The 57,671-nt window shown below is 51.2% G+C and carries 52 protein-coding genes (1 of these 52 running past the window's edge); 29 read left to right on the top strand and 23 right to left on the bottom strand.

The window, feature by feature from the left end; translation table 11 throughout:
- The 7 genes from ccoP to IB286_RS04235 all read left to right on the top strand — a co-directional run.
- Positions 1–497, top strand: the 3' portion of a protein-coding gene (gene ccoP / locus IB286_RS04265; protein ID WP_190762850.1) for a cytochrome-c oxidase, cbb3-type subunit III. It extends 409 nt beyond the left edge of the window; only the last 497 of its 906 coding nucleotides appear in the window; its start codon lies beyond the left edge, outside the window; its stop codon occupies positions 495–497.
- 11 nt (positions 498–508) lie between these two features.
- Entirely contained in the window at positions 509–1,945 is a 1,437-nt protein-coding gene (ccoG, locus tag IB286_RS04260; protein WP_190762848.1) for a cytochrome c oxidase accessory protein CcoG, read from the top strand.
- Between the two features lie 17 nt (positions 1,946–1,962).
- Positions 1,963–2,514: a FixH family protein gene (locus tag IB286_RS04255; RefSeq protein ID WP_190762846.1), complete on the top strand. Its 552-nt coding sequence runs from the start codon at positions 1,963–1,965 to the stop codon at positions 2,512–2,514.
- Positions 2,515–2,525: 11 nt separating this feature from the next.
- Positions 2,526–5,015 carry a heavy metal translocating P-type ATPase gene (locus tag IB286_RS04250; protein ID WP_190762844.1) on the top strand — a complete coding sequence of 830 codons (2,490 nt, stop codon included), beginning with the start codon at positions 2,526–2,528 and terminating at the stop codon, positions 5,013–5,015.
- A gap of 1 nt (position 5,016) precedes the next feature.
- Positions 5,017–5,208, top strand: coding sequence for a cbb3-type cytochrome oxidase assembly protein CcoS (gene ccoS / locus IB286_RS04245; protein WP_190762842.1), 192 nt, complete (start codon positions 5,017–5,019; stop codon positions 5,206–5,208).
- On the top strand, positions 5,205–6,014 hold the full coding sequence (locus tag IB286_RS04240) for a sulfite exporter TauE/SafE family protein (protein WP_190762840.1): 810 nt from the start codon (positions 5,205–5,207) through the stop codon (positions 6,012–6,014). Before ccoS ends, IB286_RS04240 begins: the two co-directional genes overlap by 4 nt.
- A gap of 106 nt (positions 6,015–6,120) precedes the next feature.
- Entirely contained in the window at positions 6,121–6,495 is a 375-nt protein-coding gene (locus IB286_RS04235) for a PilZ domain-containing protein (protein WP_190762839.1), read from the top strand.
- 25 nt (positions 6,496–6,520) lie between these two features.
- On the opposite strand, the gene IB286_RS04230 is transcribed toward IB286_RS04235, so the two are convergent.
- Entirely contained in the window at positions 6,521–6,982 is a 462-nt protein-coding gene (locus IB286_RS04230) for an Lrp/AsnC family transcriptional regulator (protein WP_190762837.1), read from the bottom strand.
- A 284-nt stretch (positions 6,983–7,266) separates the two neighbouring features.
- Here IB286_RS04230 and leuA point away from each other — a divergent pair, with 284 nt between their 5' ends.
- From leuA to IB286_RS04210, 4 genes are all read left to right on the top strand, one after another.
- Positions 7,267–8,949, top strand: coding sequence for a 2-isopropylmalate synthase (gene leuA, locus IB286_RS04225; protein ID WP_190762835.1), 1,683 nt, complete (start codon positions 7,267–7,269; stop codon positions 8,947–8,949).
- 226 nt (positions 8,950–9,175) lie between these two features.
- On the top strand, positions 9,176–11,674 hold the full coding sequence (locus tag IB286_RS04220) for a hypothetical protein (protein WP_190762833.1): 2,499 nt from the start codon (positions 9,176–9,178) through the stop codon (positions 11,672–11,674).
- 78 nt (positions 11,675–11,752) lie between these two features.
- Positions 11,753–13,063 (top strand): OmpA family protein, encoded by a 1,311-nt coding sequence (locus IB286_RS04215; protein ID WP_190762831.1) that lies wholly within the window; start codon positions 11,753–11,755, stop codon positions 13,061–13,063.
- A 155-nt stretch (positions 13,064–13,218) separates the two neighbouring features.
- Positions 13,219–15,042: a choice-of-anchor I family protein gene (locus IB286_RS04210; RefSeq protein ID WP_190762829.1), complete on the top strand. Its 1,824-nt coding sequence runs from the start codon at positions 13,219–13,221 to the stop codon at positions 15,040–15,042.
- Positions 15,043–15,221: 179 nt separating this feature from the next.
- On the opposite strand, the gene sat is transcribed toward IB286_RS04210, so the two are convergent.
- Both sat and cysC read right to left on the bottom strand, forming a co-directional pair.
- Positions 15,222–16,409, bottom strand: coding sequence for a sulfate adenylyltransferase (gene sat / locus IB286_RS04205; protein ID WP_190762827.1), 1,188 nt, complete (start codon positions 16,407–16,409; stop codon positions 15,222–15,224).
- A 43-nt stretch (positions 16,410–16,452) separates the two neighbouring features.
- Positions 16,453–17,064, bottom strand: coding sequence for an adenylyl-sulfate kinase (gene cysC, locus IB286_RS04200; RefSeq protein ID WP_190762824.1), 612 nt, complete (start codon positions 17,062–17,064; stop codon positions 16,453–16,455).
- 143 nt (positions 17,065–17,207) lie between these two features.
- Between cysC and IB286_RS04195 the strand changes: the two genes are divergently transcribed.
- Positions 17,208–18,092 carry a LysR substrate-binding domain-containing protein gene (locus IB286_RS04195; protein WP_190762822.1) on the top strand — a complete coding sequence of 295 codons (885 nt, stop codon included), beginning with the start codon at positions 17,208–17,210 and terminating at the stop codon, positions 18,090–18,092.
- Here IB286_RS04195 and IB286_RS04190 read toward each other — a convergent pair.
- The 3 genes from IB286_RS04190 to trmH form a co-directional block, all read right to left on the bottom strand.
- A complete protein-coding gene (locus tag IB286_RS04190; protein WP_190762820.1) occupies positions 18,065–19,240 on the bottom strand; it encodes a sulfotransferase family protein in 1,176 nt (391 codons plus the stop codon). The genes IB286_RS04195 and IB286_RS04190 overlap by 28 nt on opposite strands.
- Entirely contained in the window at positions 19,237–20,334 is a 1,098-nt protein-coding gene (locus IB286_RS04185) for a DUF1214 domain-containing protein (protein WP_190762819.1), read from the bottom strand. Before IB286_RS04185 ends, IB286_RS04190 begins: the two co-directional genes overlap by 4 nt.
- A 78-nt stretch (positions 20,335–20,412) precedes the next feature.
- Complete coding sequence (trmH, locus tag IB286_RS04180) at positions 20,413–21,102, bottom strand: tRNA (guanosine(18)-2'-O)-methyltransferase TrmH (protein ID WP_190762817.1); 690 nt, start codon at positions 21,100–21,102, stop codon at positions 20,413–20,415.
- A 200-nt stretch (positions 21,103–21,302) separates the two neighbouring features.
- Between trmH and IB286_RS04175 the strand changes: the two genes are divergently transcribed.
- Positions 21,303–22,409, top strand: a complete 1,107-nt coding sequence (locus IB286_RS04175) for an acyl-CoA dehydrogenase family protein (RefSeq protein WP_190763581.1) — start codon at positions 21,303–21,305, stop codon at positions 22,407–22,409.
- 175 nt (positions 22,410–22,584) lie between these two features.
- A complete protein-coding gene (locus IB286_RS04170) occupies positions 22,585–24,783 on the top strand; it encodes a TonB-dependent receptor (RefSeq protein WP_190762815.1) in 2,199 nt (732 codons plus the stop codon).
- A 101-nt stretch (positions 24,784–24,884) separates the two neighbouring features.
- Here IB286_RS04170 and IB286_RS04165 read toward each other — a convergent pair whose 3' ends face one another.
- A complete protein-coding gene (locus IB286_RS04165; RefSeq protein ID WP_190762813.1) occupies positions 24,885–25,289 on the bottom strand; it encodes a nuclear transport factor 2 family protein in 405 nt (134 codons plus the stop codon).
- A gap of 180 nt (positions 25,290–25,469) precedes the next feature.
- On the opposite strand from IB286_RS04165, the gene IB286_RS04160 reads away from it, so the two are divergent.
- Positions 25,470–26,480 carry a YheT family hydrolase gene (locus IB286_RS04160; RefSeq protein ID WP_190762811.1) on the top strand — a complete coding sequence of 337 codons (1,011 nt, stop codon included), beginning with the start codon at positions 25,470–25,472 and terminating at the stop codon, positions 26,478–26,480.
- Positions 26,481–26,517: 37 nt separating this feature from the next.
- Here IB286_RS04160 and IB286_RS04155 read toward each other — a convergent pair whose 3' ends face one another.
- On the bottom strand, positions 26,518–27,378 hold the full coding sequence (locus tag IB286_RS04155; protein ID WP_190762809.1) for an HpcH/HpaI aldolase/citrate lyase family protein: 861 nt from the start codon (positions 27,376–27,378) through the stop codon (positions 26,518–26,520).
- Positions 27,379–27,531: 153 nt separating this feature from the next.
- On the opposite strand from IB286_RS04155, the gene IB286_RS04150 reads away from it, so the two are divergent.
- Entirely contained in the window at positions 27,532–29,061 is a 1,530-nt protein-coding gene (locus IB286_RS04150; protein ID WP_190762807.1) for a GGDEF domain-containing protein, read from the top strand.
- A 1-nt stretch (position 29,062) separates the two neighbouring features.
- Here IB286_RS04150 and IB286_RS04145 read toward each other — a convergent pair whose 3' ends face one another.
- From IB286_RS04145 to IB286_RS04120, 6 genes are all read right to left on the bottom strand, one after another.
- Entirely contained in the window at positions 29,063–30,697 is a 1,635-nt protein-coding gene (locus IB286_RS04145; protein WP_190762805.1) for a WS/DGAT/MGAT family O-acyltransferase, read from the bottom strand.
- Positions 30,698–30,878: 181 nt separating this feature from the next.
- Complete coding sequence (gene trhO, locus IB286_RS04140) at positions 30,879–31,817, bottom strand: oxygen-dependent tRNA uridine(34) hydroxylase TrhO (RefSeq protein WP_190762803.1); 939 nt, start codon at positions 31,815–31,817, stop codon at positions 30,879–30,881.
- On the bottom strand, positions 31,817–32,200 hold the full coding sequence (locus IB286_RS04135; RefSeq protein ID WP_190762801.1) for a BolA family protein: 384 nt from the start codon (positions 32,198–32,200) through the stop codon (positions 31,817–31,819). The genes trhO and IB286_RS04135 overlap by 1 nt, the downstream gene beginning before the upstream one ends.
- Before the next feature lie 80 nt (positions 32,201–32,280).
- A complete protein-coding gene (locus IB286_RS04130; protein WP_317889696.1) occupies positions 32,281–32,610 on the bottom strand; it encodes a TfoX/Sxy family protein in 330 nt (109 codons plus the stop codon).
- Between the two features lie 13 nt (positions 32,611–32,623).
- Complete coding sequence (locus IB286_RS04125; protein ID WP_190763577.1) at positions 32,624–33,370, bottom strand: amidohydrolase family protein; 747 nt, start codon at positions 33,368–33,370, stop codon at positions 32,624–32,626.
- A gap of 134 nt (positions 33,371–33,504) precedes the next feature.
- Complete coding sequence (locus IB286_RS04120) at positions 33,505–34,695, bottom strand: glycosyltransferase (RefSeq protein WP_223826124.1); 1,191 nt, start codon at positions 34,693–34,695, stop codon at positions 33,505–33,507.
- Positions 34,696–34,833: 138 nt separating this feature from the next.
- On the opposite strand from IB286_RS04120, the gene IB286_RS04115 reads away from it, so the two are divergent.
- On the top strand, positions 34,834–35,784 hold the full coding sequence (locus IB286_RS04115; RefSeq protein WP_190762799.1) for a 2Fe-2S iron-sulfur cluster-binding protein: 951 nt from the start codon (positions 34,834–34,836) through the stop codon (positions 35,782–35,784).
- Between the two features lie 20 nt (positions 35,785–35,804).
- Here IB286_RS04115 and IB286_RS04110 read toward each other — a convergent pair whose 3' ends face one another.
- The 4 genes from IB286_RS04110 to IB286_RS04095 all read right to left on the bottom strand — a co-directional run bounded on the left by IB286_RS04110 (position 35,805) and on the right by IB286_RS04095 (position 41,719).
- Positions 35,805–36,992: an EAL domain-containing protein gene (locus tag IB286_RS04110; protein ID WP_190762797.1), complete on the bottom strand. Its 1,188-nt coding sequence runs from the start codon at positions 36,990–36,992 to the stop codon at positions 35,805–35,807.
- Between the two features lie 97 nt (positions 36,993–37,089).
- Complete coding sequence (locus IB286_RS04105) at positions 37,090–39,264, bottom strand: 3-hydroxyacyl-CoA dehydrogenase NAD-binding domain-containing protein (protein WP_190762795.1); 2,175 nt, start codon at positions 39,262–39,264, stop codon at positions 37,090–37,092.
- A gap of 45 nt (positions 39,265–39,309) precedes the next feature.
- Complete coding sequence (locus IB286_RS04100) at positions 39,310–40,509, bottom strand: acetyl-CoA C-acetyltransferase (protein ID WP_190762793.1); 1,200 nt, start codon at positions 40,507–40,509, stop codon at positions 39,310–39,312.
- 157 nt (positions 40,510–40,666) lie between these two features.
- A complete protein-coding gene (locus IB286_RS04095; protein ID WP_190762791.1) occupies positions 40,667–41,719 on the bottom strand; it encodes an AraC family transcriptional regulator in 1,053 nt (350 codons plus the stop codon).
- 171 nt (positions 41,720–41,890) lie between these two features.
- Between IB286_RS04095 and IB286_RS04090 the strand changes: the two genes are divergently transcribed.
- On the top strand, positions 41,891–42,604 hold the full coding sequence (locus tag IB286_RS04090; RefSeq protein ID WP_190762789.1) for a hypothetical protein: 714 nt from the start codon (positions 41,891–41,893) through the stop codon (positions 42,602–42,604).
- Between the two features lie 4 nt (positions 42,605–42,608).
- On the opposite strand, the gene IB286_RS04085 is transcribed toward IB286_RS04090, so the two are convergent.
- Positions 42,609–44,003: a sensor histidine kinase gene (locus tag IB286_RS04085; RefSeq protein ID WP_190762788.1), complete on the bottom strand. Its 1,395-nt coding sequence runs from the start codon at positions 44,001–44,003 to the stop codon at positions 42,609–42,611.
- A complete protein-coding gene (locus IB286_RS04080) occupies positions 43,990–44,667 on the bottom strand; it encodes a response regulator transcription factor (protein WP_190762786.1) in 678 nt (225 codons plus the stop codon). The genes IB286_RS04085 and IB286_RS04080 overlap by 14 nt, the downstream gene beginning before the upstream one ends.
- Positions 44,668–44,864: 197 nt before the next feature.
- On the opposite strand from IB286_RS04080, the gene IB286_RS04075 reads away from it, so the two are divergent.
- Positions 44,865–45,371, top strand: a complete 507-nt coding sequence (locus tag IB286_RS04075; RefSeq protein WP_190762784.1) for a hypothetical protein — start codon at positions 44,865–44,867, stop codon at positions 45,369–45,371.
- Between the two features lie 75 nt (positions 45,372–45,446).
- Complete coding sequence (locus IB286_RS04070; protein WP_190762782.1) at positions 45,447–45,929, top strand: RDD family protein; 483 nt, start codon at positions 45,447–45,449, stop codon at positions 45,927–45,929.
- Positions 45,930–45,936: 7 nt separating this feature from the next.
- Here IB286_RS04070 and lptG read toward each other — a convergent pair whose 3' ends face one another.
- Positions 45,937–46,998 (bottom strand): LPS export ABC transporter permease LptG, encoded by a 1,062-nt coding sequence (gene lptG, locus IB286_RS04065; RefSeq protein ID WP_190762780.1) that lies wholly within the window; start codon positions 46,996–46,998, stop codon positions 45,937–45,939.
- A complete protein-coding gene (gene lptF, locus IB286_RS04060; RefSeq protein ID WP_190762778.1) occupies positions 46,991–48,103 on the bottom strand; it encodes an LPS export ABC transporter permease LptF in 1,113 nt (370 codons plus the stop codon). Before lptF ends, lptG begins: the two co-directional genes overlap by 8 nt.
- A gap of 177 nt (positions 48,104–48,280) precedes the next feature.
- Between lptF and IB286_RS04055 the strand changes: the two genes are divergently transcribed.
- The 6 genes from IB286_RS04055 to IB286_RS15390 all read left to right on the top strand — a co-directional run bounded on the left by IB286_RS04055 (position 48,281) and on the right by IB286_RS15390 (position 54,707).
- Positions 48,281–49,759 carry a leucyl aminopeptidase gene (locus IB286_RS04055; protein ID WP_190762776.1) on the top strand — a complete coding sequence of 493 codons (1,479 nt, stop codon included), beginning with the start codon at positions 48,281–48,283 and terminating at the stop codon, positions 49,757–49,759.
- 6 nt (positions 49,760–49,765) lie between these two features.
- Positions 49,766–50,197 carry a DNA polymerase III subunit chi gene (locus IB286_RS04050; RefSeq protein ID WP_190762774.1) on the top strand — a complete coding sequence of 144 codons (432 nt, stop codon included), beginning with the start codon at positions 49,766–49,768 and terminating at the stop codon, positions 50,195–50,197.
- A 21-nt stretch (positions 50,198–50,218) separates the two neighbouring features.
- On the top strand, positions 50,219–50,638 hold the full coding sequence (locus IB286_RS04045; protein ID WP_190762772.1) for a hypothetical protein: 420 nt from the start codon (positions 50,219–50,221) through the stop codon (positions 50,636–50,638).
- Between the two features lie 155 nt (positions 50,639–50,793).
- A complete protein-coding gene (locus IB286_RS04040; RefSeq protein ID WP_190762770.1) occupies positions 50,794–53,661 on the top strand; it encodes a valine--tRNA ligase in 2,868 nt (955 codons plus the stop codon).
- Positions 53,662–53,948: 287 nt separating this feature from the next.
- Positions 53,949–54,158 (top strand): cold-shock protein, encoded by a 210-nt coding sequence (locus IB286_RS04035; protein ID WP_190762768.1) that lies wholly within the window; start codon positions 53,949–53,951, stop codon positions 54,156–54,158.
- Positions 54,159–54,485: 327 nt separating this feature from the next.
- Complete coding sequence (locus IB286_RS15390; RefSeq protein ID WP_223826143.1) at positions 54,486–54,707, top strand: cold-shock protein; 222 nt, start codon at positions 54,486–54,488, stop codon at positions 54,705–54,707.
- A 5-nt stretch (positions 54,708–54,712) separates the two neighbouring features.
- Here IB286_RS15390 and IB286_RS04025 read toward each other — a convergent pair whose 3' ends face one another.
- Positions 54,713–54,940 carry a SlyX family protein gene (locus tag IB286_RS04025; protein WP_190762764.1) on the bottom strand — a complete coding sequence of 76 codons (228 nt, stop codon included), beginning with the start codon at positions 54,938–54,940 and terminating at the stop codon, positions 54,713–54,715.
- Between the two features lie 126 nt (positions 54,941–55,066).
- On the opposite strand from IB286_RS04025, the gene IB286_RS04020 reads away from it, so the two are divergent.
- The 3 genes from IB286_RS04020 to IB286_RS04010 all read left to right on the top strand — a co-directional run bounded on the left by IB286_RS04020 (position 55,067) and on the right by IB286_RS04010 (position 57,591).
- On the top strand, positions 55,067–55,420 hold the full coding sequence (locus tag IB286_RS04020; RefSeq protein WP_190762762.1) for an SUI1 family translation initiation factor: 354 nt from the start codon (positions 55,067–55,069) through the stop codon (positions 55,418–55,420).
- A gap of 161 nt (positions 55,421–55,581) precedes the next feature.
- A complete protein-coding gene (locus IB286_RS04015; RefSeq protein WP_190762760.1) occupies positions 55,582–57,225 on the top strand; it encodes a hypothetical protein in 1,644 nt (547 codons plus the stop codon).
- Positions 57,226–57,375: 150 nt separating this feature from the next.
- Positions 57,376–57,591 carry a hypothetical protein gene (locus IB286_RS04010; RefSeq protein WP_190763642.1) on the top strand — a complete coding sequence of 72 codons (216 nt, stop codon included), beginning with the start codon at positions 57,376–57,378 and terminating at the stop codon, positions 57,589–57,591.
- Positions 57,592–57,671 lie beyond the last annotated feature (80 nt).

Genomic DNA, 57,671 nt, shown 5'->3' with positions numbered 1-57,671 from the left:
ACTGTTCGGTTTGTCATGGCGCCGAAGGTAAAGGCAGCTACGGCTTCCCCAATCTAACCGATCAGGATTGGCTGTACGGCGGCTCGCCTGAAGCCATTAAAACCACCATCACCTTCGGTCGCAAAGGCAATATGCCAGCGTGGGAATCTGCGCTGGGCGAAGCTGGGCTCTCTGATATGACCGGCTATGTCAGCAAACTCTCACAAGGCAAAACCGTTGCGGCAGAAGCCCACCCCGATGCCGACCAAAAATTTGCCATGCTCTGCGCGGCTTGCCATATGCCAGATGGCAGCGGCAATCAAATGCTGGGCGCGCCCCGCTTAAACGACAACGTTTGGCTATACGGCGGTGACAGTGGCCGCATCAAACACACCTTGGCCAAGGGTCGTAACGGCAATATGCCGGCGCAGGGCGATATTCTGGGGGCAGATAAAATTCATTTGCTCACCGCTTTTGTCTACAAGCTGTCGCACACCGACAGCAGCGCCGCTGAGTAAGTGATGCCGCAATGAGTGAGCGTTCACCAAAAGACAAGGACAACAGCGTTCAAGTATTGGAATTTGTTCCGGCAGAAGTCGCTGAGATCGATCTGTATCAAAAGCGGGAAAAAATCTATACCCGCAAGATCGAGGGCTTCTTCCAACGTATTCGGCTATATACCGGCTGGCCCTTACTCATTGGTTATTTTGTCCTGCCGTGGCTGAACTGGGGCGATCGTCAATCCGTACTGTTTGATCTGCCCGAACGCAAATTTCATATTTTATGGATGACCTTCTGGCCACAGGATATGTCGATGCTGGCCTGGCTGCTGATTATTGCCGCCTTTGCACTGTTCGCCGTTACCAATCTGGCCGGTCGCGTCTGGTGTGGCTATACCTGTCCACAAACCGTGTGGACCGCCATGTTTATGTGGATCGAGCAGAAAACCGAAGGCTCGCGTAACCAGCGCATCAAGCTGGATCAGCAGCCTTGGTCCTTCGATAAATTCCGCAAAAAATTCCTGAAACACAGTATGTGGCTAGGGCTGGCCTTTTTTACCGGCTTCACTTTTGTTGGCTACTTCACCCCTATCGTGGGCATGACGATTGACCTTGCACAATTGTCCATTCATCCCATGGCCGCGTTCTGGATTGGTTTTTTCACCCTAGCCACCTATGGCAATGCCGGCTGGATGCGCGAACAAGTGTGCAAATACATGTGTCCCTATGCGCGCTTTCAATCCGCCATGTTTGATCCCGACACGCTGATTATTTCTTACGATAAAGCCCGTGGCGAGCCGCGTGGTTCGCGTAAGCACGCAGACGATCATCAGCAACAGGGCTTGGGTGACTGCATTGATTGCCAGCTCTGCGTACAGGTTTGCCCCACCGGTATCGATATTCGCAACGGCCTGCAATACGAGTGCATTGGCTGCGCACTGTGCATAGATGCCTGCGATTCGGTGATGGATAAAATGCACTATCCTCGCGGCTTGATTCGTTACACCACCGAGAATGCGCTGAAGGGCAAAAAGCTGCATATTATTCGCCCCAGACTCGTTGGCTATATCGTGGCGGTTGCCTTAATGGTCAGTTTTCTAGGTTATCGCATGGCCACCCGCGACAGCATCGTGCTGAGTGTTTTAAGAGACCGGCAGGCGCTGTACTACACCACCGACAGCGGCCAAATTGAAAACCGTTACACTGTTAAAATCGCCAACAAGACGGAAACCAATCACAAATATCGACTGAGCCTAAACAGCTCAGCGCCAATCCAGATGCCAGAGCAAGGCGCAATTACGGTCAGCAGTGGCGAGGTTAGAGAGCTAAACATTCGCCTCACCCTTGCGCCAGAATATTCAGAACAGGCCGCTAACTCCGTGCAATTTAAGGTTTACGCTGAATCGGAACCTGAAAAATCGGTGACCGTCGACAGCAAATTCTTTGCCCCCGGCAGCGGTCATTAAGTTGAACAGGCACTAAATTGAATAAGGTTCTCACTCCATCAAGCCCCAGCCGTTGGCATAGCCAATTTTGGGGCTGGTTTGTCTTTGGCCTGCCCGCCATTGTAGTGGTCGCCAGCATTGCTACTTTAGTGATCGCAATTCGTCACAGCGACAATCTGGTGGTTGATGATTACTACAAAGAAGGCTTGGCCATTAACCGCTATTTGGATCAGGATCGCTATGCGCTGGCTCATCAAATAAGTGCCTCGCTGTCGCTGAGTACGCCCGCTGATTTGCAAATCGAAATTGACGGGAATTTAGAACAACTACCCGACCACTTATTACTGCAGTGGGAACACCCAACCACTAAGAACCTAGATTTCCAAACCGCCTTGGTTCGTCACGACCAACAACACTACGCGGCCACATTAGAAACCTTACCCACCGGACGCTGGTATCTTACGCTGAAGGAAATTGCCACTACCGGCGAGGATTCACTATGGCGTTTAAAAGCGCAAATTGTCATTGAAGCTAATGGCAGCAATGCCCCAGAATTTTCAGCCCAACAATTTTTTCTGCAAACTCGATAAGTCAGAACAGCATGACGCTAGCCTGTTATCACTGCGGTCAAACAGTTCCCAAAAACAGTTCTTACGCACTGAACATCAACGGCGCAAACCACGCCATGTGCTGCCCGGCCTGTGTTGCGGTAGCCGAGTGTATTCAACAAGCTGGATTAAGCGACTACTATCGGCTGCGCAGTGATAACCCCGACACGCCCAAAACAGATAAAGCCGATTTCACCCTGTTTAATAACACGGCAGTTTTACGTCGTTTTTCCGAATATAAAGCGGATCGCTGGCACAGTCGGCTCAGCCTTAGCGGTATTCACTGCGCAGCCTGCACATGGTTGATCGAACACCATCTGATCCAGTTAGATGGCGTTGATCGCATCGACGTCAATTTACAAAATGCCGTGGCCCATATTGTTTGGAATCCGCAACAGACCAGCATGTCTGAAATCATGGCGGCCATACAAGAACTCGGCTACCAGCCGCTGCCCGATTCGCCAGACCAACGCCAGCAATTATTACGCGACGAACTCAGCAAGAATCTTCGCCGACTTGGATTAGCTGGCATCGGCATGATGCAGGTCGGTATGGTGGCTATCGGCTTATATGCCGGGGATTTTCAGGGAATTGATAACGCAACGCGGGATTTGCTGCGCTATTTCAGCCTGATTATTACCACCCCTATTTTGTTGTATTCCGGCCAACCCTTTTTCAAAGGCGCGTGGCGCTCTGTAAAAGCCCGAGCACCGGGTATGGATGTGCCGGTTTCACTGGCCCTAATTGCCGCCTATCTTGCCAGTGTTTATGCCACGATGTTTGGGCTGGAACATGTGTATTTCGACACTGTCAGCATGTTTATTTTCTTTTTATTATTGAGCCGTTATCTACAGGCCCGCTTGCGATTAGGGCAATTTCATCAGGCGCAGCTTTTACCGGAAGCCGCACGACTCATTAACACAACAGCCGCCAATTCTGATTCGCAACCGCCGTTTCGCTGGCAAGCCATTGCTGAACTGGTGCCCGGTGATCGTATTTTTATTCCCCCCGGTGAAATCATCCCTGCCGATGGCATTGTTACTGCAGGAAGTAGCCGCATAGAAACCAGTGCCTTTAATGGTGAGTTTCTACCGCAATCGGTAACCCAAGGCTGCCAAGTGCTGGCCGGCAGCGGAAATATTGAAGCCAGTTTAGAAATAGAGGTCACCGCCAGCGCTGAAAACAGCAGCCTCAATGCCATGCAGAAATTGCTGGCCAAAGCTCAGTCAGAAAAGCCCCATTTCGCTCAACTTGCCGATCGCCTAGCATCCCGTTTTGTGATTGCGGTTATCCTCGTGGCACTCATCAGCTTTGCGTACTGGGCTCAGTTCGATCTTGAGCGCGCCTTTATTATTGCGCTGTCGGTATTGGTGGTTAGCTGCCCCTGCGCTCTATCACTGGCCACCCCCACCACCTACGCCGCCGCCATTACCGCCCTGCGCCGCCGGGGCATCGTGCTGCGCAATAGCTTAATTCTGGAAAGACTAAAAAAGCTGAATGTCGCGGTATTTGATAAAACCGGCACCCTAACACTGGGGCGGGCTCGCATTGAAAGCATAGAGTGGCTAAGCCCACAAAATGAGGCGCAACAGAAAGAGATACTTGCCATTGCTGCAGCGATGGAAGCCGACTCCACCCACCCACTCGCGCAAGCATTTAAGACGGAGTCCGAGAATACGGTTTCGCTAAGTACGATAACGATTTTTGCAGGGGAAGGTATTCAGGCAAAACTAGCCGGACTTCGCTACCGAATTGGTAAAGCGGCCTTCTGCGAAAAATTACAGACCATCCCGACTTCCACTACCGCCAAGCAACACACCGGCAGTGAGGTATTACTGGTCAACGAAAACCAGGCACTCGCCCGCTTCTGGATTGCGGATCAAATTCGTCCGGGAGCGGCTGAACTGATTTCAGCTTTTGCTAGCGCAAAGATGAGCTGCCAATTGCTCAGCGGTGACCGAGCCGCCGCCGTTGATGCCTTAGCCAACAAACTCAACATCAACCACGCCCTGAGTGAATGCAGCGCAGCAAATAAGGTCGCGCACATTCAACAATTACAATCACAGGGCAAAACCGTGCTGATGTTAGGTGATGGGGTTAATGATGCGCCGGTAATGGCCTGTGCCGATGTTTCCATTGCCATGTCTGCCGCGAGTGATCTTACCCGCAACCAAGCTGATGTATTGCTAATCAGCGATTCACTCTCGCAGGTGCAAACACTTTTTGATTTTGCCCAAGCGACTCGGCATATTCTTCGCCAGAATATTTTCTGGGCATTGCTCTACAACGGCACCGCCATTCCCCTTGCCGCTATGGGCTTAATTGCACCGTGGTTGGCCGCAATTGGTATGTCGGCAAGTTCCTTAATCGTGGTGCTTAATGCCCTACGCCTCAATCGCGTGCGAGCAAAAAACAAAACTAACATTGATCGCACTGCGACTGCGCTAGAATCTCAACTATCTTCAAATCGCATGGCCAATTGAGATGGACAGCCTCTACCTACTTTTACCCATCGCACTGATATTTTTCGGCACGGCGGTGGCGCTGTTTTTTTGGGCGGTGAAAGACAAGCAATTTGATGATTTGGAAAAAGAAGGCCAGCGCATTTTGTTTGACAGCGATCAGCCCAAACAAACAAAACCAGAAAATACCGACGAGTCCCAATCCAAACCATGATCACCGAAGCGCTCAGCTATTCCGCCGCTTTTATGCTGGGTTTAATTGGCAGCCCCCACTGCGTAGGAATGTGCGGCGGTATCGCCGGCGTGTTGGCCAATGCCACGCCCCAGCAATCGGCAAGCAAAACAAGCGAACACTATATTCCGGTAGTGGAGCGCCAAAGCCATCGCTCACCACCAAGCCAATATGGTTTTTTGGCGGTATTTCAATTCGGTCGGCTGCTGAGTTATAGCTTACTGGGGCTGATCGCGGGCGGCGTGATCAGCGGCATTGCCAGTCTCGGCCAGCTTGCCCTTGATGATCTTAAATGGATTACGGTCACTCTGCGCGTCCTCGCCAGCCTCATGCTAATTGCGGTCGCCTTCTCTATTGCCGGCTGGGGTCAGCTTAGCCAGCGCCTCGAAGCGATGGGCAATCTCCTCTGGAAAAAAATTCAGCCGCTTACCCGAGCCTTGCTCCCTATCAATAATTTAGGAAAAGCCTTCTCGATCGGGATACTTTGGGGCTTTCTGCCCTGCGGTTTGATATACAGCGCGCTGGCATGGTCTGCACTGAGCGGCAGCCCGATGCATGCGGCTAGCCTGATGTTCTGCTTTGGTCTCGGCACGGTACCGGCGGTACTTAGTGTTAGCAGCATCGCCAGCCTGCGCCCCACTCACACCAGCAACCCGCTCATTCGCAGCGGCTTTGCCATTGTTTTGATTATTATCGCGCTGGCACCGTGGTTTGTGATGCCAGCAAATAATCACCAACATCACTCAACGCCAGCAACTGAGACCTCCGCTCACCCACACCAACATTAAGCCGCTTGCCTCGCCCTAGCCGCTCATTTCGGTATTTACCCATACCGCTTTGATTAAGCTGCGAGTAGGCTGGAAGCTATGAAAGTCTGTGTGGAGCATGGGGATCATGTCCAATACAAATCAACCACAAAATCGCCAACATTTTCGTCTGGTATTTCCCCGCCAGGGTCGCTTGCACCTCAAAACTGCATCCGGTCAGCAGTTCCCCATTGTCGATATTTCTGAAAAGGGGCTGAAACTGGATTTTGATTCTGCACAAGAATTAAAGCTGCACCAATTTGTGGGTGGAGAAATCCGCTTTCACGACGGCAACAAAATCAAAGTCTTGGGCAAAGTCATCCGCAAAGATTCACGCGGTGCCGCACTGCATTTAGATCTAGGCGTAACTAGCCGCGATATGCTGCGCGAGCAGGTGCATATCATGCAGCGCTACCCCATGTTTTTAGAGGAAGCCCGCCGACAACAGTACCTTGTTAGCTAGAGAGGCTTCACCGGGTTAGGGAGCCCTAGAGAGGCATTGCCGTACTATTAACCGGCGATTTCATCACAAAGCTGGAATGCACCCCGCTCACCCCTTCTATTCGCGTAATTTTCTCCAGCAACAAGCGCTGGAAACCATCCATATCTTCCACTATCACCTTTAACAGGTAATCCGCTTCCTGACCGGTAATCAGGTGGCACTCCAATACCTCGGCGATACCAGCCACATGAGACTCAAAGTTTTCAAAGCGCTCCGGCGTGTGCCGATCCATACTGATATGGATAAAAGCCATCAGCTTTAGGCCCAGCGCCCGCGCATTCAGCACTGCGCGATAGCCATCAATCAAACCGCTCTCTTCAAGGCGCTTCACTCGACGCAAACAGGGCGACGGCGACAAACCGATTTTTTCTGCCAACTCCTGATTACTTAAACGCGCGTTGTTTTGTAGCAAGGCCAAAATATGCTTGTCGTACCGATCTAACTGCATAGCCACATAAAACCCTTAAAAAGAACAAGATAACAATAATATTCCAATATATTTATATTTTAAGCAATATTTCATAATTTAAACCCAATTTAACCGGCATATTCGCAATCTTATCGCGCAGCACTCTCGCTATACTTTTCACCGTGGAGTTACCGCTCCCAACCCACAAGAGCACCGTTACCCACAGCGCTCGAAAAACACTCCCACAAGGAGCCAAAGCTAAGGGGCACACAATGCCCAAGATTGACGACCAATGACCCGTTTATGAAAAGAGAGCATCAACCATGAGCTTTGACCATCGCAAATACCAGGCCGCGCCACGCCCCGAACTGTCTGATCGGCAATGGCCCAGCAAAACACTGAGCACCGCCCCCGACTGGTGTTCGGTAGACCTACGCGACGGCAACCAAGCTCTGGTCGAACCCATGACAGTGGAACAAAAGCTGCGGATGTGGGATTTACTGGTCAAAATTGGCTTCAAAGAAATTGAAGTCGGCTTCCCCTCTGCCTCTCAGCCCGATTTCGACTTTGTGCGCGCCCTGATCGATGGCAACCGCATCCCAGAAGACGTCACCGTACAGATTCTGGTGCAAGCCCGAGAAGAGCTGATTGCCCGTAGCTTTGAAGCCCTGAAAGGCGCTAAAAAGGCCATCGTGCACGTTTACAACTCCACCAACCCAACCCAGCGCCAAAAGGTGTTTGGCTTGGATAAGGCGGGAATTAAGGCAATTGCGGTACAGGGCGCACGCTGGGTGCGCGACTACGCCGCGGAAAACCCGAACACCGAATGGGCATTTCAATATTCACCCGAGAGCTTTAGCCTGACGGAAACCGACTATGCGGTAGAAGTCTGCGATGCAGTTATTGCCGAATGGCGCGACAGCGGCAAGCCGATGATTATCAATCTGCCCGCCACAGTGGAATGTGCCGGCCCCAATGTATTCGCCGATCAGGTGGAATACTTCTGCCGCAACAGCCAGTACCGCAGCGAATATCGCGTTTCTCTGCACACCCACAACGACCGGGGTTGTGGCGTTGCCGCCGCCGAACTGGGCATTTTAGCGGGCGCCGATCGCATTGAAGGCACCCTGCTCGGCAATGGTGAGCGCACCGGCAATATGGATATTGTCACCATGGCGATGAACTTCTACAGCCAGGGTATCGACCCCCAACTGAATATGGCGGATATGGACGAAATTATCGCCGTCGTTGAACACTGCACCAATATCCCACTGCACCCGCGCCACCCCTACGCCGGTGATCTGGTCTTCACCGCCTTCTCCGGCAGTCACCAAGACGCGATTAAAAAGTGTATGGCGGTGCAGGAAAAAGACGGTCTCTGGGATGTGGCCTATCTGCCCATTGATCCCGCCGATCTGGGCCGCAGCTATGAGGCGGTTATTCGTATCAACAGCCAGTCTGGCAAAGGCGGCGTGGCTTGGGTGCTGGAAAATGACTACGGCCTGCAACTGCCGCGCTGGATGCAAATCGATGCCAGTCGCAAAGTGCAAGCCCATGCCGAAGCAATTTCCGGGGAAGTTAGCCCTGCGCAAATCTGGCAGGTATTTGAGCAGAGTTATCTGCAAGCCAGCGAACAAAGCGCGCTGCAAAACTTCAGCCTGAAACAGGACAATAGCGAAAATCAGGGCCGAGACTACCTGAATCTGCATTTCACCCTGAATGGCGAGAACACCTGTTTAGAAGGCAGTGGCGATGGCGCCATCAGCGCCCTGACCCGCGCTTGGCAGCTTCACTTTGGCGATAACATCGAAATACTGGACTACAGCGAACACGCCATGCAGACCGGCACCGATGCCAAAGCCATCGCCTATGTGCTGATTTCAATTAACGGCCAGCGCTATATTGGTGTTGCTCACAATCGCGATGTGGTCAGCGCCTCGCTACAAGCGGTGCTGAATGCCGCCAGCCAGTCACAGATCAGCGCATCCGTGGCCAAAGCAGGCTAAAAACCAATCTATACCCCACCGGGGTTTAAAAAGATTGTGCCCAATAAAGGAAGCTTTGATTAATGTAGCGAGTGCAGTAATTAATCAGAGCTTCCTAGATATTGCTGTGACACAGCTCATCTAACAGCTAATTCTAGCCCGCCAATATTGTGTTTAATTGCCAATTACGTACACTACCGTAGGTATATTCCCCTAATACTTATAATGCCGCTTCGGGAGGCACCCAATGAAGTTTTCGACCCTTCCCCTGATTTTTTCCTTAACAGCGGGTGTGCTCACTGCCTGCGGCGGAGGCGGCGGTGCCAATAGCCCAGATCGCCCCAGCCCACAATTGGATAAAACTTCCTTAGAGCTAGTTTTTTATAGCGAACAGCTACAAGCAGGAAGAGATAGCAATGGCTACCCCCAAGCTGTACTTTTTGGAAGTGGCAAACACGACCTCCAAGTTGTTTTGCAGGGAACCCAAACTGATGGAGTTCGTACAAACCTTGAACCTATTTTAAACGTTAGTGCAAGCGCGACTTGGACTCTTACAGACGAGGCTGGCGGCAGTGTCCCCAATGTTAGGGACGAAGTTTTAGCAGAAAAGGCCGCGTCAACTCAGAGTGATCCCTTAATCGGCGATCATATGGAAATCTCTAGTAAAGCTGAGCTCACAACAAGTGATACCCAGTACACCCTCCGTATCAGTGCAAAATACGAGGATGTCACCAAATACGGCACCATCAAAGTAATACCTCCCCAATTTAAATTAAAACCTCGAATAAATAATCCTAGTCCAATTTTTATTAACCATCTTGAACAAGATGCGTCAGAAAGAGAGTTCTTTACTCAGAAGGACGACACTATTTACAAATTCGAAGGAGCTGACTTTCCGGGCGGCGCTAGCGAAGATCAGAGTTCTACCGTCAGATTCTGCTCTAATAGAGAAGATATTGTTAGCTTTCAACAATCAAATACCCCAGGCAAACCAGCAACCGCGACCATCAGTTCCCCATTTACTGATCCAAATGACCCTACACCTGAATCCGTAAGTATTAATATTTATACTGTTGCTATTAATAGTGACTGCGACTCAGGCTCAGCTATTGCAGAGCAAACTGTGACAATAACCCCAGCCACGCTGGAAAGCATGGATATTTGCGCGATAGTGAATCCAACTTCATCAACGTGCAAAATTGAAACCGGCAGTTACGTCGGAGATGACCTAGAAGAACAATGCCGCGGCCTAGACCAAAACAGTATCGCGGTACCTGCTGCTCAAAAACTGCAAATGGTAGCGAGACTCAACTACACTATTGCAGGTTCCGGCAATATTGGTACTAAAGACCTGTGTTTCACTACTGAGCAAAACACCGACCGAGACCTGCAATGGGCAGCTAACTCCAACAGCATCTTCAGCACTGGCCAAGAACTCAATGCCACCGGCGGAGCAACCTTGCTTAGCCGAGATGGTTATAAAGATCTAACGACAAATCAAAAAGTCAGTACCGTAACAGCCCGCTTTTTTAAAGATGAAAATTTACTCGAGAGTGACCAGCTCACACTGAATTTAGTCGATGCCGAAGTGACTGCGCTTGAAATTGTTCGCACAGACGGCGTCACCGTTGCAGACGGCGAAAATGACTACATCGGATTTACCACGCTTGGCACCACCATTCCCTACCAAGCCAACTGCACCTATTCCGTCGAAGATGGCGCCGATATCACTGAGCCCTGCAATGTAGCTTGGAGCCTAAGCCCAGCTGGCATTTTGGTTTCCAGCTCATCAACTGGCACCACTACGGTAGTGAGAGAAGCGCCAAATCGCACTACCTTCGGGCAAGTAAGCCTTAAAGCCAGTATTAACGATGGATTCAGTCAAATTAATGCTATTCGCTTAATTGACACTGCCGAGGATGAACTTCTAGAACTACATCTGCTTCGTGATATTGATGGCGAGCTATCTGTAGATACTTTCTCCTGCTTAGGCCGCGACGACCTCACTGGCAGTCTCGCCGACGGTACTAATCTATTACCCGGCTCCTTGACCTATCAGGCTCTTGCTAAATTTAACAGCACACCCACAACAGTTGAAGTCAACGCACTACCAAAAGTCACTGCCGTTCCTTCGGTAATGTTTACCGCCGTTAATGGCTATTCCGATGGTGAAGGCGGCTGTGTTACCAGCCCTGATCCAAGCGGAACCGTCTCTCCTGATGACAACCCATTTAATCCCGGCCCTGCCGCCAGCTTTGGTGGTGAGGCTGCCGGCTATCCGAAAAACGAGCTGCGACCTAATGGCTTCCTGCGCCTGAATACCGTATGTCTGCAAAGCTATGTAGAAATTGATGGCCAAGAAGGTATCGGTGAAACTGACATTAGCAGCGCAGAAACCACCACCGTATTGGTACTGCCGGTTGAAGATGAAACCCTGCTCACTGGCAGCAATGGACTCTGCGAGCAATTTGAAACCGCAATCGCTCAAGGCGTGCCTGTAGACCAACTATTCCAACTGTTTTATGGCCTAGGCTATATCGGCGATACCGTGCTGTCGCAGCTTGATAGCAACGTGCCGACAGAGGATATTCTGGCAGCTATCATTAGTGGCGAGTTCTCAACATTAAATGAAAACTTCCCCGACTTTCCAGCCGGGCTGGGCACGATCACCTCGGCCCTGATTGGAGATGAAGGTGCGCTCACAACTTTAATTGACCAACTTACGGGCTTCTTTGGAACCCCTTAATTAAAACGAAAACCGAGACAGTGCGGCTTAAAAGAGCCGCACTGAATTAAAAAAAACGGGTGCTACAGGAGATTACACATGCGCAACTGGCAAACCTGCCTTTTGGCCGCAAGTTTAACGAGCGTCAGTCTTAACGGTCTGGCGCAAGTAGAAGAAAAACATTTTGATGACCGCTGGCGCATTCATGGCATGGCCGGCGTTAACTTTGCCGACAAAGACGACTTTGACACCGGCACCGAATTCAAAATCGGTTTAGGTAAACCGCTTAGCCGCTACATTATGTTGGATGGCCAGCTAAGCCTCAGCACTCTAACCACCGACAAAGACGATGATTACGAGCGCATGGCAATGGGCTTGGATTTTCTGTTTTTCCCCGGCGGCGCCTTTGATCTCGAAGCCAATAAACTCCAGCCCTATATCGGTGTCGGCCTGACTTACCACGAAGTAGACTTTCTCAACGTTACCGAGAACAACTACGGTGGCGATCTGTTGGGCGGTCTGCAATACGAAATGGACAAAGTCACTCTGCGTGCTGAAGTTCGTTATCAAGTCGACAAAATCGGCGAGACCGAAAATAGCAGCGGCGTCACCGTATTACAGGACGATGATTTTTATACCTGGGGGGCGATGCTCGGTATTTCCGTGCCCTTTGGCGACAAACCCAAACCCTATAACTGGGATGATGACGGCGACGGCGTTCCCGATCGATTAGACCGCTGTCCAAACACCCCTCGCGGCACCCCTGTTGATAGTCACGGCTGCCCGCTGGATAAAGACGCCGACGGCGTTCCTGACTTCCGCGATCAATGCCCCGACACCCCCGCCGGCGCCAAGGTCAATGCCGATGGCTGCTCATTGGATCACGACGGTGATGGCGTACCTAACGATATCGACCAGTGTTTAAACACACCGCGCGGTGAACCCGTTGATAGCCGTGGTTGCGCGCTGGACAGCGATAAAGACGGCGTGCCTAACAAAATTGATATCTGCCCCAACACCCTGCCGGGTGCCAAGGTAAATTCACAGGGCTGTGTAATTTCTCAAACTGTTGAACTCAAAGGTATCCATTTCGACTTCAACTCCAAGCGCCTGCAGCTAGACTCCAAGTCGATTCTGCGTCAGGTGGCGGAATCCCTGAAACAGGAGCCTTCGGTCAATATCGTGGTGGCCGGCCATACCGACTCTGTCGGCTCGGATGAATACAACTACAATCTGTCGAAAAATCGTGCAGAGTCTGTAGTGGCGTATCTGGTTGAACAAGGTGTCGCTCCCTCGCGCCTACGCGCGGTCGGCTACGGCGAAACCCGCCCGATTGATGACAACAATACTGAAGAAGGCCGCGAGCGCAATCGCCGGGTTGAGCTGCAGCTTACCAGTCAAAATCGGTAATTCACGGTTTAAACAGTAAGGGCGCCTCGGCGCCCTTTTTATTTTGTCGTCACCCTTCAGCAACAAATCAGCAATCTCTCCGCAATAATTCAGCAATAGCCCCGTAACCCTTTTTAGCGATCCTTAGGTAGTTTATAACTGATAGGGATTGCCCCATGTTTCTGAGTAAAAAAACCGCGCTCGCCGCGCTGGTAAGTTCAAGTTTATTGCTGACCGCCTGTGGCGGCGATGATGGAAAAGATGGTGCCACAGGGCCGATGGGCGCCCAAGGCCCCGCCGGAGCACAAGGCCCTGCCGGCCAAAACGCCACCGACTCCAGTATTTTCCTGAGCTTTATGGGTCGTTTTGAAACCGAACAATTCGACGAATCAGCCGCAGAAATTGTCGATTTTGATGCCGCGACTCAACGCGCCTTTGTAGTGAATGCCCAATCGGGTCAAGTTGATATTCTTAACGCATCAAACCCTGCGGCCCTGACTAAAATTTCTTCTTTGGATGTCGCTGCTGATGTTGCTAATGCGATTAATGACATCACTGCCGCCGAGCTCGGCGCCGCAAACAGCGTTTCGGTAAATGGCGGCATTGTTGCCGTCGCCATTGAAGCCAGCCCCAAACAAAACAACGGCTATATCGCCTTCTACCAAACTGACGGCACTTTTGTCTCGGCGGTTGAAGCTGGCGCCCTGCCCGATATGGTGACCTTCACCCCAGATGGCCAAAAAGTGCTGAGCGCCAACGAAGGCGAGCCCAATGGTGATTACTCAATCGATCCTGAAGGTTCGGTCACCATCGTTGATGTTTCCAATGGTATTGCCAGTTTGACGGCTGCCAATGTAACCCAGCTGACCTTGGGCACCGTTACTCAACATGGCGATGTCCGCATCTCCAGCAAGTCCGACAGTGTCGGCCAAGATTTAGAGCCTGAGTACATTACCGTTTCTGCAGATAGCCAAACCGCCTATGTGGCCCTGCAGGAAAACAATGCGATTTTAAAAATCGACCTAGCTACCGATACGGCCACTGGCATTTATGCATTGGGTTATAAAGATTTCTCTATTCCCGGCAATGAGCTGGATGCCAGTAATAGAGATGATGCGGTTAATATTCGCAACTGGCCGATCTTCGGCGTGTATATGCCAGACAGCTTAGATAGCTATGAATTTAATGGCACCACCTACCTGCTCACCGCCAACGAAGGTGATGGCCGTGAATACCTGACCGATGCCGTAGATGCGCTGGATTGTACAACTCAAGGTGGTTACGACTTTGATGGCGGTGATTGCTTCCACTATCTGGATGAAATCCGCATCAAAGATATTGAAGACGATGGCGCGACTTTCGATCCCGATTTACTGGCGAAATTACCCGCTGATTTCCGTGAAGATGAAAAACTCGGCCGCCTGAAGGTGATCGCCAACTTGGGCACCACCGGTCTCTGCACCACACTGGCTGAGACAGGCCAGCCCTCGGTAGATTGTAGCTACACCAATCTATATGCCTACGGCGCACGTTCTTTCACTATCTGGAATGCGGAAACCATGAAACCGGTTTACGATTCCGGCAGCGATTTTGAAGTGATCACCGCGAACCGTCTGGGTCTGGAAAACTTCAATGCCAGCAACGACGACAACGAAGGCGATGACCGCTCAGACGATAAAGGCCCAGAACCCGAAGCTATTGAAATCGGTGTCGTTGAAGGTAAAACCTACGCCTTTATCGGCCTGGAGCGTGTTGGCGGCATTATGGTGTACAACATCAGCAACCCTGAATCGCCACGCTTTATTCAATACATCAACGAGCGTGATTTCAGCATTGCCGATGTAGAAGCCGATTTGGATCAGGTGGGCGACCTTGGCCCTGAAAGTATTAAGTTTGTGAGCGAGGCAGATAGTCCCACTGGTAAGCCGATGATTATTGTGGGTAATGAAGTCAGCGGTACTACTTCGTTCTTCGAAATCGACGTCGTAAGTAACCCCTGATTAATTACTGCGTTTGCAATCTTAGTCGCCACTAAATAAAGGCACAAAAAAACCGCAGACTGAGCTGCGGTTTTTTTTGTTTTCAATACTGAGATTTAATATTTTTACTTGGATTTCAATACTCTTTGAAACCTCTTATTAACGTAACGAAAGCAGTAGTTAATACGAGGTTTCTAGGATTAACCTTCGATCTGATAATAATCCATCAAAATCTGAGCAACTTCAGGACGAGAAAACTCTGGTGGTGGCGCAATACCATTGCCCAGCATTTCACGCACTTTAGTCCCAGACAGCAGCACAAAATCATCTTTGCTGTGATCTGGCGCATCACGCATCATCACTACGCGATTCAGCTTTTTAGAATACGCGGTGTGGTCAGCGCGGTAGATTTCAATTTCCAGCGCACCGGCGGGCACTTTCTCATCGAAAATAGTTTGGGCATCAAAACCGCCGTAGTAATCACCCACACCGGCGTGGTCGCGACCCACAATCAGGTGAGTACAGCCACAGTTCTGGCGGAATACCGCGTGTAGAACCGCTTCACGTGGGCCGGCATACAACATGTCGAAACCGTAGCCGGTGATCATCACGGTGTTTTTGGGGAAGTATACTTCCACCATTTTACGAATCGCCGCATCGCGCACATTGGCAGGAATATCACCCGCTTTCAGTTTGCCCAGCAACATATGGATCAAAATACCGTCGGTGCCCAGATCTTCCATGGCCATACGGCACAGTTCTTCGTGCGCGCGGTGCATCGGGTTACGGGTTTGGAAAGCGACTACTTTCTCCCAGCCGCGCTCGGCCATCTCATTACGGATTTCAACCGCAGTACGGAAAGTATCGGGGAAATCACCTTGGAAATAAGAGAAGTTCAACACCTGAATGGGGCCAGACAGCAACACATTTCCCAGACCTTTAAAGGTCGCCACGCCGGGGTGGTTAGGGTCTAGGGTGCCGAAAATATTTTCCGCCATAAAGTCGATTTGCTCATCGCTTACCGACTCCACCTTGGCGACATCCATAATCGCCAGAACAGGATTGCCTTCCACATTGGGGTCGCGCAGGGCAATGCGCTGACCAGCTTCAATGCCTTGTGCATCCTTGATCAGGTTAAGGATAGGCACAGGCCAAAACAGGCCATCAGCCGTGTGCAGTTTTTCGGCAACGCTCAGAGCGTCTGCCAAATCCATATAGCCTTCCAGCGGGGTAAAGTAACCTGCGCCCAGCATTACCGCATTGGCGGCAGCAGCTGAACTAATCAGCAGCGAGGTCAGAGTTTCTGCTTCGGCATTCAAAGCGTGGTGTTTTTCAGTATCGTAAACAAACAGCGGTTTTAATTGGTCAGCGCCGTGGGGCTTAATCATGGTGTGGCTCCGTAAACAAATCGCAAAAAATTATCAGTGTTTTTTAGATGATGCCGCGTTCGCTCAGCACCTTCAGCAAAGTCTCAACTTCTTGTTCCAGACTCATTTCGTGGCTGTTCAGTACCAACTCAGGCTGCAGTGGAGCTTCGTAAGGATCATCAATCCCGGTGAAGTTTTTGATCTCACCCGCGCGGGCTTTTTTGTACAAACCCTTGGGGTCGCGCTCTTCGGCTACGGCCAACGGCACATCGACAAACACTTCGATAAAATCCATCTCGCCGTCTTTGTGCAGCTCACGCACCAAATCGCGATCTGCGCGGTAAGGGCTCACAAAGCTAGACAGCGTAATCACGCCGGTGTCGACAAACAGCTTGGAAATTTCGCCGATACGGCGAATATTTTCAGCGCGGTCTTCGGCGCTAAAGCCTAGATTTTTGTTAATGCCTAAACGGATATTGTCACCATCGAGGCGATAGCAAAGATGGCCTTTCTCGGTCAGGGCTTTTTCCAGCGCCACCGCTACGGTGCTCTTGCCACTGCCAGACAGGCCGGTAAACCAGAGGGTAGCGCCCTTTTGCTTAAGCAGAGCATTGCGGTCTTCGCGGCTGACTTCGCCGTCGTGCCAGTGAACATTGGTTGCCTTGACGTCGGTCATGGGGCTCTCCTGAAAATAAATGACAGATAAATGCGTGAATGGACGCATCATAGGCAGCGGACAAGCTCTTGTAAAATGGGTTATTATTCTAAGCAGTATCGAAAATATTAATACTTAACCATCCGATTCAAGGAAGCTGATTCATGCGCTATACCCTGCGCCAACTGGAGATTTTTCTGGCGGTGGCCCGCTATGAAAGCGTATCGAAAGCCGCCAAAGCCTTGAACCTCTCCCAATCTGCTGCCAGTGCGGCGCTACAGAGTTTAGAGAGCCAATACGGTCTGAGCCTATTCGACCGCCACGGCAACCGGCTCAGCTTAAATCCTATCGGTCGCGGCCTGCGACTAGAAGCGGAAACCCTATTTAATCACTGCCGGGAATTTGAGCAATCCTTGCTGCGCCACGGCGAGCTGGGTCATTTACGGATTGGCGCCAGCTTTACCATTGGCAATCACCTTGTGGTGCGCTATCTGCCGCAATATCTAGAGCAGTTTCCCGAAGCGGAAGTAGAACTGGAAACCGCCAACACCCCGGAAGTGGTGGCCAAAGTGCTGAATTACGAGGTTGACCTGGGCATGATCGAGCGGGAAATTCATCACCGTGATTTAGAGCTGATTCCCTGGCGCGAAGATGAGCTGCAAGTATTTTGCGCCAGCGACCACCCCTTGGCAGAAAAGAAAAAACTCAACAAACAAGATATTCTCGACGCCCGCTGGATTCTGCGCGAGGCCGACTCAGGGGCTCGTTACACCTTCGACCGGGCGATGGATGAACTCCTGCCCAAACTGAATATTTTTCAGGAATTCCGCCACAACGAGGCGATTAAATCGGCGGTGGAATCCGGACTGGGGATCGGCTGTTTATCTTCGGTGGTATTGGCGCGGGATTTTAGCCGGGGCAGCCTCGTTCCTCTGGAGCTACCCCAACGCAATTTGCGGCGGCGTTTCTACTTTGCCCTGCCCCGTAAACGCCACCACCGCACGGCGGTTGAGCGCTGGATTCAGCTCTGCTCCGCCGACTCGATATAAGCCCGGCGGTAATCGGCAAACTGCGCTTTCAAACCGGCCTCGCTAAAGCCAAATTGTTCCAAGGTGTAATCGTGGGCGGGGCGATCCTCCCGGCGATTCTCCTCACGAAAGGCTTCCATTGCCGTCTTCGCCTCAGCCGTAAATGGCATATTGATAAACTCATACACCGCTTCCAATGCGGTTAATGGATCGCTTACGGTGTCGCGATACCACACATCAATAAACGCATCGGGATGCTGATTTCGGGTTTCCAGAGTATGGGTCATTCCTCGGGCAAACTTGGCCGACCACTGCCGCCCCACTTCGACCGGGTCTACCGTATCACTGCCCAGTATCCACAAGTTGTAATTCATACTCGCCGCCGACGGAATGGTCTGCAATGGATCGCGGTGGGTTTGAATCAGTTTGGCATCGGGAAAAACTTTTAACAGTATCGCCGCGTGATGCAGGTGGTGAGGGGTTTTTAATAACCAGCGCTGAGCCTGCTGGCCGCCGCGTTTTTTCTGCCACTGCAAGCACTGCAATTGCCGCTTGAGGTATTCATAGCCCGGCGTATTGTCGTGGCTGTCTATCCACTGGGTATAGCTCGGCACATTAAAAAACGCATCGGGCATGGTGCTGTAAAAACTGTGTTCCAGCAGCATAATATCTTCGTCGGCCGCCACCGGATTCATTGGGTGAATCGCCGCCAATTCCGGGTTGGCTTCCAACATGGCCGCCACCTCCGCCTCGGCAGAAATAATACGCGGGTCTTTGCTATTAAAATCCCAATCCATTGGGGGCGCGGGGTTGCGCACCTCGTACCATAGCGGCGCATAGAAGCGGGTATCGCTGGCGAGAATACGGTGCAAATAGGTCGAGCCGGTACGCTGCAAACCCACAATCACCACTGGCGCAATAATCTCTTCATCGAGAATTTCAGGATGACGCGCAATCCAGCCCTCCACTCTCAAGCGATTAATCAACAGGTTGACGAGGCGCTCCTCCTGCCCGAGCCGGCCCATGTCGTTAAGATTGGCCTCTTCATTCAATGCGTGAACAAGAACCTCTAGAGGCTCTCTAAAACGATCATCACCAAAGTCCGAAAGCCCGGTCGCCTCTCGCGCCTTTTGCATTAAGCTGTCGATATTGAGCTTGTTATTGTTCATTTTAAATCGCCCTGTTTAATAACCGAACAACGTGGCTGAACCTGACGGTTTGCCCCAATCCAGCGAAACGCCATGGTGCCCTCGCCGTGCCCGGTGGTATCCAGCCAATTGGGCTGCCCCGGATCGCGGGCCGCCACCAAAATTCGCACACTGCCATCGGCCTGATAATGCGCCGTATGTTTATTCAAATGGATGTCCACGTAGCGGTATTCCAGTGATTCCATCCAGTAATTATTAAGTTGAAAATTCCAGTTTTCGCAGTCGGGAATTTCATCCAGCTCAATCAGCAGAATTTCATCCTCGGCCAGCTTGAAATAACTGTGATAGTAAAAAATATTGGGATCGCCACCGAGCTTTTGGCAGTAGGCCTGATCCGCTGGCGGCAAGGTATTCGGATGCGTTTTAAAACCCTGCGCCCAATCGGCAAATAAGGTCGCCGTGCCTTTTACAAAAGCGGCAGTGCGCTCAAGGTTTTGTTGAACTTGTTGTGGCGTTAACGGTACTGGCTTGGCGTTTTCTCTATCCAAGCGGGTAATGGTTAATTCCGCAGGGCGTTCGGTTTTGCGATCTAAAAAGGTCTGCCGCACCAATACCGCAATAGTGTCCTCGGTAATTGGCAGCCAGTTTCCGGCTTGCGGTGTGCGCGAGAGTATTATCTCGATAGTGCCATCGGCGTTCGCCGTTAAATTACCGTGGGTATCCAGCGACGACACCGAGCGCATATTGCTATCGGCTTCCTCATAACCTCCGGCAATGGCAATCAAACCGAGATAGGCAACGCTGCCCCGGGTACCGGAAATTTTATAATCGTATTCGCCATTAATTTCGGCGCGTTCATAAAGATTATCGGGATTGTCTGCGCCAATCTTGGCGGTTTCGTGAGAGGGACGATAAAAGCTGGGAAAGTCCCGGTCGTTACACTCCATAAACATATCAAGAGCAACGCGAGTCAGCCGGGTTAAATAACGCCAGCCCTCTGCGCGGCTCAATGGATCGTCCGCCGCCTCTGGTCTAAGAATTTGATCACCAGCTTGTTTCAATTCATCACAGAACGTCGCCCACGCCGCGCCGCTCATGACTTTGTCTTGCTCCATCAGCTACCACCTTATTATTTTTGAAAGAGTGTGGCATAGGCGATAGAGGCTGACATCACCAATTCAGGTGAATTGCGCTCAAGTTTGTTGGCGATTTTTGACTTGCTGATACCAGGCGGAAGGGTTGAGAATCTCACCATCTTCGCCGAGTTCGGGGTAGTCGAGCCCATTGGCCCGGCAATAATCTCGCACCTCGGGATGGGCCCATTCAAACAACGTGTGCTGATATTCAGCTGCGGGCAAACGAACCTGATCGTATAGCCCTGCGGCCTGCCGCTGGGCCTGTGCTTCCGCCAAGATAATGCCCGCCGCCACTGAAACATTATAAGACTGCACCATCCCCATCATCGGAATGGTGACCACCTGATCCGCTAGCGCTAAGCCCAGCTCAGAGATGCCGCGCTTTTCAGCGCCGAGCAATAAGGCGGTCGGGCGAGTGTAATCCGGCACATGAAAATCCACCGCGTCATCTGTCAGTGACGCGGCCAGAATTTGATAGCCCTGCGCTTTTAGGTCGAGCAGAATGGTTTCAATATCCGGCTCGCGCTTTACCTCAACCCAAGTGTGGCTGCCCATCGCCGTGCCGCGAAAGGCTTTGTAATCCTTGTCGTCAATCACCGCGTGAAGCTGGGCGATACCCGCCGCATCTGCGGTGCGCACCACCGCAGAAAGATTGCGTCCTTTATGAACATTATCAGTCACCACCGTTAAATCGGGCTGACGACGGTCAAGCACATGGCGCAGGCGTTGGTAGCGTTCAGGGGTCATAACTCTAATCAGGCAGAATCGATAAAATTTAGGCCCAGAACTTTAACCGCAGCGGCCTTCAGCATCAAATTTGGGAATTCAAAACCGTTTCACCGTCATGTGCGTACTGATAACATTGAGCCACTTTATCTCTAGCTAGACCAATTAGGAGACCCGCTGTGAGCACTATTCCAAGAACTGTTTACGAAGAAGAACATGAAATGTTCCGTACCTCGGTACGCAAATTTCTTGAAACCGAAGCCACCCCATTCCACCACCAGTGGGAAAAAGACGGCCACGTAGATCGCCAACTGTGGATCAAAGCCGGCGAACAAGGTTTCCTCAGCCCAACCGTACCGGAAGAGTTTGGTGGTGTTGGCGCAGATTTCCGCTACAACGCGATTGTGACGGAAGAAGTGGGCTATGCAGGCCTGACCGGTATCGGCTGGAGCTTGCACTCGGATATCGCCGTACCTTATGTGGTGCGCTACGGTACGCAGGCGCAGAAAGAACAATACCTGCCCGGCTGCGTCAGCGGCGAAACCATTATGGCTATTGCCATGACCGAGCCCGGCGCGGGTTCTGACCTGCAGGGTATTAAAACCACCGCGGTGAAAGACGGCGATGACTACATCATCAACGGCTCCAAAACCTTTATCACCAATGGTCAGCTCGCCAATCTTGTAATTGTGGTTGCCAAAACCGATGCCAGCGCCGGTGCCAAAGGCATCAGCCTGTTCCTAGTTGAGGACGGCACCCCCGGTTTCAGCAAGGGCACCAATCTTGAAAAAATCGGCATGAAAGCCCAAGACACCTCTGAGCTGTTCTTCCAAGACGTTCGCGTCAGCAAAGATCAACTGCTGGGCGAAGAAGGCATGGGGTTTGTGTACCTGATGCAAGATTTGCCACAGGAGCGTTTGAGCGTGTCTCTGACCGCCGTATCCAATGCCACGGCGACTCTGGAACAAACCATTAACTACGTTAAAGAGCGCAAAGCCTTCGGCAAAGAAATTGCGACCTTCCAAAACACCCAGTTCAAACTGGCGGAAATGGAAACCGAACTGACTTCTTGTCAGGTATTTCTCGACCGCTGTCTTGAGCTGCACGTAGACGAAAAACTGGACTCGGTGACCGCCGCAAAAATTAAGCTGCTGTCTACGGATTTGCAGTGCAAATTGATTGATGAATGTCTGCAGTTGCACGGCGGCTATGGCTTTATGTGGGAATACCCCGTTGCCCGCGCCTTTGCCGACTCTCGCGTTCAGCGAATTTACGCCGGCACCAATGAGATCATGAAACTGATTATCGGCCGCGACCTGCTGAAATAAGCTCCCCCTTTTCTACCTTCCAAAGCCACTCATTCGAGTGGCTTTTTTTGCCTAATAGATCACTTTTCACAAGCTCAAATTTGATCCCAAGCCTAATCCCAAACAAGGATGGCTGGATAATCTCCAGACTTTTACTATCTTCTTTGCTCATACTAATAAAACGGGGAAACGCCCAATGATAATAAGCAAGAAAACACCGCTGGCTATTGCCATTGCTGTAGCCGGTGTCGTAACAAGTGGACACACTCTCGCCCAAGACGCCAAACCCGTACTAGAAGAAGTACTGGTGACCGCGCAAAAGCGCGAACAAAATCTGCAAGAAACCCCCATTTCCATCTCCGCCTTTGATGCCCAAGCGCTAAAAGATCAGGGCATTGCCGATATTGAAGATGTCAGCAATTACGTACCCAATGTACAAATTGCCGAATCCCCCGGTGGTAGCACCGGCGCCACCATCGGTATTCGCGGTTCGGTCACCGTCAACCCAGCGATCACTTGGGAACCCACCGTCGGCATCTATATGGACGGCGTATTCATCGCGAAAAACGTGGGTGGTATTTTTGATGTTGCCGAACTGGAGCGCATAGAAATTCTGCGCGGTCCGCAAGGGACGCTTTACGGTAAAAACACGGTCGGCGGCGCAGTGAATTTGGTCACCCGCAAACCGGGCGACGAGTTTGCCGGCACCGTAAAAATTGGCGGCGGCAATTTCGGCTATACCGAAGGCTTTGTAAGTATTGATAGCGGCGTGTTGGCCGAGCAATTACGCGTCAATGTCGCCGTGTCAAAAAAGGATCGCGACGGCTTCTACAACAACACCTCGGTTGATCCCCAAGCCGCTGATAAATTCAAAGAACTGGATTCCACCGCCGCGCGTTTGGCCGCCGCTTATCAACTCAGTGAAGCACTGGAAATTTATTACACCTACGATTGGGCCAACAAAGATAACACCCCTTCTTTCCCGCAATACGAACCAGCAGGCAGCAAAACCGAGCGCCGTAAAAATGGAGCAGTTAACGGCGTAAAATACGACAAATCAGAGAACAACGGCCATGCTCTACATATCAGCTACGATATGGGCGATATGATGCTGAAATCGATTACCGCCCTGCGTGAAATGTCATTTGATGATAGCAATGACTACGACGGCAGCGATTTCACCGGCTTCCATGCGGAGCGCCACGTGGAGCATGAGCAGTTATCCCAGGAGTTCCAGTTGGTAGGCAGCATTGGCAGTGTCGATATTGTTGGCGGCCTGTTCTACTTCAATGAAAAAGCCGATATCGACAACCCCTACTTTGCCTACGGCCCGGCGAACCCTCCCACGGCCCCCACCGCAACCAATAACCGCATTAATAATTTCTACGGCAGTGAAAGTACCTCGATCGCTATCTTTGGTCAGGCGGACTGGCATATCACCGAGCAATTAACGCTGAGCGCCGGCCTGCGCTGGACCGAGGAAGAAAAAGATCAGTATATCGAGCACGTGCTGGCCTATAGCGATGACGCGCTCACCGGCATTAACTTGGCCAGCGATGTCACACTGCTGCCCTACACCACCAGTAATGAAACGTGGTCGAATACCACGCCCAGCCTGATTATTAGCTATCAGCTTCAGGAAGACGTGAGTGTTTACGCCAAGGCGGCACAGGGTTGGAAATCCGGCGGTTTTAATGGCGAAGCTGACACGGCCGCTATTGCCCAAACCCCTTACGACGAGGAAACAGTGACGTCCTACGAGCTGGGTATGAAAGCGCGCAGCTTTAATCAGCGCCTGCAATCCAATATCGCCTTGTTCCAAAACGATATCGAAGATTTGCAGCTTTCTGAATTTGTCGGCGCGTCCGGGTACTCGCAGATTCAAAACGCCGGTCAAGCCACCATCCAAGGCTTGGAAATTGAAATCTTGGCGGCACTGGCCGAGGGCTTAAATCTGAACGTCAATTACGGCTATCTGGATGCGGAATACGACGAGTTCATCTCCTATGGCATGGACATTAAAGACTCGGCGAAATTTCCCTATACCCCAGAGCAGAAAGCCAGTGTTGGTCTTGAGTATGTACGCAACTTGAGCGCGGGTGAGTTTAGTGCGCGGGTAGATTGGTCTTACACCGATGATTTTGATGTCTACCACGATAAAGACGCCGCAGCGCTGACTACGGTTGAGGCCTTTGAAGTGGTTAATGCCCGTATCAGCTTGTCGGAAATTGCCTTGGGCAAAGGAAATACGCGCTTGGAAATGGCCCTGTGGGGTAAAAATCTCACCGATGAAGAATACCGCCTAAATGGTATTCCCTTCACCCAAGCGGGTTATGCGGTGAACTACTACGGCGACCCAAGAACTTACGGCGTTGAGGCCAGCCTGAGTTTTTAAGTCGCATCAGGCTCACAGTACAAGGTCAGCAGTTGCTGGCCTTTTTTATTATTTAAGGAATAGATATTTCAGGAATAGACAATTTCTGGACTAAACAAAAATTAGCCTAACTGGCTGGTGACAGCATCGTAGTCCCAATAAGCGCGTAAGGAACAAATTTTCCCTTCGGCATTTGCCTGATAAAGCACCGCCATATCCACCGTGACACTCAAACCGCCTTCATAGGTGTTCACGACCTTCACCACATTGATACATTCATCACCGGCAGGAAATGACGACACAATCTGAAAATCCATACTGCCAGCGGCAATCACATTATCCCAAAAGGCGGCGATAGCGGCCTTACCACGATGCCCTTCCCCGCTCTGGTCGAGGGGCGACTTGCCCACCGGATCGCAAACCACGGCATCCTCGGCAAACAGCGCCAACCAATTTTCTTTATCCCCTGCTGAGGCATACTTTCCAGAATTGCGACTGGCTTCCAGCGCGAGTTGGGCATAGGACATACATGTTTTCCCGTGAATTCAAAATTAACAAAGACATACAAAATGGAAGAATAATGCGATTTGCAGTGTCTAATGTTCAGTTTCAGGTTTTCAGGGGCCGAGTAAACATCGGCCGAATGTATTAGAAGCCACCACCCCATTGCTTTATGCTTGGCCAAATTCACCTTACCTTAGATTGCCATGAGTTTTATTCCACCGCCTGCTCTACAGAATCCCCACGCTCAATCGATTCTCGCATCGACCAAGCTGCGTAAAATTTTCAAGCGCCGCCACTATCAGGCCATGCAGAACGCCAGCAAATCCGTGGTAATTGACTGCGGCGACGGTGTGCAACTGCTGGGCGAACACAGCGCACAGCCCACTCGCAGCAAAGGGCTGGTAATTCTGATTCACGGTTGGGAAGGCAGTAGCCAATCCACCTATTTGCTGACCTTGGGCGGCACGCTGTATAACGCTGGCTATGAAATCTTCCGGCTGAACTTGCGCGATCATGGCGACAGCCACCACTTGAATCGCGAGCTATTCCACTCGGTGCGAATAGATGAGGTTTTAAACGCCATCGCCCAGATTCAAGCCACCTACCCCCACGACTGGAATTTTCTGGCCGGCTTTTCTCTCGGTGGTAATTTCGCGCTACGTATTGCCGCCGCCGGCGAACAAGACAAAATCAAACTCGATTACAGCATTGGCATTTGCCCGGTGGTCGACCCGGTAAAAACCATGCACGCCCTCGAGCAAGGCTGGTGGGTGTACGAGAAATATTTTATTCGTAAATGGAAACGCTCTTTGGGCAAAAAGCTGGCGCTATACCCGGAAACGGCGGCAGGAAAAGCCATGCTTGAAGAAAAAAGCCTGCGCGGTATGAATCAGCATTTTGTGCCCCATCACACGCCCTTTGAAGATACCGAAGATTACTTAAATGGTTACGCGCTAAAAGGCGATGCTTTGGCAAATCTATCGCGGCGGGCACATATCATTAGCGCCAAAGATGACCCGATGATTCTGGCCGAGGATTTCAGCAGCCTGCCAGAAAACCCGCAATTGGAAATTGAGCTGACCGAATACGGTGGCCACTGCGGCTTTGTCGCAAACTATCGTCTGGATAGCTGGATTGATCAGCGCGTATTGGAATTGATCTCGCTTGCCCGCCACCAAGGTGCAAAGCAAAAAATGACAACAGAAGCGGTTTGAAAAAGCGACCCGGCAGTAAGCGGGTCTTAACTCTTGTTTAAGCCTTCATGGCATCGGCAATGGCCAACACCCGCAAAGCCTCTTCTACATGGAGGGCTTCCACCAATTTGCCGTCTACCAGCACGACGCCCTTGCCTTCGCTTTGCGCCTGTTCCCAAGCCGCACTGACTTTTTGTGCACGAGCAATCGCCGCCTCGGTTGGTGAGAATGCGGAATTTGCCGCCGGAATCTGCCGAGGATGAATCAAGGTCTTGCCATCAAACCCCAACTCCACGCCTTGCTGACAGGCCAGTTCTAGTCCTGCATCGTCCTCAAGATCAAGATGCACGCCATCCAGCACATCCAAACCATGCGCCCGCGCTGCCAATACACATAAGCCCAGTGAGCTCAGCAAACCGAGTCGAGTGGGAGTATGAGGAACGCGGAGATCTTTAGCTAAATCCGAGGTGCCCAGCACAATCGCCGCCATGCGTGGATGCGCCCCGGCAATTTCATCAATCGCTAAAATACCGCGCGGTGTTTCCGCCATTGTCCACAATGCCAAATCCTTTGGTGCACCCGCTTGCTGCAATACCTGGGTTACCGCCAACACTTCGGCGGCAGATTCCACCTTGGGCAAACACAGCGCTTGAATCGGCGCTTTGGCAAAGCACTCAATATCCTTGCGGCCCCAAGGCGTATCAAAACCATTTACCCGCACAACCAGTTCACGCTTACCGTAGCCGCCAGCCGTTACCGCCGCCAACACTTGCTCCCGGGCTACATCTTTTTGGCCGGGAGCGACCGCATCTTCCAAATCCAAAATCAGCACATCGGCATCTAGGCTTTTGGCCTTTTCCAATGCGCGGGCATTAGAACCCGGCATATACAACACCGAACGGCGGGGCTGAAAACTCATGTGAACCTCTTTTGCGTAACAAAACTGAAACCTAATCGGCCTCAGTATATTCGATAATAGACAGGGCCTGAATTGCCCCTCATCATTTCATCAAATGGTAACGCGCCGTACCGTGCACTGCATCGTACAATTGCACATCTAATTGGGTTTGTAATGAAGATTTCTACCACCACCGCTTTTTTCTGGAGCTCGGTGCTGTGTATCAGCATTGCGGGTTCGCTTGCCTATCGGGCACGGGTGGAAATTCCGAATCAATTAGCCATAGAACATCGTGCCGACCAGCGTGATATCAAGCGCTTTCATACCCACCTTACCAACCAGCGCGAACACCTTGAGCAACGTGTTGACCGGGTTTATCACACGGCAAAACTACTGTTTTCCTTACCCGATCACATCGACTGGCGATCAACGCTACCTGAATTTGCCAAAATTGCCGGCTGGGAAGGATTGGATTTTTTCATTTTGGCCGACAGCCAAGGCAATAGTCTGGATATTCGCCAAGGCGAACGCAGTACGGCACAAGACCTTGACGAGACCAAGCCACTGGCCCAAGAAATATTTCGCAAACTTGGTTCTAAACTGAAGGTCGATGAAACCCTATCTGGCTTTTTACTCAGTGAAACTCAAGGGCCGGTTATGTATGCCGGTGGCCTGACGCAGTGGCAAGACCCAAACTTACCGCAGGTTTTTATTGGTGTATTGCGACTGACCCCGGAGCTGATTAGTGAATTTGCCTCGCGGCTGGATTTTAAGGTGACTGAACTTGCTGACCACGCTGAGTTAAGCGCCGCGCTGAAACGCGATCACACTGAGCTGGGCCGACGCAGCACTGCGAATACGCTGTACTCTATTTTTCACGGTGACAATCAGCAAGAAGTGCTTTATCTCCGCTTCGATACCGATCCTCGCAACTTTGAATCTCGGGCCTTTTCTAAACAGCTTATCGTGTTCCTGATCTTTTTTATCTGTAGCCTGATCTTGATACTGCTAGTGATGTACCGAGAAATACTGGGGCCTATCAACCGGCTCTCGGCCAAAATGCGGCAAATTCGTCAGCACAGCAATTATCAACAAGTGCTCAATTACCCGCATAAAGATGAAATTGGCAAACTGGTCAATGAGTGCAACGAACTGCTGCGCCATGTGCAGGAACACACCCAGCAACTGGAAACCATTTCCTATACCGATGCCTTAACGGGTATTGGCAACCGCCGCCTGTTTCAGGAGCGTCTGCGTTACCAATGGGATTTGGCCCAGCGCAAGGTGCTACCTGTGATTCTGATTATGTTCGATCTGGACTTTTTCAAGCAGTACAACGACACCTATGGCCACGATGCCGGTGATGTTGCACTGCAGAAATTTGCCAGCCTGCTTAGGGAAGTCTTTGCGCGAGATACCGATGTAGTGTGCCGAACCGGGGGCGAGGAGTTTTCGGTTTTACTGATGGCCCAGCGCACTGAAACCGCCGAGCAACTCACTCAAAAATTGCTGGAGCGGCTGCGTCGCGCTGGGATTGAACATGCCGGTAACAACAAAGAAAAAATACTGACCTGTAGTGCGGGGATTTGTGCCATCACGCCGGAACAAGATCAGCCCAGTAGCGACTTGTTTAAACACGCCGATATTGCCCTGTACAAGGCCAAGGAGTTGGGCCGGAATCAGGCCCAAACTTACGCCAGTTAATTCATCCCATCTTTTCAGAGCTTAAGGAAACCACCTTAGGTTTATCAGCGCTGGTGGATTCTGCAGCTCTGGCTTTTTGCGCCACCGGTTTAGGCTCGGCCTTTATACTGCCTTTAGCCGCACTGCTACTGCGTCTGCTTACGCGTTTTTTGGGCTTATCGGCGGCATCGCCATCATCAGCAGAAGCCGGATTTTTCTCGACCTTGGCCGAAGCCGCTTTTTTGCCACACACCGCTTCATAGAGTTCTTCGAAAGAGGCTTGCAGACATTCCCGATAAAACGCCGGGTCAGGCATGATTTCACGATCGGCCAAAATCGACATGGTAAGTACGCCCGAGGCACTAAAGGCAGTATGGAACAGACCTACCCCCGGTGTTAGCAGGCCAATGCCAAAGTAACGCACCATCTGTGCACCCGCTGAATAAATCGGGAATGGCGGCCCCGCCACATTGGTCACCACCGAGCTAATGCCCAGCGGCAGATGTTGGGTTAACTCATTGTTGATATAGGTTTTCACCAGTGGGCGAGTTAAGGCCGGCGGCAATACCCCAGCCAGACGCAAGACATCGACCAGCGGAGAGTTTTCACCAAATACCTTGGCATCTTGAGAACTCAGGAAAATGGCTTTGATGCGTTCTACCGGGTCGGCAATATTGGTGTGCACATCCAAAAATACCGAGCCAATCTGGTTGTTATCGTCGTTGGCTTCACGGCGTGTGCGCATATTCAGTGGAATAGAAACCGCCAAACTATCGTCCGGCAATTCACCGTGGTGTTCAAGATAATGGCGCATGGCACCACCGGCGATCGCCAACACCACATCATTGATTTTGACATCGGCCTTATTTTTAATCGCCTTGATTTCATCCAGTGGAAACTCTAGAGCTTCAAACACACGGTAAGGCCCAACCGGACGGTTAAAGCGCGTGCGTGGTGACGCAATCGAAGGCGCGGGGATTCGTTTCTGGGCTATGCCCATGCCCATTTTGCCGAGGTCTTTCAGGGTGCTGTAAGTACCACCAATTATCTTGGCAGAGTTCTTCACCTGATTAATGGCAGTAGCCACATTGAGATACAAGGAATTGGGAGCGGGGTCGACCGTTACCGCAACGGGCGCATCAGGGATCGCCTCCGGATTAGGTTCTAGGTCGTGGATCACCGACATAATCGAGGAGCCACCGGCACCATCTACCAGCGAGTGGTGCATTTTGGTGTAAATGGCAAAACCGCCCTTGGGCACACCGGCGATATTATCCAAACCTTCGATAATATAGGCCTCCCAAAGCGGACGAGACATATCGAGAGGCCGGGCGTGAATACGGGAAATCAATATACAAAGTTGGCGCCAGTCACCGGGCTGCGGCAAGGCCAAATGGCGGATATGAAATTCCACATCGAAATTGGCGTCTTGCACCCAGTATGGGCGGTCAAGATTACCGGGCACGGTTACTAAACGAGAACGAAAAATGGAGTGCTTGTTAAGCCGCTTTTCAAAATTGGCGATAACGCCCTTAAAGCGCACAAAGCCACCCGGCGCGGTGGACGGGTCATAAATCCCCAGCCCGCCAACATGTTGCGGGGTATTTGGGTGCTCCAGATTTACGAAGGCAGAGTCAATAACACCTAACTGCTTCATCGACGTTCTCCATTTAGTTATTGCTTTTATGACGGGAAAATCCCACTTCAGCCGACCAATTTTCCCTATTGACCGGCCCCACCACAATGACACATTACTTCATTACTGTGGAAAAATTTTAGGGAAATCGCTGATTAATTAGCGCGCTCATTTTGTTTTAGCACAAAAAAAGCGAGAAACCTCAATTTTCACGCAGCTGTCGCGCAGGCGCGGGGGCACCAACATGGGGAACATTGCGCTGTTTGGCCAGCTCGACCTGTTTCTGACGATCGCGGAAACGCTTTTTCTGATCGTCACTGAGACTGTCGACACACTGGTAACAGGAAACCCCTTCCTCAAAGCCAGGCTTCAATTTATCTTCCGCACTAATGGGATGACGACATCCGTGACAGAGTTCGAACTCGCCCAGCTCTAGGCCGTGGCCCACGGAGACCCGATTGTCGAATACAAAACACTGGCCCTGCCAAAGGCTGTCTTGCTCTGGCACTTCCTCCAGGTATTTAAGAATCCCGCCCTCAAGGTGATAAACCTCTTCAAAACCCTCTTGTTTCATAAAGGCCGAGGCTTTTTCACAGCGAATACCGCCGGTGCAAAACATGGCCACTTTCTTATGACGGGAGGGATCGTAGTGCTCGCGCACATACTCGGGAAACTCACGGAAGGTTTTGGTTTTCGGATCGACCGCGCCCTTAAAGGTGCCGATATCCACTTCATAATCGTTGCGGGTATCGAGCAACAGCACTTCTGGATCAGAGATAATGGCATTCCAATCGGCGGGTTTAACGTAAGTGCCCACCACCTTATTGGGATCGATGCCATCAATGCCCATGGTCACAATTTCTTTCTTGAGCTTGACCTTCATGCGGTAAAAAGGCTGCCCATCACTATAGGATTCTTTATGCTCAAGCGCCGCCAATCTGGGATCGGCTCGCAAATAAGCCAGCACCTTATCAATGGCTTCTCGGGTGCCGGCGATGGTGCCGTTAATGCCTTCTGCCGCGAGCAGCAAGCTGCCGCGCACATCATTATCCAAGCAAAACTGCAATAAAGGCTCACGGCGCGCTTGGTAATCATCCAGCGTGACAAAGCGATACAGGGCGGCAACAACCATCTCGCTCATTATTTAGCTCCGTCCGTATCAATGATCTTGTTAAAAAACGGATCGTTCTTGCTGCCCCCTTTACAGTTGGGGGAAGCGGGAACCTCGCCGTGGCGCTCCTGCCATTCTGCCGGTGTAAAAAGATGTAGCGCCAAGGCGTGCACCGGCCCTGCCAGCTCGTCTTTCAGCAAACCATATACCGATTGGTGACGCGCCACTTTGCGCTTACCATCGAAATCGGCAGAGACGAGGCTCACCTTAAAATGCGTCTCGGAGTTGGCTGGCACGCTGTGCATATGGCTTTCGTTGAGCACCTCTAGGTACTCACATTGAAAACCCGTTTGCAGCTTGCTCTCGATAGCTGTTTGTACGGGGCGGGAGGAAGAATCGTGTTGCTCTGACATGGGCTGACCAGGTGTTCCTAATGCGGATTTTCTAAAATTCTAAAAACGCCTGATTATACACCATCGCCTCGGCTTCGGGCTTAACGCCGCGCCTGCAAGGCCGCCGCAAAAGCCCTATTCGCCCAATCCGCCAACATTTGGCTATCGTCCAAGGCCTCTTCGGGAGCCTGAAAGTAAGACAGCGCAATCTGCTTGCCTTGGCGGCCATAAGTGAAAGGCGGCAAATCACGATCCTCAAAATCCACCCGACTGTGCTCATCTGCTTTGAGATAGAGGGTGTCTTCAATCACCAGCGCGAACATCAGGCCGTCAAGAAATAGACCGTAGCCACCAAACATCCGCCGCGGGCTTACCGGCCCAATGAGCCGGAGTTGATCCAGTAAAAAATCGATAAAATCATTTTGTGCCACAGCTAACAGCGAATCAGAGTTCTAAACGATAGAAATTTGCTGCGTTTTCCCACAACACTTTACGAGCGCCCTCGTCATCTAGGGCATTCTGCACAATCTCCAGATCGGAATGATTAAAGGGCCGTGGCGAGCGCGTGGAGGGCAGGTCTGTGCCAAACATCATGGCATCTGGATTAATTTCATAGAGCCGTTTAAGTACCTGACTGACAGCAAAATCCACCCGCCCAAAACCGGTCGCTTTCACTTTCACGCCCTGCTCTATCAAACGGTACAAGGTTGGTAAGCCATCTTTGCTCAGGCCGAGATGATCAATACTTAGCGCGGGTAAAGAACAAAGATCCTGCTCTATTTCCGTAAGGGTTTTGGCATCGGCGTAGACTTCTGAATGCCAGCCCAGCAAGTCGTGTACCCGGCAGGCAAACTCGCGCAAATTATCCAATACATCCGCCCCGCCCCGGCGAATATTAAAGCGAATGGCGCGAATACGGCTCTCGCCAAGGCTCAGCAATTCACTATCTGAAATAGTGCTGGGCAGCTGCGTAACACCGACAAAACTGGGACCAAGATTGTCCAAGGCGGCCAGCAGATAGCTCTGGTCGTAACATTGAAAGGAACCCGACACCACCGCGCCGCCTGCGATGCCCAAAGCCGCCGTGGAGCCGACGTAATCTTCTACCGTAAACGGGTCTGGCAGGTAACCGTCATTGCTATAGAGCGGAAACGCCGGATCAATAACATGGAGATGGGCATCAAAAATCATCTGATCCACAGCTTTTGATCCCCCTGCATCGAGAATGAATTCGTTGAGTCGTTATTATTTATTCAAATTCTCAGATTTATCCGGGAAAAGCAATCGACTTGTCCCGAGTTTGCGAATCTGTGCAGCAGCCCTTTTTACTGCGGCAGGCGGTTTTTAGCCTCAATCCATTGCGACATATAGCGCTGGGCCTGCAAGCTGTGATGACTGAGCATTTGCCCTATAAAATTCGCTTGGCGGTGACGATTAAGGTCCGCTTGCAAGGTTGATAATGCTTGCTGAAAGGCTCGGCTGTGTTGCTGTCGGTCAAAACAACTGTTCAGAACCCGTGCCGCCTGAGTTTGCGCCTGTTGCCATAGCGATTCATCTTGATAGAGGTTTATCGCCGCCTCAGCAAATAGCTGAGGATCGGTGGCAATCGCTCCCGGCCAGTCCATTTCCGCCTTAAACATCGACTCCGCCCCAATTGGCGTAGTGATCGAGGGCGTGCCGCATGCCATTGCCTCTAGCAACTTGCCTTTTTGCCCGGCACCAAAGCGCAGCGGCGCCAACATCAAGCGCGCCTGAGAAATCACGGTCAAACTGTCTTTTGCCCAGCCCTTGAGCAAAAATCCCAGCTTTTCATTGTGTAGTTGTTGGGCCTTGGGCGGTGGATAAGCCCCGTAAATATGGCATTCCACCCCCGGCAATTGTTTGCGAATTTGCGGCCAAATCTCGCTGCGCAGGTAGTTGAGTGCATCCCAATTGGGCGGATGTCGAAAGTTGCCAATCACCACGCAATGCTTGCGCTCAGTGAAAGGCGAAACGGCATGATCTTCTGTGGTATCAGCAGTGGCATTCGCACCGAGCAATAAAGGGAAATACTGAAGCAGCGCCGGACTCACTCCAAAATGCGCGGTCAACACCTCTATCTCATACTCGGAAATAATCAGGCTGAGGTCGCATCGCCAAATCGCCGCAAGCTCTCTAAGCGCCAGCTCACTATTCAAATCAAGGTCGCTATAACTAACGCCGTTGGCATCACGTCCCTGTTTTACAAGGCGATGCCGCGCATCGCGCAGGCAATGTAAATCCTGGGTATCGAGAACCCGTAAGGCATTGGGGCAGGCCTTAGCTACTCGCCACGCAAATTGCTCCTCACAAACAAAGCGATCAAAAATCACGATGTGTGGATCAAACGCCTGTATCTGCGCCTCAAAGCTGCTGCAATTCAAACTTATATTGACGGGGGTAATGCCCAACTCACCGAGGTCTACTGCATTGTCAGATTCCGCTGCGGCACAGCCGAAATGAATTTCAGCCCCCAGCTCTTGCAGACTCTCGATCAATGCCAGCGTTCTCCACCCCGCTGCCGAGGAGCGCGGTTCTGGCCAGACATACCCTATAAAAAATACTCGCAAATGCGACTCTCCAATTCTCGATTTCGCGCTGGACGCGTTATTAGCGAACCGGCATTATGCCGAGTAATGACCGATATTCAGCTCACTTACAAACAGCAATCGATTCGCCCCCAGCCAGACGAAACCGTGCTCGACTGTCTGCTGCGCGAAGGCATTTCCGTGCCCCACGGTTGCCGGGCGGGAGCTTGCCAAAGTTGCGCCATGATACTGGATAGTGGCGGTGTAGACGATGACTGCCAGCGTGGTCTCAGCTCTGCCCAGCGTGAACAAGGGCTGTTTCTGAGCTGTCTGTGTCACCCCACCGAATCATTGACGTTTCACCCGCCCAGCGTCGAAGAGCTTTGGCGTCGTTGCCGCGTAATCGACCGTCATTGGCTCACCACCGATATTTTGCGGCTGCGCCTGAATTATTCCGGTAGTTGGCGAGCGGGGCAGTACGTCACGCTGTCTTTAGATGGGCAGCAGAGTCGCTGTTTTTCTGCCGCCAACCATTCCGGATCCGAAGCTTTTTTGGAATTGCATATACGCCACTACCGCAATGGCGTTATTAGCGCAGCGCTGGCCAAAACCGAAAATACCAAACCAGACATTTTGGTGAGTCGGCCCGTTGGCGAGGGTTATATCGACCCCCGTAGCGAACGCCATATTCTGTGCATTGCTCAGGGCACCGGCTTGGCTCCGGCGCGAGGCTTCATGCAACAACTGGCAATGGAGCACAGCACGCAAGCATTTACCCTAGTGGGACTGCTGCAAGCAAAAGACGAAAGTTACTGGCAGTACATTAATGCCGAGGTCGCGGATTCAGCGTGGAAAACCCAATTGCTGCTTTATAAAGATCAGCTTCCTCTGCAAAATTTAGTGGAATTTTTGAAATCTTCGGTCTCGGATTGGCGGCAGCAACAGGTGTATTTATTTGGCAGCGAGCTGTTTATCCAGCAAACGCAAAAAATTTGTGCTCTGCAGGGCGCCAGTCGGCAACAAATTTTTCAGGAAGCGTTTTTAGCTGCGCCGCTATAACAGTGGCGGTTTTAGCGGTATCAGCTTTCCCAAAGCACCTTATCCATAAACAGCAAGCGCGATTCATCTAATCGACAACCAAACGTTACGCAGCTCACCGCTGAATCGACATCGTGATAAGGCGTCGAGGTGATGGGGCCGCGATCGCACCCCGCCAACAAGGAATAAAAATACGGCCGCGAGGCCCAATTACAGCCGAGGTTTTCAGGATTTGATTGCCAACCTTGTGCTGGCGTGAACTCAAAATTAGGCGAGATTTGATTGCCATTATCGGCGCAGATAAAAAACCGGATAAAACCCGCAGGCGGCTCAGGTAACAGCTCGGGGCTAATATTGTGGTTAATACCTGAATGCGACTCCGACTTACTCAAAAGGGTCTGCAATTGCTGAAAGTACGCCAGCAGAATGTCGTTATATTTTTGGCGAGACTGGTAATGCGCTTTCTTAGAATTCAAATATCTTGGCAAAACGTCTTTTAAACAATTTTCCGCCAAATCATTGCTCGCCAAAGTCGGCGCTGCCTGACTAAAGAAAAATCCCTGCAAATAACGCGCACCGCAATCGAGGGCAAACTGAAGAGCCTCTTCGGTTTCCACGCCTTCACACAACAGGGTACTGCCGCTGCGCCGGGCAATATCGGAAATACCCAACACCACTTTAGCCGGCAAACCGCCCCGCGCTGCACGTTGAAACAGGTCCATATCCAATTTGATAATGTCCGGCTCTAAGGCCAGCAGACGATCAATATGGGATTGGCCGCTGCCAAAATCATCTATAGCAATGCGCATTCCCACTTCGCGGTAGCGCTGAATCAAATACTGCATATTGGCGTTTTCGCCAGCGCTTTCAACAAACTCCACAACAATTTTTCGGGGATCAACACCCAGCTCACGCACCATTTCAATGGTGGGAATGGGATCGTCTTTTTTGAAATCGAGCATCCACGCCGGAGTGACATTAATAGCGAGATAACCGGGTTGGCCGGCAGCAAGGAACTGCTGCAGGGCTTGGTAGCGAATATGCCGATCTAGCTGGCGCAGGGCTTCACCGTCTTCACAGCCACCAAATAGCGGCCCGAGGGATTTGAGCTCACCAGACTCTAGGCGCTCGCGACCCAGTACTTCATGACCAGCGACCGCAAGGCGAAAGCTATCAATCACCGGCTGAAAGCAGGCAATGACGGAATCTTTAGGAGGGACAACTGCCATGATACGCCCGGCATAGCCTTATCTTTTCTAGAATAGGCTGACTATATCACAGCAATTTTAGAGTTTACGCGCCCTGAATACGGGCGCGCTCACAATATCAGGCAAATTGCCTATCGGTCTCAGCGTAGTCCAATAGCAGCGCTGGCACTTTAAACACTTCGCCGTAACGCTGCTCAAGTTCACGGGCACGCTCGACAAAGGCTTTTACACCATAGGCATTAATCGCTTGGAAAGCACCACCGGTTTGCGCCGGGAAACCAATACCCATAATGGAGCCGATATTGCCATCGCCGACATTATTGATAACGCCTTCTTCCATTGCGCGAACGGCTTCTAGGGACTGGCAAAACACCAAGCGGTCTTTAATATCCTCATAGGGAATCTCGGTGTAGCCATTCGGTGCAAAGGCAGACTTCAGGCCCGGCCACATCTGTTTTTTGCCGCCTTCGGGATAGGCATAGTAACCACCCCCGTGAATTTTTCCGCGCCGACCAAATTCATTGACCATACGCTCCAACACGCGAGAGGCGGCATTGTCTTCCCAGGCTTTGCCCTGCGCTTCTGCGTCTGCTCGAGCTTGTTGACCATTTTTATAGGCGGTCTCTTGGCTAATCTCATCAATTGCCGCCAACGGCCCAACGGGTGATCCATTATCTCTGGCGGCCGATTCAATCAGCACAGGATTAATGCCTTCCTCAAGCATACTGGCGCCTTGGGTAACCGTGGTAGCAATGACCCGCGTGGTAAAAAAGCCCGGTGCGTCGTTGACTACAATCGGCGTTTTACCCAGTTGCTGGGCTAAATCAAAGGCCTTGGCCAAGGTGTTATCGCTGGTTTTAGCGCCGCGGATAATTTCTACCAAGGGCATTTTTTCCGCCGGTGAAAAGAAGTGCATACCGATAAAATTTTCTGCTCGGCAACTGGCCTCGGCCAATTCAGTAATCGGCAGCGCTGAGGTGTTTGACGCGAACACGGCATCGCTAGCCAACACTTCCTCTGCCTCTTTTGTAACCAAGGCTTTGATTTTGCGATCTTCAAATACCGCTTCAATCACCAGTTCACAATCAGCAAGATCTGCTGCTAGAGCAGTAGGTTTTATACGGGCCAAACAAGTAGCTTTATCAGCCTCGCTCATTTTGCCCTTGCTGATGCCTTTGTCGTAAAACGCCGCGGCATAGGCAAGGCCACGATCGGCATTTTCTTGGCTAATGTCTTTAAGCACGACCTCGATGCCTTTTTGCGCGGCAATGGTGGCAATACCTGCCCCCATCTGCCCGGCACCGAGAATACCCAGTTTTTTACAGGCAAACTTTTCAATACCCTGCGGGCGACTTGCACCTTTGTTCAAGGCTTCCATCTGCACAAAGAAGGCGGTCATCATATTGCGCGCCACTTGATCCAGCAGCAGGCTGAGGAAGTAACGGCCCTCGATTTTTTGGGCGGTATCAAAATCCACCCGCGCGCAGTCCACCACGCAAGCAAAAATGGCGTTCTGTGCAGGCATTAAATTCTTGGTTTGACCCATCACATTGGCTGGGCCAAAAAAGGTTAAACCTTGGTTGGCGGCATCATCTGGGCCGCCGCCAGGCATTTGATAATCTGCTTTATCCCAAGGCTGCTGTACTCCGCCTTCGATTCCGGCATTGGCTTTAATCCAATTTTTAGCAGCCACATGCATACTGGCTTCATCGGCAACCAGTTTATGAACAAGGCCTTTTTCTTGCGCCTTTTCGGCACTGAGCCGACGACCCTGGCTGATTAAACCAATCGCTTCTTGCATACCCAACAGATAGGTCATCCGCACTACGCCACCGGCGCCCGGCATCAAGCCGATCATCGCTTCCGGCAAGCCCATCTGAATACCGTTGATGGCAACCCGATAATGACAGGCCAGCGCGATTTCAAAACCACCACCCAGCGAAGGCCCGTTCATTCCCACGGCGACCGGCACACCCAAGGTTTCCAAAATTCGCAAGGGCGCTTTGGTTGCCATTACGCCGTTAAACATTTCAGTTTTTTTCTCAGCCGGTGGATTTAAATCCATCTCCAGCATTTCTTTAATATCGCCGCCGGCGAAAAATTGGCCGGGCTTGCCGCTGCGCAAATAAATACCGGTGACACCACCAGCCGCAACCTTAGCCTGTAATTCGGCCACCGCTTCGCGCATGGCCTGATCGTATTCCAATCCCATGGTATTTACGGTTTTACCGGGCTGATCAAAAATCAGTTCTACAATACCGTCGGCATCTTGTTCTAATCGGATATATCCCATTTTTTAACCCTTGTTTTTCAGTGTGTCGTTGACGGCATCCCGCCTTCAAAGCCGTTCAATAATGGTGGCAATACCAATACCACCCCCGGCACACAGGCTGACCAGACCGCGTTTTAAATTGCGGCGCTCAAGCTCATCCAACAGCGTGCCGAGAATCATCGCGCCAGTCGCACCGATGGGATGCCCCATGGCAATAGCGCCACCGTTCACATTGATTTTTTCATCGGGAATACCCAGAATGCGCTGGTAACGAAGTACCACCGAGGCAAAGGCTTCATTCAGTTCAAACAGGTCGATGTCATCCACCGTTAAGCCGGCCTTTTTCAGCGCTTTGAGAGTGGCCGGAGCAGGGCCATTCAACATGATGGTCGGTTCGGTGCCGGTTAGCGCACAGCTCACAATACGCGCTCTGGGGGTCAGGTTTTGATCTCTTCCCGCCTGCTCGCTACCGATCAATACCAGACCAGCGCCATCAACAATGCCGGAGGAGTTACCGGGAGTGTGGACGCAATTAATCTCTTCCAGATCAGGGTATTTCAGCCGAGCGACCGCGCCGTGACCAAAATCGTTAAACATTTGGAAAGCCGGTTTCAGTTTTGCCAAACCTTCAAGCGTAGTGTCTGGGCGAATAAATTCATCGTGATCCAGCACGGTTACGCCATTCATATCGCTAACCGGCACCAGCGATTTGAAATAACCGGATTCTCTTGCCGCTGTCGCGCGCTGCTGAGACATTAGCGCGTAGGCATCTACCTGTTCACGGCTAATGCCATCTTGAGTCGCGATAATATCGGCGCCCAAACCCTGAGAGATAAAATAACTTTTCATCTGTACCCAGGGATCGCCGGTAGCGCCGCCACTGGCACCAATACCCAAGCGCGACATGGATTCCACACCGCCTGCGGCCACTAAATCTTCAAAACCGGCGGCCACTTTTGCCGCCGCCATATTTACCGCATCCAAGCCACCGGCGCAGAAACGATGGAGCTGCGCACCGGTAGTGACATCATCCCAGCTCGAATAAACCAGCGCCGCCTTGGCGATATTCTGGCCCTGCTCTTTAACCGGCTCGCCGCAGGCCAGAATCAAGTCTTCAACTTGAGAGGTATCCAGATCGTGGCGCGCCTTCATGGCCTCCAATAGATTGGTTACCAGATCAATGGGTTTAACTTCATACAGCGCGCCGCCTGGCTTGCCTTTGCCACGCGGGGTGCGAATTGCATCAAAAATAAATGCCTCGGCCATAGTCACATCTCTGTTTCAGCACAAAATTGAAAAGTTGGAAATTTAAAAGGCCACTAGGATTGCGGTCAGAGGCTTGTCCGGCAATGACATATACAGTCATCTCGCTGGACAGTTTTTATGGGGGGGGGTATATCAGACAGTCGCGAAAAAACGTGAATTAAGTGGGCTCGCGTTCGGTGCTGCGAAATTCACCGGGGGTTTTTCCGGTCCATTTTTTGAAGCAGCGGTGAAACGCCGAAGGATCGGTAAAGCCCATCAATGCGGCAACCGCATTGATGGACAATTCAGAATTACTCAAATACGCCATTGCCGCATCGCGTCGACATTCGTCTTTAAGCTGTTGAAAGGTCGTACCTTCTTTTTTGAGTCTGCGCCGCAGAGTGGGTGCCGACATATTCAACGCATCGGTGATCTTTTCAAAGCTGGGGAAGCCCTTGGAGAAATCGTGACCAATCATGGCCCGCACTCGGTTAACCAGCGAACCATCTCGGCGACTATTGGGCATCACCATCAGCGGATAAGGTGCCGTACGCAAAAAGTCTTTTAGACCCTGCTCATTTTGCACTAGGGGGTATTTCAAATAGCGGGTATCGAATACAAATTCATCCCGCAGTTGGCCGTAATACACCGGGCATCCAAACATCTGCTGATATTTTTCGACTTTGATTTTGCTGGCTGGCGCCTGTCCCGCAAAGCGCACCTCTTTCAGCAAAATATTGCTGCCAATTAACCAACAGAAATAACGGTGCCAAACCGAGAGTTTGTAAAGATCTTCGGTTTCGACGGTATCACCGGCAAAGCCTTTTTTAACACTGCTATAGCCAACAATGGCATTATCGCGGCGGGTATCGAGATAGAGGTGGGTATCGGCATCGTAAAAAGTGCGGAAGAATTCGCAGCCGCGCTTAATGGCTTTTTCGAGATTTTCGCAGCTCAATAAACAGTAACAAAGCATGCGAAATGCGCCGGGGGTCACCCCTTCGCCAAACATCAAGCCAAAAGCCTGATCCTGTAACAAGCTCATGACTTGCTGATACAGGCGGGTATACTGGATTGCGGAAATATTGTTTTGATAACCCGTCGAGCGCGGATTCATCGGATTAAAGGCGATATTGGCCTCACGTAAAATCCCGTTGTGGTCATAACCCCGTTCAACAACGAGGTTTAACAACGAGCGGGCAAATTTTGTGGGGACAACGTCCAAATCCATTGTATTTATACGTATTTTATAAGATTAGGTCACAATTTTCGTGTGGCATAGTAACACCAGCGCCACGGAGCTGATACGGTAATTGCTGGCTTTTAATCAAATGGTAAAACTCGGCTTATCTCGCTAGGCTAAAAGTATATTCAAAGGCGGGAACGCAAAGGATACTGCAAAATGGCCGAGGGAGGTGCCAATAGCATGAACAATGAAAGCTTTGATCTGTTTATCACCGGCCAATTGGCGGCGGGATACGCGCGTGAAACCGCTTTACAGCAACTGGCAAAATTGTTTAAACGCCCAGTGGCAGAGGTTGAAAAACTGCTCAACGGCCGCCCTACCCGGATTCGTAAAAATTTAAGCCCCGACGAACTGAATAAATTTCAAACCGCTTTTGATCGGATTGGTGTCATCACCGAAGCCATTCCCTGTCTGGATGAAGTCACTGCTATTGTGGCATCCAGCAAGCCCATTTCAGCACCCAAAGAGCCGGAAAACACCCCCCAAAATGCCATTGCCGAACACGCCGCTCAAGCGCCGCTAGCGGCCTTGTCGTTAGAACCGATTGGTAGCCCGGTGCTGCGTGAAAATGAGCGTCGCGGCGTTACCCATCGCGAAGTCGACACCTCAGCCCTGAGCTTGGCCCAAGCTGGCAGCATTCTGGAAACACCAAAGACGATAGACCGGCCCGCTCCGGCTACCGACCATTTGAGTCTTTCTGCGGCCGGTGCCGATATGCAAGATAACTACGATGATCGTTCAGCGGTGAACGTGGAACGCTTCAGCGGCAGTTTCAGCATTGCCGATAAGGGCGCAAAAATGCTGGAAGAGAAATACCAAAAGCCAACCTCTGCAACAGCACCCGACACCAGCTTTCTCGGCTTGGTTTAATCACTTAAACCACGGGTGTGGTATCTCGCGGCAGGCGAATCACCACTCGTAAACCGGGATGATTGTCTTCTAAGCTGATCTCACCTTCATGCAGGCGAACAACCGCCTGAACCAAGCTCAAACCCAGACCATTACCGGGCTGCTTGCCTCGGCTACTTTCCACCCGAAAGAAGCGCTGAAAGACTTTTTCCTTATCCCCTGCTGGAATACCAACACCGCTATCCGCAACGCTGATTTTAAAAGCGGCGGGCTCTACCGACAGCCCGACAAAGACTCGCCCACCCTCGGGGGTGTATTTAATGGCGTTGTCTACCAAGTTGGCCACGGCCTGAAACAACAGGTTGCGATCACCGTGAAAGGCCCCGACCTTCGCCATGCCGGTTTCTAGCTGTTGGTCTTTATCTTGGGCAAGCGGCTCGTACAGCTCAATAACATCAGAAACCAGCGTACACAGATCAATATCCGCAAAGCCTGAGCGACGGTTACCGGACTCAACCTGTGTAATACGCAGCAACGCGCTGAAGGTGCCCAACAAGCCATCCGCTTCTTCAATCAAGGCGGCAACTTCACCCTGAGCATCGGGGCAGGCGGTTTCATTATAGAGTTCCGACAAGCGATTTCTAAGACGCGTTAGCGGCGTTCTAAGATCGTGGGCAATATTATCCGAGACTTGCCGGACGCCATTCATCAATACCTCAATGCGGTCTAGCATCTGGTTGATATTGATGGACAACTGCCGCAAATCACCGCGACTGCCCTTGCCGTCAATGCGCTCGGAAAAATCGCCAGACATGATATGCCTAACGGTTTTATTAATGCGCTCAATTTGTCGCAGACTGAGAGCCGTCGCAACCGCGCCACCCAAGGTGCCCAGAATAATGGTGACCACCATACTTTGGATAAGCGCACCGGCAACCAGTTTAGTGCTGGTTAGAATATCGGCGTAATGCCGGGCCACTAGAACCTGTTCGCCGCTAGGCAAGGTTTTGATACGGGCAATAAACTCGGTATTTACCGGGTCTTTAATGGTGCTGAGCGCATCTTGCAGATCAAAGCCCAACCAACCATCGCGATAGGTTTCTGTCGCAGGCCACTGTTCAAGGCTACCGGTAATACGCTGCCGGTTTTCGTCACCAATAAAGTAGAAGAAACGAATTAAGCGTTCGGGGCCGCTGTGCTCTCGAATAAAGGTATCCGCAGACTCGACGCCACCAGAAAGATAGGCGGCACTGAGTTCATCCAACTCCTGATTCACCGAGCGGTGAACATCGGAAAAGGAGTCATAGGCGATAAAGGCGTAAATAACGCCGAGCACCATAAAAACGCTGACACTCAGCCAGGCAACGTAACCAACCAGAAAGCGGAAGGTAAAACTGGTAAAAATCTTACTGAGGAACATCCAGCATATACCCCGCGCCACGCACTGTATTCAACAATGGCTGATCAAAGCCTTTATCGATTTTCTGCCGCAAGCGGCTAATATGCACGTCGATCACATTGGTCTGCGGGTCGAAATGATAATCCCAGACATTTTCCAGCAGCATGGTACGGGTCACCACTTGGCCCGCGTGGCGCATTAAATACTCCAGCAGCTTGTATTCTCGCGGCTGCAAATTGAATACCACGCCACCTCGAGTCACCTTGTGTGCCAGCAAATCCATTTCCAGATCAGCCACTTTCAAGCGAGTAACCGCCGAGCCAGTTTCCTGACGTCGCAACACCACTTCAATACGCGCCAATAACTCGGCAAAGGCAAAAGGTTTGGTCAGGTAATCATCGCCGCCAGCTTTTAAGCCCTTCACCCGGTCGTCCACTTCACCGAGGGCACTCAAAATCAGGGCCGGAGTATTGTTATTGGAGGCGCGCAGGGTTTGAATAATTGTGAGCCCGTCCACATTTGGCAACATTCGGTCTACGATCAGCGCGTCAAATTCCTCTGTCGTCGCCTTGACAAGCCCAGACTTCCCGTCTGCCGCGTGTTCCACCTGATATCCGCTCTCTTTCAGGCCCTTGATTATGTAGTCGGCAACGCTGTTATCGTCTTCTATCAGCAGTATCCGCATATCTCATTTCCAACCTTAAGCTGTTGTTTTTTATTCAGTTTAACCACTATGACTCAATTTATTCACAATGTCGTCAAATACGCCCGGTAATGTAGTTGTACCTGTGTTCGGCGTAGTTACCCGTATACATTCTGAAACAGGGCCAAATTAATCTAGATCTCAGTCAAGTTCAGCCGAAACCATAGAGGTTTGGAACGATGAAACGACCGAAGATTACCAGCGCACTGTTGATTAGCAAATACCTGCAAGGCAAATACCTGCTCAGCAAAGTATTACTCGCCTGCAGTTTGCTATTCTCCAGCTTGGCCGCACATGCCGAATCACTCTGGCATCGCGATCAGGGTGAAATCACTCTGCCAGCGGATTATCGCCCCGGCTACAAACCCAGTGTTAACTTCATTGTGGAGCAAGACATTGAGACCGGTACTTTTATTGCTCACCCCGAAACCCAAGCGCGCTTCAACCGCCTGTGGATGAATCAGAGCCAAGATAAAACCGGTAAACAAGCTGAAAAAGCCCTACTTAAAATTGGCGCCAAAGCCCTGTACAAAATGATGTATCAGCGCAGCAAGTCAGCTAAGAGCTTTTTGCCTGATGAAGAAGGCAAACTGTCGCTAAATTCAGACTACAAAAAGTACAAACTGGACTACGATGTTCACGTTCGCAGCAGCTCTCTCACCCTGGGTATGAATGTAGAATTCTAAACGCCCACCGCCAAGCTCGCCTCAACTCGCGAGTTTGCTACAATCGCGTTTTTTCTAATCTGTAGCAAACCGATAATGTCTGATTTTCCTAATGCCGGTGTCTGGCGGCGACTCGCCGCCATGGTGTATGACTCGTTTTTGATCTTTGCCCTGCTGTTTATCGCCAGCCTGATTCCCACGCTGATTCTCAACGCTGGCAATCTGGGCGCTAGCCCGGAAACCAATACGGTTGTTCACGAACTCAACTCGCCTTTGGGTGGCTGGCTGTATCGTTTTTATCTACTGGCGGTGATTGCCGGCTTTTATTTGGCATTCTGGCTAAAGAGCGGGCAAACCTTAGGTATGCAGGCTTGGAAGCTAAAGCTGGTTAACCAACATGGCAATCTACCCAACGCCAAACAGGCGCTGGTTCGGCTGCTGGTAGGGCTGCCATCCCTACTCTTATTCGGCATGGGCTATTGGTGGATCTGGCTTGATAAAGAAAATCGTAGCTGGCACGACCGCGCCTCGGGTACCAAGGTGATCGTCTTACCGAAAGAAGATAAAAAGCCCAGATAAACTGGGCTTAAGTTTTTTTAGCTAGTAGCACAACGCCAATAGCGAAGCACACCACAATTGGAATTACGCTGGCGTAAACGGGATCAAAGCCATACACCAGGCTGGACGGACCGAGAATATCCTGCAAGGTGCGAAAGATAATACCGACCATCACCCCGATAAACACCCTAAAGCCCATGGTGACTTGGCGGAGCGGCCCAAAGATAAACGAAATCGCCACCATCACCATGCCCAGAATCATCAGCGGCTGCAGGATTTTATTCCAGAACGCCAGTTGGTAATCCCCGGCATTCAAACCCTGCTTATCCAGATAGTTGGCGTAGCGCCACAAGCCACTAATCGACAAATCCTCTGGATCAAGCACCAAGATATTTAACAGCTCAGGCGATAATTCCGTATCCCAACGCAGCTCGGAATAGCGCTTTTTAGTCGCCTCGGTTTCTGCAAACTCAACCGCGCTCACCTCTTCCATCAGCCAGTAACCCTCTTGGTAACTGGCGCGCTCGGCAAAGGTATTGGCGGTGAGTTCGCGGTTTTCATCAAAGCGATAAACACTTACCCCGTACAACACGCCGTTGGGCTGCACCGCATTGAAGTGCATAAACTCATTGCCTTCCCGGTGCCACATACCGTACTGACTGTGGATATTGGCTGATTTTTGTAAGGCCACACCGCGCTGGCTCTCGGCAATCTGCTGGCTTACCGGCGCCACATATTCCGCTACCAACAAGCCCAATAAGGTCAAAATAATCGTTGGCCGAATCACCGCCAAGATCAGGCGAAAGGTTGAGATACCCGCCGCCCGCATCACCACCAGTTCACTGCTACTGGCGAGATTACCTAAACCCGCCAAGCAACCCACCAGAGCCGCAAAAGGCAGGTATTGATAAAAACTACCGGGCGCCACCATCAGCACGTATTTCAGTACCGCGACAAAATCGTAGTCGCCCCGGATTTCTTTCAATTCATCAATCAATTGCGAAAGCAGATCAATGCCCACAATCACCAGCAGTACCAAAATAATCGCGGCGGTGACAGTGCGTCCGATATACCGATTCAGCTTAACCACGGCGACGCCTCCATGCTAACCACCAATGCCGATAAATACTGTCGCGGTAAAGCAACAAAATCCCCAGCGAGAAAAAAGCAAAATGGATTGCCCACATGCCCGGCATCGGCGGCCAATCGCCCTTGGCAATCGCATCTCGGCTAGCGTTCAAGGCAACAAGGTAAATCATATACAGCATAAATGCGGGAAACATTTTGCCGTAACGGCCGCGTCGGTGATCGGTCTTGCTCAGCGACATAGCAATAAGCGCGGCAACGGGCACTAACAAGCTCAGAGAAATACGCCACTGCAACACAGCAATATCTTCCAGTCGATCAGAGCCCCACAGCTCCGAGGTAGGCTTGCCATCCAGTTCTTGGCGATAGGTTTTTATTTCCGGCTGTAAAAATAGCTGACTCAAGCCATCAAAGCGGGTGCGCTGGTAATCCATATAGCCCGGCTGGCCAACATAGCGCACGCCTTTTTCCAGAATCAGGCGCTTTTCACCGTGCTCTTCATCCACCTGAAACACACCATTCTGAGCAGTGATTATCGACACCAAGCTGCGGCCGTTTTCCTGCACAGGCTCTGGCTGAGCAACAAACACCGCCTTCATCGACTGAGTATTGCGGTCGACAGATTCGATATAGGTCACTCGGCCACTGGATTTGTCGAGCCGGAAACGGCCTTCCACCGTTGCTTCTACGCCAATTTCTGCCCGGCTATCTGCCAGCTTTTCCCGCGAAGCGCGAATGCCATCCGGGGTCACCACCATGCTGATATAAGCCACAATCAAGGCGATAAAAAATGCGGGGATTTGGGTATAGAGCAACATTCTGCGACGGCTCATGCCACAGGCATTCATCACCGTCATCTCGCTATCAACATAGAGACGACCGTAGGACAGCAGAATACTGATGAATAAACCGAGAGGCAGTACCACCTCCAAGAAGCTGGGCAGGCGGTAAAGCATAATAATGAACAGCACTTCCGGGGCAAAATCACCCGATGCCGCTTGGGCAAGAAACTTCACAAAGCGGCCGCTCATGATGATTGCCAGCAAGGCGATGGTCACCGCCACAACCGACTTCAACACCTCGGCGGCAAGATAGCGAAATAAAATCAAGCAGGGACTCCCTGTATACCTTTTCTTGCTACTGCCACAGAGCAGCAGTTCCACGCGTGGATGATACGTTCTACACTAGGCGCTGTTAACCAAAATATTTTTATTGGCCCAGCAATACCGTGCAAGCCCAATAAATGATTAAAGACCAATAACGCGTACAGCCCCATTGAGGACCCTATGCAGATTTCTCTGAAGCCAGCCAAGAATGCCGCCGCTCTGACCACCGACCTACTCGCCGTTTGCCTTGCAGAAGGCCCTCTAAACGCCGAATTACAAGCACTGGATACCGCCATTGGTGGCACGATCTCCCGTTTGATCAGCCGCAAGGAATTTACCGGCAAGGCCAAAGAAAGTCTTTACCTCCCAGAGGTGCAGGGCCTTAAAGCTAAGCGCGTATTGCTACTGGGAATTGGCGATGCCGAAAAAGCGCTCAGTATTGCCGAGTTCGATAGCTTGCTGGCCGCCAGCGCCGACTGCGCGAGCAAGAGCAATAGCAAATCCATGAGCCTGTTGTCTGAGTCGCTCAAGGTTGAAGGCCTCTCAAATGCCGATATGCTGCAACGTGCCGCCAAGGTGCTTGAGGTCGGCCAATATCGCTATACCACCACATTGAGCAAGCCCAAACCCGCCAGCTCTTTAAAATCCGTCACATTACAAGCCGCCAATAGTGCCGCCAATCAGCAAGCGGTCGCGCGCGGACAAGCCATTGCACTGGGTATTACCACTGCGCGTCAGCTCGGCAACCTGCCCGCAAATATCTGTAACCCTGATTTTCTGGCCAAAGAAGCCAAAAAGCTGGGCCGTAAATCACCCCAATTGAGTGTCAGCGTTCTCGACGAGAAGAAAATGCTGGAACTGGGCATGGGCGCCCTGCTCTCGGTTACTGCCGGCACCGAACAACCTGCGCGTCTGATCGTGATGGAATACAAAGGCGGCGCTAAAAATACCGCACCTCACGTTTTAGTTGGCAAGGGGATTACCTTCGACACCGGCGGCATCAGCATCAAGCCCAGCGGCAAGATGGAAGAAATGAAATTCGATATGTGCGGTGCGGCCAGTGTGCTCGGCACCATGAACGCCGTAGTTGAAATGGCGCTGCCGATCAACGTAGTTGGCATCGTGGCCGCCGCCGAGAATATGCCCAGCGGCAAAGCCACCAAGCCCGGCGATGTGGTAACCAGCATGTCTGGCCAAACCATCGAGGTTGTAAATACCGATGCCGAAGGCCGCTTGGTACTTTGCGATGCACTGACCTACGCTGCCAAATTCAAACCCGCCTCTATTATTGATATTGCCACCCTGACCGGTGCCTGTGTTGTCGCCCTCGGCAATCACGCCAGCGGCCTGTACAGCAATCAGGATGACTTTGCTCAAGAATTACTGGCGGCGGGTGTACGCAGCTGGGACCGCGCCTGGCAAATGCCACTGTGGAACGATTACCAGCAGCAGCTCGACACCAGTTATGCGGATATCTGTAATGTTGGCGGCCCAGCCGGCGGCAGTGTCACTGCAGCGTGCTTCCTGTCGCGTTTTGCCAAGGATCAACGCTGGGCTCACCTCGACATTGCCGGCACCGCGTGGACCAGTCATGCCAAAGGCGCTACCGGTCGCCCTGTTGGCTTGCTCTGCGAATACCTGATTAGCAAAACCGCTTAAGCACCTATGACTCGGATCGACTTTTATATTCTGTCCTCCGCTGAGCAACATACCGCCTGGCTCTACTGCTGTCGCTTGGTGCAAAAAGCGTGGCAGCACGGCCATCAGGTCTTTATCTGTTGTGAAGATGACGCGAGCTGCCAAGCGGTAAACGACTTGCTGTGGACCTTTCGCCCAGACAGCTTTCTGCCTCACTCACTTGCGAGTGAGGCTGGGAAAACCACAGATACTATTTGCATTGGCACGGCAAACCAACTGGGCGAGCACTGCGATGTACTGGTCAACCTCTGTCGGGAAACTCCGCCCCAATTCAGTCGTTTTAAGCGCTTGAGCGAGATTGTTTTTCAGCAGCCTGAGTGGTTAAACGCATCACGTCAGCGTTACAGTGCCTATCAGCAACGCGGCTATCCCTTGCATAAACACGACGTCGCCGCCTAAAAGGGCACACAGGAATTACCCATGCTCAGTAAATTATTTGGCCGAAAACACGATCAAGACAGTGACAAAAACTTCTCCGCCAGCCGAGATAATTCTGCCACCGACAAACCCTTGCTCAACGAGCTAGAAGATTTACAGCAAGCACTGCATGCCTCGCCCAGTATCAATCCTGAATCGATTCCGGTATTGGACGATATTATTGAAAGCGGCTCCGGCCAGAAAACCTCAGCGGCTGATTCTTCCATCAATGAAGACACGCTAGATAAAGGCGCCGTACTCGACTTCACCCCTGAGACCAGCAATAGCCTTAATGAGCGAAATGAAGAACAGCTCGACCAGCTTATTCAGGAATTAATGAACGAGTTAATGCCCACGCTAGAGGCGCAGCTCAAGCAAAAGCTTATTGAACTCGTGCCCCGCTATCTCAACAGCAAATCATAGGGACAAGTTGCCCCTTTCCTTTTGCCTCAATACGGCAAAAATCAGTATACTTAGCGCCCTTTTCAGCCCAGTTTATTCAGGCTATCTCCGCCATTGCATAAGTAATCGCGAGGTGGCACTGATCGCTTTTTGTATTTGACCGACCCAGAGACAGTATGGACAAGACCTACCAGCCCAGCGACATCGAAACCAAGTGGTACCAAAACTGGGAAGCCAGCGGCTATTTTTCTCCCAGCGGTAATGGCCCCAGCTACAGCATTATGATTCCGCCACCGAATGTCACCGGCAGTCTGCATATGGGCCATGCCTTCCAAGACGCGATCATGGACGCCCTCACCCGCTACCAACGCATGAAGGGCAGCAACACCCTTTGGCAAGTGGGCACTGACCACGCCGGTATCGCCACGCAAATGGTGGTAGAGCGCAAACTGGCCGCAGAAGAAAACAAAACCCGCCACGATCTCGGCCGTGAAGCATTTGTCGACAAAATCTGGGAATGGAAAGAAGAGTCTGGCGGCACCATTACCCGCCAACTGCGCCGTTTGGGCGCATCAGTCGACTGGAATCACGAACGCTTCACCATGGATGAAGGCTTCTATAAAGCAGTTCAGGAAGTGTTTGTTCGCCTTTACGATGACGGCCTTATTTACCGGGGCAAGCGCCTGGTGAACTGGGACCCCAAACTGCACACCGCCATTTCCGATCTTGAAGTCGAAAACAAAGACGAAAAAGGCTTTATGTGGCACTTCCGCTATCCACTGGCAGACGGTGCTACTACTAGCGAAGGCAAAGACTATTTAGTTGTCGCCACCACACGCCCGGAAACCATGCTGGGCGATACCGCTGTTGCCGTGAACCCCGCCGATGAGCGCTACCAATCATTGATTGGCAAATTTATCACCCTGCCCTTGGTGAACCGCCGTATTCCCATTGTGGCCGATGATTACGTCGACCGTGAATTCGGCACCGGCTGCGTAAAAATCACCCCGGCTCACGACTTTAATGACTATGCGGTCGGCCAGCGCCACAAGCTGCCGATGATCAATATCATGACCATCGACGCTGCCATTCGCGACACCGCCGAGGTGTTTAATAGCGATAGCACGGCCAATTCCGACATCGATGCCAGCTTGCCCAGCGCCTACGCCGGCTTGGATCGCAGCGATGCCCGTAAAGCCATTGTTGCCGACCTAGACAGTGCCGGGCTGTTGGAAAAAGTCGACGATCACGCCTTGAAAGTACCGCGTGGTGACCGCTCGGGCCTGATTATTGAGCCGCTGCTCACTGACCAATGGTTTGTCGCTACCCAGAAACTGGCTAAGCCCGCCATTGAAGCGGTAGAAGACGGCCGCATTCAATTTGTACCCAAGCAATACGAAAACATGTATTTCAGTTGGATGCGCGACATTCAAGATTGGTGTATCTCTCGCCAACTTTGGTGGGGCCACCGCGTGCCAGCTTGGTACGATGCCGAAGGCAATATCTATGTTGCCCGCAACGAAGAAGACGCCCGCAGCAAATACAATCTGGCGGCAGATATTGAGCTACACCAAGACGAAGACGTACTCGACACCTGGTTCAGCTCTGCACTGTGGACCTTCGGCACCTTGGGTTGGCCAGAACAGACCGAGCGCCTGAAAACCTTCCACCCTACCGATGTCCTGGTGACCGGCTTCGATATTATTTTCTTCTGGGTAGCGCGCATGATCATGATGACCATGCACTTTATGAAGAATGAAGACGGCAGCGACCAAGTTCCCTTTAAAACCGTTTATGTCACCGGCCTGATCCGCGATGAACAAGGCCAGAAAATGTCCAAGTCCAAGGGCAATGTGCTCGACCCACTGGATATGATTGACGGCATTGATCTGGAAAGCCTGCTGGAAAAACGAACCGGCAATATGATGCAGCCACAACTGGCTGAAAAAATTGCCAGAGCGACTCGCAAATCCTTCCCAGAAGGCATCGGCGCCCACGGCACCGACGCCCTGCGCTTCACCCTGTATTCGCTAGCCTCTACCGGCCGCGATATTAACTGGGACATGAAACGCCTAGAGGGCTACCGCAACTTCTGCAACAAAATCTGGAATGCGGCCCGCTATGTAATGATGAACACAGAGGGCGAAGACTGCGGCATTAACGGCGAGCCGGTAGATTTAAGTTTGGCTGATCGCTGGATTATCGCCCGTCTGCAACAAACCGAGCAGCAGGTTGCCGATGCGATGCAGGCATACCGCCTAGACCACGCTTCGCAAGCTATTTACGAATTCATCTGGAACGAATACTGCGACTGGTATTTGGAACTCTCCAAGCCTGTACTTTGGGATGACAACGCCAGCCCAGAGGCCAAGCGCGGCACCCGCCGCACGCTGATAAAAGTATTGGAAGCCACACTGCGGCTGGCCCATCCGTTCATGCCCTTTATCACCGAAGAAATTTGGCAGCGGGTTGCGCCTATTGCTGGGGTCATTGCTAGCGACGCCAGCGCCAGTATTATGCTGCAGCGCTATCCGCAGCCAGAAGGTGAAAAGCTGGATGAACAAGCCATTGCCGACGCCGAATGGCTGAAAGCCGTCATTGTTGCCGTGCGTAATATTCGCGGCGAAGTGAATGTACCGCCGAGCAAAGCCCTGAATGTGATGTTGAAAAACAGTTCAGCCCTCGACCAACAACGCCTTGAAGCCACCAAGCCCTTCCTGCTCAAGCTCGCCAAACTAGACAGCATTGAAGTGCTGGCAGAAGGCACTGAAGCGCCAGCCTCCATCACCCAACTTGTGGGTGAAATGGAAGTACTAGTGCCCATGGCAGGTCTGGTCGATAAAGAAGCTGAACTGGCCCGCTTGACTAAAGAACTACAGAAGCTAGATAAAGAAATTCAGCGCCTTGCTGGCAAACTCGGTAACGCCGGTTTTGTCGATAAAGCGCCCGCCGATGTGGTTGAAAAAGAAAAGCAAAAGCTGGCCAGTATGGAAAGTGCCCGCGACACCCTTCAGCAGCAATATCAGCACATCGAGTCGCTCTAAGGCCCTCAAAACACCTGCACAACACCTCCGCGCAATCTCATTTGCGCGAGAAGGTGCTATTTTTTGTACAAAATCCGTAGACAGGAAATGTCTACGGGTTATAGTAGGAAGCGATTTCGGCTTAGACAGCGTTGCCCACGCCTACTGCAAGATGTTTTCTTTCAGACTCAACAGCCCCGATTCTTTCCAGCAGTCTCCTGCACTGCTTCCTATTTTTATCCCCTGTAGTTCGATCCAAACACCTAACTCGTTTTCTGTTCACGCTTTACCTGCTAGAGGCCAATGCAATGAGTGACCGTATAACCGGGACTGTTAAATGGTTTAATAATGCCAAGGGATTTGGGTTTATCACCCGAAACGAAGGTGACGATGTCTTCGTTCACTTCCGCTCTATTCGTGGCGACGGCTACCGCACCCTTGATGAGGGCCAAGCGGTAGAATTCAATTTGGTCGATGGCCCCAAAGGACTGCAAGCCGAAGACGTGCTCAAAGTCTAAGCCTCAAACGCACTCCACAACGCGAAATCATATACCCGCAATGGTATACTTGCGGCCCATATGGCTTATGGCCTGTTCTTGATGTTGCTCCCGATTTAGAAATCAACGCGAGCAACATTTGTTTTATTTGTTGTTACGGTTATTTCTATGTTTGTTGTTGTCTTTCTTTTAGCTGCATGCGTCATCACTCTGCTAGGCAGCCTTGTTTTCGCACTGCTCAACCTACCTGTTACCGCAGTCAGTGCCGCCATTCTATTTCTCTGCAGCGTCATTGCACTCATTCTTGGCCCAAAATTAGCTACGCTCAGCCAAGGCCTTAAAAATGCCCTGCCGCAAAAGAGCAGCAAAACCCAAGGCAGTGTTAAATGGTTTAACGTCAGTAAAGGCTACGGATTTATTTCCGCCGATGATGGCACCGAAGTGTTTGTACACTTCCGTTCAATTGCCGAGAAGGGACGCCGAGGATTACAACAAGGCCAGCGCGTTGCCTTTGAGCTGACTGATGGCGAGAAAGGTCCGCAAGCAGAAAACGTTACGGTAGTGAAATAAAGCAATCAATAATGTGGTGGGCGCTCATCTAATAGTGAGCCGCCCTCACCTGCAGGTTTTTCTACCGCATCGGCCAACTGCAAACACAGCTCGCGCAACGCCTTTAATTGCTGTTGTAAAACCTGTATCTCGCGATCTTGCGACACCACTCGCTCATTCAAGGCTTGCAACAAGTCTTCCTGAAAGGCGAACTGGCTTTGTAATTCATCCAGTTGTTGTTGAGTGTCATTCATTACAGATCAAAGCTCGATTAATAAGGGCGCGACACCTATTATATCCTGCAACTCAGTGATATCGCGCAACTCAGTGCTTTTAACTTTTTCGCGCTTCATCTTTTCTAACACAAATCCGAATTTATTATGTCCCGACTCGTCTACTCCACCGACCGCGGCCAACTTTGCCCCGAATGCCATCAAGCCATCGACGCCTGCCGTTGCAAAGAAATTGCCGAGCAACAGCGCCTCAATAATAGTGACGGCATCGTCCGTATTCGTAGAGAAACCAAAGGCCGAAAAGGCAAAGGCGTAACGATTGTTAGCGGCCTGCCCCTAACCGGCGAAGAATTAAAAAAACTCGCCAAAGAACTTAAGCAAAAACTCAGCACCGGTGGCGCCATTAAAGACGGCGAGCTGGAGTTTCAGGGTGATGTTCGGCAAGCGTTAAAACCCTTGCTTGAAGGCAAAAGCTACACGGTAAAAATTTCGGGAGGTTAACATCTACCGTTATCGATGGCTCGATAGAGGTCCGACCAAAAGGTAATTTTCTCGCAATCCTTTCACTGCGAATGAATATCACTATGAAAAAAACCTGCAACATATCAATGATATTGTTCCGGGCTTAATTCGTATTATCAATAAATTCGTTCGAGTGATCTATGAGCCAACACATTCGCCTTCTTCCTGCCTGCTTCTCTATTGTCGCCGCCTTAACACTGAGTGCCTGCGACAATTCATCGCGAATGTCTTCATCAACTCCTGGGCAATTGCCAGAACCCAAACTCGAAAATGTAGTTGTCGTATCGAATGAGATCACAACAAACCTTGAAGGTCCGATTCCTCCCCAGTGCTATACCAAGACCGAGGGACAACACAACCCTTGCTACACCTGCCACCAAGTCTACGACCGAACTGAAAACGCCTACCGTCAAAATCTATTAGATGATGGTGGCCTGCAAGGTGACTATATGTTTTCAGATGTCGGCGAGACTAATCACTGGAAAAATCTCTTTGTAGATAGAACACAATGGATTGATAGCGTCAGTGACGCCACTATTGATGCTTATATTAGCCAAGATAACTACTCGCAACTCACCGAAAGACTGGCTCAGACGGGATGGCAGGGCTTTACGCCAGATTTAGATAACTTTGCTGATTCGGCAGCCGCATTTGACGAGCAAGGCTTCGCGAAAGACGGTAGCTATTGGATAGCATTTAACTACAAACCCTTCCCCGGTACTTTCTGGCCAACAAATGGCTCAACCGATGACGTCATTATTCGACTTCCCAAAGAATTCAGAGAGCGCCAAGGCAACGTTGATCGAAATATGTATTTTCTGAACTTGTCGCTATTGGAAATGAGCATCAAAGATCTACCGGAAATATCTATCCCGAAAACTAACGAAACCGCCTTAGATGTTGACTTAAATGGCGATGGCCAACTATCTGAAAATGTCAGCACAATGATCAAGCGTAGCTACTATCTCGGCGATGCCAGCGAGATAGCCGTTATCGAACAACAATATCCATTGGGCACAGAGTTCATGCACTCGGTTCGCTATGTTGGCAGCAATATCCAAGGCGACATCTTTATTCCCAAGCGCATGAAAGAACTGCGTTACATGAAAAAAATAAGAACCATGAGCAAGCAGGAATTTCGTAATCGTTACGCCCGTGAGCGTAAAGAAAAGTTCCTTGGCGAAATTCCTAACTATGTCAATTTAGGCGATCGCGGTATTGATAACGGCATGGGCTGGTTAGTGCAGGGCTTCATAGAAGATCAAGAAGGTGCATTGCGTCCACAAAGTTATGAAGAAAATTTATTTTGCATGGGCTGTCATGCCGCCATCGGCACCACAGTCGACCAAACCTTTGCCTTTGGCAGAAAAGTCACTGGCGAATCCGGCTGGGGTTACATCAATCTAAAAGGTATGCCTGACGCCAAAAACCTTAACGAAGAAGGCGGAGAAATTCTTAACTACCTCAAACGTAATGGCGGCGGCAATGAGTTTAGAGAAAACGACGAAATGCTTGCGCGTTGGTATAACGAAGACCACACCGTCAATGAAGAGGCCGTAAAACAGGCCGATGTATACGAATTACTCAAGCCCTCTCGCGAGCGCGCCTTAAAGTTAAATAAGGCTTATACCCACATCGTCCGTCATCAAAGCTTCATCTACGGAAGAGATGCCACCTGGACTCCGGCACTAAACGTATACACGGATATTGACCAATCTATCGCCCCTCTTGGGCAGAAATTTCGCTTCTACGGATGGGATATTCGTCTCGACTGGTCGCATTAAGCCCCCTTATATCAATCAGATCGTGGACTTGATTCACGGTCTGATTGCCTTCAAAAATCTGCAACATAATCATAACCAAATCGATATTAATTATTCATAAATCATCTATAGCTTATGGCACTCCCGTAGTTATTCCATGGAATCCATAAAATGTCTGAGATGATGTCTTTTCGTAAAAAATTACTCGCAGTCTCCATTACTGCAGCGGTTGCACTGCTGACCGCCTGTGGTGGTGATGACGGGAAAGATGGTGTTAACGGTATCGATGGTACTAACGGCACCAATGGTACTAACGGTACTAATGGCACCAACGGTACTGATGGTGTAATCCCCCCATTTACCGCAACAGCTATTCGTAGAATTTAAGCTGCTTTTAGCAGTTGTCTTGGAGGTATGCCTCCTATCGCCGAGTTGGGCCGTTCATTGTTGTACATCCAGAGCCACTC

It is taken from the genome of Spongiibacter pelagi, assembly GCF_014705705.1.
In the GTDB taxonomy this organism is placed as follows: Bacteria; Pseudomonadota; Gammaproteobacteria; order Pseudomonadales; family Spongiibacteraceae; genus Spongiibacter; species Spongiibacter pelagi.
The sequence above is the reverse complement of the archived record's forward strand: the minus strand, read 5'-3'. Positions and strand labels throughout refer to the sequence as shown.

Excerpts from the sequence above, each read along its gene's own strand:
- ccoS (WP_190762842.1), top strand. The coding sequence starts at position 5,017 with ATGGACAGCCTCTACCTACTTTTACCCATCGCACTGATATTTTTCGGC.
- ccoG (WP_190762848.1), top strand. The coding sequence starts at position 509 with ATGAGTGAGCGTTCACCAAAAGACAAGGACAACAGCGTTCAAGTATTG.
- IB286_RS04090 (WP_190762789.1), top strand. The coding sequence starts at position 41,891 with ATGGCCGAGGGAGGTGCCAATAGCATGAACAATGAAAGCTTTGATCTG.
- IB286_RS04020 (WP_190762762.1), top strand. The coding sequence starts at position 55,067 with ATGTCCCGACTCGTCTACTCCACCGACCGCGGCCAACTTTGCCCCGAA.
- IB286_RS04055 (WP_190762776.1), top strand. The coding sequence starts at position 48,281 with ATGCAGATTTCTCTGAAGCCAGCCAAGAATGCCGCCGCTCTGACCACC.
- trmH (WP_190762817.1), bottom strand. The coding sequence starts at position 21,102 with ATGACCCCTGAACGCTACCAACGCCTGCGCCATGTGCTTGACCGTCGT.
- IB286_RS04105 (WP_190762795.1), bottom strand. The coding sequence starts at position 39,264 with ATGGGATATATCCGATTAGAACAAGATGCCGACGGTATTGTAGAACTG.
- IB286_RS04150 (WP_190762807.1), top strand. The coding sequence starts at position 27,532 with ATGAAGATTTCTACCACCACCGCTTTTTTCTGGAGCTCGGTGCTGTGT.
- IB286_RS04010 (WP_190763642.1), top strand. The coding sequence starts at position 57,376 with ATGTCTGAGATGATGTCTTTTCGTAAAAAATTACTCGCAGTCTCCATT.
- IB286_RS04175 (WP_190763581.1), top strand. The coding sequence starts at position 21,303 with ATGTTCCGTACCTCGGTACGCAAATTTCTTGAAACCGAAGCCACCCCA.
- IB286_RS04220 (WP_190762833.1), top strand. The coding sequence starts at position 9,176 with ATGAAGTTTTCGACCCTTCCCCTGATTTTTTCCTTAACAGCGGGTGTG.
- IB286_RS04015 (WP_190762760.1), top strand. The coding sequence starts at position 55,582 with ATGAGCCAACACATTCGCCTTCTTCCTGCCTGCTTCTCTATTGTCGCC.
- IB286_RS04025 (WP_190762764.1), bottom strand. The coding sequence starts at position 54,940 with ATGAATGACACTCAACAACAACTGGATGAATTACAAAGCCAGTTCGCC.
- IB286_RS04230 (WP_190762837.1), bottom strand. The coding sequence starts at position 6,982 with ATGCAGTTAGATCGGTACGACAAGCATATTTTGGCCTTGCTACAAAAC.
- IB286_RS04155 (WP_190762809.1), bottom strand. The coding sequence starts at position 27,378 with ATGAGTTTTCAGCCCCGCCGTTCGGTGTTGTATATGCCGGGTTCTAAT.
- IB286_RS04110 (WP_190762797.1), bottom strand. The coding sequence starts at position 36,992 with ATGGCAGTTGTCCCTCCTAAAGATTCCGTCATTGCCTGCTTTCAGCCG.
- IB286_RS04080 (WP_190762786.1), bottom strand. The coding sequence starts at position 44,667 with ATGCGGATACTGCTGATAGAAGACGATAACAGCGTTGCCGACTACATA.
- IB286_RS04135 (WP_190762801.1), bottom strand. The coding sequence starts at position 32,200 with ATGTCAGAGCAACACGATTCTTCCTCCCGCCCCGTACAAACAGCTATC.
- IB286_RS04160 (WP_190762811.1), top strand. The coding sequence starts at position 25,470 with ATGAGTTTTATTCCACCGCCTGCTCTACAGAATCCCCACGCTCAATCG.
- IB286_RS04075 (WP_190762784.1), top strand. The coding sequence starts at position 44,865 with ATGAAACGACCGAAGATTACCAGCGCACTGTTGATTAGCAAATACCTG.
- IB286_RS04040 (WP_190762770.1), top strand. The coding sequence starts at position 50,794 with ATGGACAAGACCTACCAGCCCAGCGACATCGAAACCAAGTGGTACCAA.
- IB286_RS04085 (WP_190762788.1), bottom strand. The coding sequence starts at position 44,003 with ATGTTCCTCAGTAAGATTTTTACCAGTTTTACCTTCCGCTTTCTGGTT.
- IB286_RS04115 (WP_190762799.1), top strand. The coding sequence starts at position 34,834 with ATGACCGATATTCAGCTCACTTACAAACAGCAATCGATTCGCCCCCAG.
- IB286_RS04165 (WP_190762813.1), bottom strand. The coding sequence starts at position 25,289 with ATGTCCTATGCCCAACTCGCGCTGGAAGCCAGTCGCAATTCTGGAAAG.
- IB286_RS04215 (WP_190762831.1), top strand. The coding sequence starts at position 11,753 with ATGCGCAACTGGCAAACCTGCCTTTTGGCCGCAAGTTTAACGAGCGTC.
- IB286_RS04100 (WP_190762793.1), bottom strand. The coding sequence starts at position 40,509 with ATGGCCGAGGCATTTATTTTTGATGCAATTCGCACCCCGCGTGGCAAA.
- IB286_RS04095 (WP_190762791.1), bottom strand. The coding sequence starts at position 41,719 with ATGGATTTGGACGTTGTCCCCACAAAATTTGCCCGCTCGTTGTTAAAC.
- cysC (WP_190762824.1), bottom strand. The coding sequence starts at position 17,064 with ATGACCGACGTCAAGGCAACCAATGTTCACTGGCACGACGGCGAAGTC.
- IB286_RS04185 (WP_190762819.1), bottom strand. The coding sequence starts at position 20,334 with ATGGAGCAAGACAAAGTCATGAGCGGCGCGGCGTGGGCGACGTTCTGT.
- IB286_RS04235 (WP_190762839.1), top strand. The coding sequence starts at position 6,121 with ATGTCCAATACAAATCAACCACAAAATCGCCAACATTTTCGTCTGGTA.
- leuA (WP_190762835.1), top strand. The coding sequence starts at position 7,267 with ATGAGCTTTGACCATCGCAAATACCAGGCCGCGCCACGCCCCGAACTG.
- IB286_RS04145 (WP_190762805.1), bottom strand. The coding sequence starts at position 30,697 with ATGAAGCAGTTAGGTGTTATTGACTCTGCCTTCGTAAATCTGGAGCAC.
- IB286_RS04195 (WP_190762822.1), top strand. The coding sequence starts at position 17,208 with ATGCGCTATACCCTGCGCCAACTGGAGATTTTTCTGGCGGTGGCCCGC.
- IB286_RS04240 (WP_190762840.1), top strand. The coding sequence starts at position 5,205 with ATGATCACCGAAGCGCTCAGCTATTCCGCCGCTTTTATGCTGGGTTTA.
- IB286_RS04210 (WP_190762829.1), top strand. The coding sequence starts at position 13,219 with ATGTTTCTGAGTAAAAAAACCGCGCTCGCCGCGCTGGTAAGTTCAAGT.
- IB286_RS04125 (WP_190763577.1), bottom strand. The coding sequence starts at position 33,370 with ATGATTTTTGATGCCCATCTCCATGTTATTGATCCGGCGTTTCCGCTC.
- IB286_RS04170 (WP_190762815.1), top strand. The coding sequence starts at position 22,585 with ATGATAATAAGCAAGAAAACACCGCTGGCTATTGCCATTGCTGTAGCC.
- IB286_RS04045 (WP_190762772.1), top strand. The coding sequence starts at position 50,219 with ATGCTCAGTAAATTATTTGGCCGAAAACACGATCAAGACAGTGACAAA.
- IB286_RS04250 (WP_190762844.1), top strand. The coding sequence starts at position 2,526 with ATGACGCTAGCCTGTTATCACTGCGGTCAAACAGTTCCCAAAAACAGT.
- trhO (WP_190762803.1), bottom strand. The coding sequence starts at position 31,817 with ATGAGCGAGATGGTTGTTGCCGCCCTGTATCGCTTTGTCACGCTGGAT.
- IB286_RS04190 (WP_190762820.1), bottom strand. The coding sequence starts at position 19,240 with ATGAACAATAACAAGCTCAATATCGACAGCTTAATGCAAAAGGCGCGA.
- IB286_RS04070 (WP_190762782.1), top strand. The coding sequence starts at position 45,447 with ATGTCTGATTTTCCTAATGCCGGTGTCTGGCGGCGACTCGCCGCCATG.
- sat (WP_190762827.1), bottom strand. The coding sequence starts at position 16,409 with ATGATTAAGCCCCACGGCGCTGACCAATTAAAACCGCTGTTTGTTTAC.
- IB286_RS04035 (WP_190762768.1), top strand. The coding sequence starts at position 53,949 with ATGAGTGACCGTATAACCGGGACTGTTAAATGGTTTAATAATGCCAAG.
- IB286_RS04050 (WP_190762774.1), top strand. The coding sequence starts at position 49,766 with ATGACTCGGATCGACTTTTATATTCTGTCCTCCGCTGAGCAACATACC.